General features: G+C 72.9%; 48 protein-coding genes and 2 pseudogenes (2 of these 50 cut by a window edge). 24 read left to right on the forward strand and 26 right to left on the reverse strand.

Annotated elements, in window-relative coordinates:
* On the forward strand, positions 1-853 hold the 3' portion of the coding sequence (moaA, locus tag ACWPXV_RS02725; RefSeq protein WP_454083783.1) for a GTP 3',8-cyclase MoaA. The gene continues 170 nt to the left of window position 1, outside the view; only the last 853 of its 1,023 coding nucleotides appear in the window; the start codon falls outside the window, past its left edge; it ends in the stop codon at positions 851-853.
* 101 nt (positions 854-954) lie between these two features.
* Here the strand turns inward: moaA and ACWPXV_RS02730 are convergent, their stop codons facing one another.
* Entirely contained in the window at positions 955-1,191 is a 237-nt protein-coding gene (locus tag ACWPXV_RS02730) for a MoaD/ThiS family protein (protein WP_251305150.1), read from the reverse strand.
* Positions 1,188-1,673: a cyclic pyranopterin monophosphate synthase MoaC gene (gene moaC, locus ACWPXV_RS02735; protein ID WP_454083784.1), complete on the reverse strand. Its 486-nt coding sequence runs from the start codon at positions 1,671-1,673 to the stop codon at positions 1,188-1,190. Before moaC ends, ACWPXV_RS02730 begins: the two co-directional genes overlap by 4 nt.
* Positions 1,674-1,759: 86 nt before the next feature.
* On the opposite strand from moaC, the gene ACWPXV_RS02740 reads away from it, so the two are divergent.
* The 8 genes from ACWPXV_RS02740 (at position 1,760) to narI (ending at position 13,277) form a co-directional block, all read left to right on the forward strand.
* Entirely contained in the window at positions 1,760-2,998 is a 1,239-nt protein-coding gene (locus ACWPXV_RS02740; protein ID WP_454083785.1) for a ThiF family adenylyltransferase, read from the forward strand.
* An 11-nt stretch (positions 2,999-3,009) separates the two neighbouring features.
* Complete coding sequence (locus ACWPXV_RS02745) at positions 3,010-4,230, forward strand: molybdopterin molybdotransferase MoeA (RefSeq protein ID WP_454083786.1); 1,221 nt, start codon at positions 3,010-3,012, stop codon at positions 4,228-4,230.
* Positions 4,221-4,844: a molybdenum cofactor guanylyltransferase gene (gene mobA / locus ACWPXV_RS02750; RefSeq protein ID WP_454083787.1), complete on the forward strand. Its 624-nt coding sequence runs from the start codon at positions 4,221-4,223 to the stop codon at positions 4,842-4,844. Before ACWPXV_RS02745 ends, mobA begins: the two co-directional genes overlap by 10 nt.
* A 184-nt stretch (positions 4,845-5,028) precedes the next feature.
* Complete coding sequence (locus tag ACWPXV_RS02755) at positions 5,029-6,201, forward strand: MFS transporter (RefSeq protein WP_454083889.1); 1,173 nt, start codon at positions 5,029-5,031, stop codon at positions 6,199-6,201.
* Entirely contained in the window at positions 6,198-9,941 is a 3,744-nt protein-coding gene (locus ACWPXV_RS02760; RefSeq protein WP_454083788.1) for a nitrate reductase subunit alpha, read from the forward strand. The genes ACWPXV_RS02755 and ACWPXV_RS02760 overlap by 4 nt, the downstream gene beginning before the upstream one ends.
* On the forward strand, positions 9,941-11,800 hold the full coding sequence (narH, locus tag ACWPXV_RS02765) for a nitrate reductase subunit beta (RefSeq protein WP_454083789.1): 1,860 nt from the start codon (positions 9,941-9,943) through the stop codon (positions 11,798-11,800). Before ACWPXV_RS02760 ends, narH begins: the two co-directional genes overlap by 1 nt.
* Positions 11,797-12,495 (forward strand): nitrate reductase molybdenum cofactor assembly chaperone, encoded by a 699-nt coding sequence (gene narJ, locus ACWPXV_RS02770; RefSeq protein WP_251305143.1) that lies wholly within the window; start codon positions 11,797-11,799, stop codon positions 12,493-12,495. Before narH ends, narJ begins: the two co-directional genes overlap by 4 nt.
* Positions 12,492-13,277 carry a respiratory nitrate reductase subunit gamma gene (narI, locus tag ACWPXV_RS02775; RefSeq protein WP_454083790.1) on the forward strand — a complete coding sequence of 262 codons (786 nt, stop codon included), beginning with the start codon at positions 12,492-12,494 and terminating at the stop codon, positions 13,275-13,277. The genes narJ and narI overlap by 4 nt, the downstream gene beginning before the upstream one ends.
* 95 nt (positions 13,278-13,372) lie before the next feature.
* Here the strand turns inward: narI and ACWPXV_RS02780 are convergent, their stop codons facing one another.
* Positions 13,373-14,635, reverse strand: coding sequence for an IS110 family transposase (locus ACWPXV_RS02780; protein WP_454083791.1), 1,263 nt, complete (start codon positions 14,633-14,635; stop codon positions 13,373-13,375).
* Positions 14,636-15,153: 518 nt separating this feature from the next.
* On the opposite strand from ACWPXV_RS02780, the gene ACWPXV_RS02785 reads away from it, so the two are divergent.
* The 7 genes from ACWPXV_RS02785 to ACWPXV_RS02815 all read left to right on the forward strand — a co-directional run bounded on the left by ACWPXV_RS02785 (position 15,154) and on the right by ACWPXV_RS02815 (position 21,219).
* Positions 15,154-16,089: a carbohydrate ABC transporter permease gene (locus tag ACWPXV_RS02785; protein ID WP_454083792.1), complete on the forward strand. Its 936-nt coding sequence runs from the start codon at positions 15,154-15,156 to the stop codon at positions 16,087-16,089.
* A gap of 41 nt (positions 16,090-16,130) precedes the next feature.
* Complete coding sequence (locus tag ACWPXV_RS02790; protein WP_454083890.1) at positions 16,131-17,012, forward strand: carbohydrate ABC transporter permease; 882 nt, start codon at positions 16,131-16,133, stop codon at positions 17,010-17,012.
* Positions 17,013-17,053: 41 nt separating this feature from the next.
* Positions 17,054-18,379: an ABC transporter substrate-binding protein gene (locus ACWPXV_RS02795; RefSeq protein WP_454083793.1), complete on the forward strand. Its 1,326-nt coding sequence runs from the start codon at positions 17,054-17,056 to the stop codon at positions 18,377-18,379.
* 49 nt (positions 18,380-18,428) lie between these two features.
* Positions 18,429-18,839 carry a TOBE domain-containing protein gene (locus ACWPXV_RS02800; protein WP_454083794.1) on the forward strand — a complete coding sequence of 137 codons (411 nt, stop codon included), beginning with the start codon at positions 18,429-18,431 and terminating at the stop codon, positions 18,837-18,839.
* On the forward strand, positions 18,836-19,603 hold the full coding sequence (gene modA / locus ACWPXV_RS02805; RefSeq protein ID WP_454083795.1) for a molybdate ABC transporter substrate-binding protein: 768 nt from the start codon (positions 18,836-18,838) through the stop codon (positions 19,601-19,603). The genes ACWPXV_RS02800 and modA overlap by 4 nt, the downstream gene beginning before the upstream one ends.
* Entirely contained in the window at positions 19,600-20,427 is an 828-nt protein-coding gene (locus ACWPXV_RS02810) for an ABC transporter permease (protein WP_454083796.1), read from the forward strand. Before modA ends, ACWPXV_RS02810 begins: the two co-directional genes overlap by 4 nt.
* Before the next feature lie 87 nt (positions 20,428-20,514).
* Positions 20,515-21,219 carry a TOBE domain-containing protein gene (locus tag ACWPXV_RS02815; protein WP_454083797.1) on the forward strand — a complete coding sequence of 235 codons (705 nt, stop codon included), beginning with the start codon at positions 20,515-20,517 and terminating at the stop codon, positions 21,217-21,219.
* On the opposite strand, the gene ACWPXV_RS02820 is transcribed toward ACWPXV_RS02815, so the two are convergent.
* The 10 genes and pseudogenes from ACWPXV_RS02820 to ACWPXV_RS02865 all read right to left on the reverse strand — a co-directional run bounded on the left by ACWPXV_RS02820 (position 21,207) and on the right by ACWPXV_RS02865 (position 31,440).
* The gene (locus ACWPXV_RS02820; RefSeq protein WP_454083798.1) at positions 21,207-22,118 is read right to left on the reverse strand and encodes a hypothetical protein; all 912 of its coding nucleotides are present in this window, start codon (positions 22,116-22,118) and stop codon (positions 21,207-21,209) included. The genes ACWPXV_RS02815 and ACWPXV_RS02820 overlap by 13 nt on opposite strands.
* Before the next feature lie 46 nt (positions 22,119-22,164).
* Entirely contained in the window at positions 22,165-23,589 is a 1,425-nt protein-coding gene (locus tag ACWPXV_RS02825) for a sensor histidine kinase (protein WP_454083799.1), read from the reverse strand.
* A complete protein-coding gene (locus ACWPXV_RS02830) occupies positions 23,586-24,299 on the reverse strand; it encodes a response regulator transcription factor (protein ID WP_251839758.1) in 714 nt (237 codons plus the stop codon). Before ACWPXV_RS02830 ends, ACWPXV_RS02825 begins: the two co-directional genes overlap by 4 nt.
* A 111-nt stretch (positions 24,300-24,410) precedes the next feature.
* Entirely contained in the window at positions 24,411-24,743 is a 333-nt protein-coding gene (locus tag ACWPXV_RS02835) for a hypothetical protein (protein ID WP_454083895.1), read from the reverse strand.
* A 522-nt stretch (positions 24,744-25,265) separates the two neighbouring features.
* A pseudogene (locus ACWPXV_RS02840) lies at positions 25,266-25,343 on the reverse strand (hypothetical protein); the annotation flags it as partial.
* A gap of 277 nt (positions 25,344-25,620) precedes the next feature.
* Positions 25,621-27,120, reverse strand: coding sequence for an amidohydrolase (locus tag ACWPXV_RS02845; RefSeq protein WP_454083800.1), 1,500 nt, complete (start codon positions 27,118-27,120; stop codon positions 25,621-25,623).
* Between the two features lie 2 nt (positions 27,121-27,122).
* Positions 27,123-27,689 (reverse strand): NYN domain-containing protein, encoded by a 567-nt coding sequence (locus tag ACWPXV_RS02850; RefSeq protein ID WP_454083801.1) that lies wholly within the window; start codon positions 27,687-27,689, stop codon positions 27,123-27,125.
* Between the two features lie 123 nt (positions 27,690-27,812).
* On the reverse strand, positions 27,813-28,550 hold the full coding sequence (locus ACWPXV_RS02855) for a PspA/IM30 family protein (RefSeq protein WP_454083802.1): 738 nt from the start codon (positions 28,548-28,550) through the stop codon (positions 27,813-27,815).
* 66 nt (positions 28,551-28,616) lie between these two features.
* Positions 28,617-30,497, reverse strand: a complete 1,881-nt coding sequence (locus ACWPXV_RS02860; RefSeq protein ID WP_454083803.1) for a TPM domain-containing protein — start codon at positions 30,495-30,497, stop codon at positions 28,617-28,619.
* Positions 30,498-30,537: 40 nt separating this feature from the next.
* Complete coding sequence (locus tag ACWPXV_RS02865; RefSeq protein ID WP_454083804.1) at positions 30,538-31,440, reverse strand: NUDIX hydrolase; 903 nt, start codon at positions 31,438-31,440, stop codon at positions 30,538-30,540.
* 106 nt (positions 31,441-31,546) lie between these two features.
* On the opposite strand from ACWPXV_RS02865, the gene ACWPXV_RS02870 reads away from it, so the two are divergent.
* Complete coding sequence (locus ACWPXV_RS02870; RefSeq protein WP_454083805.1) at positions 31,547-32,524, forward strand: Gfo/Idh/MocA family protein; 978 nt, start codon at positions 31,547-31,549, stop codon at positions 32,522-32,524.
* Between the two features lie 119 nt (positions 32,525-32,643).
* On the opposite strand, the pseudogene ACWPXV_RS02875 reads toward ACWPXV_RS02870, so the two are convergent.
* The 5 genes and pseudogenes from ACWPXV_RS02875 to ACWPXV_RS02895 form a co-directional block, all read right to left on the reverse strand.
* Positions 32,644-34,275 (reverse strand): annotated as a pseudogene (locus ACWPXV_RS02875) (DNA repair helicase XPB); the annotation flags it as partial.
* A gap of 170 nt (positions 34,276-34,445) precedes the next feature.
* Complete coding sequence (locus tag ACWPXV_RS02880) at positions 34,446-34,706, reverse strand: hypothetical protein (RefSeq protein ID WP_454083806.1); 261 nt, start codon at positions 34,704-34,706, stop codon at positions 34,446-34,448.
* A complete protein-coding gene (locus ACWPXV_RS02885) occupies positions 34,679-35,377 on the reverse strand; it encodes a type IV toxin-antitoxin system AbiEi family antitoxin domain-containing protein (protein ID WP_454083807.1) in 699 nt (232 codons plus the stop codon). Before ACWPXV_RS02885 ends, ACWPXV_RS02880 begins: the two co-directional genes overlap by 28 nt.
* 228 nt (positions 35,378-35,605) lie before the next feature.
* The gene (locus tag ACWPXV_RS02890; protein ID WP_454083808.1) at positions 35,606-37,840 is read right to left on the reverse strand and encodes a helicase-associated domain-containing protein; all 2,235 of its coding nucleotides are present in this window, start codon (positions 37,838-37,840) and stop codon (positions 35,606-35,608) included.
* The gene (locus tag ACWPXV_RS02895) at positions 37,837-39,675 is read right to left on the reverse strand and encodes an SseB family protein (protein ID WP_454083809.1); all 1,839 of its coding nucleotides are present in this window, start codon (positions 39,673-39,675) and stop codon (positions 37,837-37,839) included. Before ACWPXV_RS02895 ends, ACWPXV_RS02890 begins: the two co-directional genes overlap by 4 nt.
* A gap of 189 nt (positions 39,676-39,864) precedes the next feature.
* Here ACWPXV_RS02895 and ACWPXV_RS02900 point away from each other — a divergent pair, with 189 nt between their 5' ends.
* From ACWPXV_RS02900 to ACWPXV_RS02910, 3 genes are read left to right on the forward strand one after another with little or no spacing between them, the layout of a single operon-like run.
* On the forward strand, positions 39,865-40,248 hold the full coding sequence (locus tag ACWPXV_RS02900; protein WP_454083810.1) for a cold-shock protein: 384 nt from the start codon (positions 39,865-39,867) through the stop codon (positions 40,246-40,248).
* Positions 40,249-40,271: 23 nt separating this feature from the next.
* Entirely contained in the window at positions 40,272-41,114 is an 843-nt protein-coding gene (locus ACWPXV_RS02905) for a DUF3027 domain-containing protein (RefSeq protein WP_454083811.1), read from the forward strand.
* Positions 41,111-42,451: an MFS transporter gene (locus ACWPXV_RS02910; protein ID WP_454083812.1), complete on the forward strand. Its 1,341-nt coding sequence runs from the start codon at positions 41,111-41,113 to the stop codon at positions 42,449-42,451. Before ACWPXV_RS02905 ends, ACWPXV_RS02910 begins: the two co-directional genes overlap by 4 nt.
* A 163-nt stretch (positions 42,452-42,614) precedes the next feature.
* Here the strand turns inward: ACWPXV_RS02910 and ACWPXV_RS02915 are convergent, their stop codons facing one another.
* The 4 genes from ACWPXV_RS02915 to ACWPXV_RS02930 all read right to left on the reverse strand — a co-directional run bounded on the left by ACWPXV_RS02915 (position 42,615) and on the right by ACWPXV_RS02930 (position 48,159).
* Positions 42,615-44,843 carry a beta-xylosidase/alpha-l-arabinosidase gene (locus ACWPXV_RS02915; RefSeq protein ID WP_454083891.1) on the reverse strand — a complete coding sequence of 743 codons (2,229 nt, stop codon included), beginning with the start codon at positions 44,841-44,843 and terminating at the stop codon, positions 42,615-42,617.
* A 145-nt stretch (positions 44,844-44,988) separates the two neighbouring features.
* Positions 44,989-45,882 (reverse strand): carbohydrate ABC transporter permease, encoded by an 894-nt coding sequence (locus ACWPXV_RS02920; protein ID WP_454083813.1) that lies wholly within the window; start codon positions 45,880-45,882, stop codon positions 44,989-44,991.
* On the reverse strand, positions 45,879-46,733 hold the full coding sequence (locus ACWPXV_RS02925) for a carbohydrate ABC transporter permease (protein WP_454083814.1): 855 nt from the start codon (positions 46,731-46,733) through the stop codon (positions 45,879-45,881). The genes ACWPXV_RS02920 and ACWPXV_RS02925 overlap by 4 nt, the downstream gene beginning before the upstream one ends.
* Positions 46,734-46,857: 124 nt before the next feature.
* Positions 46,858-48,159: an ABC transporter substrate-binding protein gene (locus ACWPXV_RS02930; protein WP_454083815.1), complete on the reverse strand. Its 1,302-nt coding sequence runs from the start codon at positions 48,157-48,159 to the stop codon at positions 46,858-46,860.
* Between the two features lie 110 nt (positions 48,160-48,269).
* Between ACWPXV_RS02930 and ACWPXV_RS02935 the strand changes: the two genes are divergently transcribed.
* Complete coding sequence (locus ACWPXV_RS02935; RefSeq protein WP_454083816.1) at positions 48,270-49,277, forward strand: LacI family DNA-binding transcriptional regulator; 1,008 nt, start codon at positions 48,270-48,272, stop codon at positions 49,275-49,277.
* Here the strand turns inward: ACWPXV_RS02935 and ACWPXV_RS02940 are convergent.
* Entirely contained in the window at positions 49,274-49,513 is a 240-nt protein-coding gene (locus tag ACWPXV_RS02940) for a DUF2530 domain-containing protein (protein ID WP_454083817.1), read from the reverse strand. The two genes, ACWPXV_RS02935 and ACWPXV_RS02940, sit on opposite strands and share 4 nt — an antisense overlap.
* Before the next feature lie 126 nt (positions 49,514-49,639).
* Here ACWPXV_RS02940 and ACWPXV_RS02945 point away from each other — a divergent pair, with 126 nt between their 5' ends.
* On the forward strand, positions 49,640-51,103 hold the full coding sequence (locus ACWPXV_RS02945) for an NCS2 family permease (protein ID WP_454083818.1): 1,464 nt from the start codon (positions 49,640-49,642) through the stop codon (positions 51,101-51,103).
* Positions 51,104-51,494: 391 nt separating this feature from the next.
* Here ACWPXV_RS02945 and ACWPXV_RS02950 read toward each other — a convergent pair whose 3' ends face one another.
* Entirely contained in the window at positions 51,495-52,739 is a 1,245-nt protein-coding gene (locus ACWPXV_RS02950) for a cobalamin-independent methionine synthase II family protein (protein ID WP_454083819.1), read from the reverse strand.
* A 146-nt stretch (positions 52,740-52,885) separates the two neighbouring features.
* On the opposite strand from ACWPXV_RS02950, the gene ACWPXV_RS02955 reads away from it, so the two are divergent.
* On the forward strand, positions 52,886-53,347 hold the full coding sequence (locus ACWPXV_RS02955) for a MarR family winged helix-turn-helix transcriptional regulator (RefSeq protein ID WP_454083820.1): 462 nt from the start codon (positions 52,886-52,888) through the stop codon (positions 53,345-53,347).
* Positions 53,344-54,678: an MFS transporter gene (locus tag ACWPXV_RS02960; protein ID WP_454083821.1), complete on the forward strand. Its 1,335-nt coding sequence runs from the start codon at positions 53,344-53,346 to the stop codon at positions 54,676-54,678. Before ACWPXV_RS02955 ends, ACWPXV_RS02960 begins: the two co-directional genes overlap by 4 nt.
* 101 nt (positions 54,679-54,779) lie before the next feature.
* Here the strand turns inward: ACWPXV_RS02960 and thiD are convergent, their stop codons facing one another.
* Together thiD and ACWPXV_RS02970 are read right to left on the reverse strand one after the other, a co-directional pair.
* Entirely contained in the window at positions 54,780-55,580 is an 801-nt protein-coding gene (thiD, locus tag ACWPXV_RS02965; RefSeq protein ID WP_454083822.1) for a bifunctional hydroxymethylpyrimidine kinase/phosphomethylpyrimidine kinase, read from the reverse strand.
* Between the two features lie 58 nt (positions 55,581-55,638).
* Positions 55,639-57,230: the 3' portion of a metallophosphoesterase gene (locus ACWPXV_RS02970; protein ID WP_454083823.1), read on the reverse strand. It continues 442 nt past the right edge of the window; the window shows 1,592 of its 2,034 coding nt (coding positions 443-2,034); the start codon falls outside the window, past its right edge; it ends in the stop codon at positions 55,639-55,641.

Genomic DNA, 57,230 nt, shown 5'->3' on the forward strand with positions numbered 1-57,230 from the left:
CGAGCTCGTCCGGGTGGCCGAGGTCGCCGCGGCGCTCGGGATCGCCACCGTCCGGCTCACCGGCGGCGAGCCGCTGCTGCGCAAGGACGTCGTCGACGTCGTCGCCCGGCTGGCGCAGATCGCCGGACCGGAGGGGCCGCTCGAGCTGTCGATGACGACGAACGGTCTGCTGCTGCCCAAGCTCGCCCAGGGCCTGGCGGACGCCGGCCTGCTGCGCGTCAACATCAGCCTCGACACCCTCCAGGCGGACCGCTTCCACGAGCTCACCAGGCGCAACCGCTTCACCGACGTCCTCGACGGCATCGAGGCCGCCCGCGACGCCGGCCTGGCGCCCATCAAGATCAACACCGTCGCCATGCGCGACGTCAACGAGGACGAGATCGTCGACCTCGCGCGCTTCGCCGTCGAGCGGGGCCTGGAGCTGCGCTTCATCGAGCAGATGCCGCTGGACGCCGGGCACATCTGGTCGCGGGTCAAGATGGTCACCGGTGAGGAGATCCTCGACCGGCTCGCCTCGGAGTTCACCCTCACGCCGCTGCCCGGCCGTGCCTCGGCCCCGGCCGAGCGCTTCCTCCTCGACGCCGGGCCGACGAGCGTGGGCGTCATCCGCTCGGTGACCAAGCCGTTCTGCGGGACCTGCGACCGCGTGCGGATCACCGCCGACGGTCAGCTGCGCAACTGCCTGTTCTCCCGGGAGGAGTCCGACCTCCTCACTCCGCTGCGCGGCGGCGGCAGCGACGACGACCTCGCCCGCGTGCTCCACCGCTGCATCACCGGCAAGCTGCCGGGCCACGGGATCAACGACCCCGGCTTCCTCCAGCCCGACCGCCCCATGAGCGCCATCGGCGGCTGACCGCCGCCCCACCCCGACCCCCGCATATGGGCGATCCCTGCGACCGGAGAGCGCTTCCCCATCGCAGGAATCGGTCATATGGGAGTTCTGGGGGCTCTGGGTCAGCCGCCGGCGAAGGGCGGGAGGACGTCGACGACGTCGCCCGCGGCCACCGGGGCGTCGTCCTCGCTGCGCACGCCGTTGACGAGCACCGAGCAGCGCTCCAGCACCCGTGCCAGGCGCTCGCCGTGGCGCTCGGCCAGGGCGGCGCGCAGCTCGCCGACGCTCGCCGGCTCGACCGGCTCCTGCTCCCGTCCGGCCGCCTCGGCGGCCGCCGCGAAGTACCGCACCGTGCTCATCGTGCCTCCTCCGTGCCCGGCCGGCGCCACTCGCCCGAGCGGCCACCGGACTTCGCCACGAGCTGGACGTCGGTGATCGTCACCGAGCGGTCCAGCCCCTTGACCATGTCGACGACGTTGAGCGCCGCGACGCTCACCGCCGTCAGCGCCTCCATCTCCACCCCGGTGCGGTCGGCCGTGCGGACGGTGGCGGTGATCGCCACGCCGTCGTCCTCGACCTCGACGTCCACCGTCACACCGTGCACGCCGATGACGTGAGCGAGCGGCAGCAGCTCGGGGGTGCGCTTGGCGGCCGCGATACCGGCGACCCGCGCGACGGCGAGCACGTCTCCCTTGGGGACGGCACCCTCGCGCAGGGTGCGGACGAGCTCGGGGGAGCAGCGCACCCGGCCGGTGGCGGTCGCGGCACGGACAGTCGGGCTCTTCTCGGTGACGTCGACCATCCGCGCGTGACCGCTGGGGTCGAGGTGGGTGAAGGTCATGGGGCCAGCGTCTCACCGTTCCCCGCCGCAAGGCACGGGACGTTCGACGTGCCCCGTGCTCGCAGCGGCCTCCTACAGTGGGGCTCATGCCCCTTCCGCCGCTCGTCCCGCCGGGCCCGCCGCTCGACCGCGAGCAGGTCCTGCGCTACTCCCGCCACCTGCTCCTCGAGCAGCTCGGGGACCTCGGTCAGCGCCGGCTGCGGGCGGCGCGGGTGCTCGTCATGGGCGCCGGTGGGCTCGGCTCACCGATCCTCCACTACCTCGCCGCGGCGGGCGTCGGGCACGTCGGCATCGTGGACGACGACGTCGTCGAGGCCACCAACCTCCAGCGTCAGGTGCTCCACACGACGGCGGACGTCGGGCGGCCCAAGGTCGACTCGGCCGCCGAGCACGTCCGCGCCCTCAACGACGACGTCGCGGTCACCCGCCACCACCTGCGGCTGGACGCGACGAACGCCTGCGAGGTCATCGGCGGCTACGACCTCGTCCTGGACGGCACCGACAACTTCCCCACCCGCTACCTCGTCGCCGACGTCTGCGCCGACCTCGGCCTGCCGCTCGTGTGGGGCTCGATCCTGCGCTTCGACGCGCAGGTCGCCGTCTTCTGGTCCCGCCCGCCGCAGGACGCCGGCTACCCCGCGGTGACGCTGCGCGACCTCTTCCCCGCCCCGCCGCCGCCGGGCGCGACGCCCTCGTGCGGGCAGGCCGGGGTGCTCGGGGCGATGTGCGGCCAGGTCGGCTCACTCATGGCCGCCGAGGCGGTCAAGCTCGTCACCGGCGTCGGTGAGCCGCTGCTGGGACGGGTAGCGGTCCTCGACGTCCTCGCCACCCGGTGGAGCGAGCTGCCGCTGCGCCCGCAGCCGCGCCCCCTCGTCCCGTCCTCCCGCGCCGAGCTCGGCTACGACCCGCTCGGGCTGCCCGTCACCACCCACGCCGCGGCGGTCCTCGCCGCCGAGCCCGAGCCGGCCGCCGACGAGACCGGCCCCACGCTCACCGCCCGCGACCTGGCCGCACGGCTCGCCGCCCGCGAGCGCGGGGAGGACCACTTCGTCCTCCTCGACGTCCGCGAGCCGACCGAGCGGGCGATCGTCCAGATCCCCGGCGCGGTGACCGTCCCGCTCGAACGGCTCGTCGCCGACCCGCTCGCGGCCGCCGCGGCGGGGGTCGAGCCGGGTACCGCCGTCGTCGTCCACTGCCTGTCGGGCGGGCGGTCGGCGCAGGCCCAGCGCATCCTGCGCGGGGCCGGGTACACCGACGTCACCAACCTCGACGGCGGCGTCCGCGCGTGGGTGGCCGACGTCGACCCCAGCCTGCCGGTCTACTGAGGGGACAGCCCGTGATCACCGTCGAGGAGTACCAGGAGCGCGTGCTCGGCCAGGTCGAGCCGCTCGCCCCGCGGCGCGTGCCCGTCGCCGAGGCCCACGGGCTGCGGCTGGCGCAGGACGTCACCGCGGTGCTCGCGGTGCCGCCCTTCGACAACTCCGCCATGGACGGCTTCGCCGTGCGGGCCGCCGACCTCGCCGGCGCGAGCGAGGACAGTCCCGTCGCGCTGCCGGTGGACGGCGACGTCCCCGCCGGCACCACCGAGCCCACGCGCGTCGGCCTGGGACGGGCCGTGCGGATCATGACGGGCGCGCCGCTGCCGCCCGGTGCGGACGCCGTCGTGCCCGTCGAGCTCAGCGACCAGCCGCCGGGCGCCACCGCCCTGCCCGGGCGGGTGCTGCTCCGCCGCGCGCCCGCCCCCGGCGCGCACGTGCGCCGCCGGGGGGAGGACGTCCGCCCGGGCGACGTCGTCGTCGGCGCCGGGACGGTCCTGGCCGCCACCCACCTGTCCGCTGCCGTCTCCGCGGGCCACGGCGAGCTCCTCGTCCACGCGCGCCCGCGGGTGGGCGTGCTCGCCACCGGCGACGAGCTGTGCCCGCCGGGCGCCGACCCGGGACCGGGCCGGATCCCCGACTCCAACAGCCTCCTCGTCGCGGGCCTCGTGCGTGAGGCGGGCGGGCAGCCCGTCCCGCTCGGGTCCGTCGGTGACGACCCCGAGGTGCTGCGCGCGGTCGTCGAGGCGGCGCTGCCCGGCCTCGACGCGCTCGTCACCTCCGGCGGCGTCAGCGTGGGGACCAAGGACGTCGTCAAGGCGGCGCTGACCGACGAGCTGGACTTCACCACCGTGGCGATGCAGCCCGGCAAGCCGCAGGGCTTCGGCCTGCTCGAGGGCCGCGTCCCGGTCTTCGCGCTCCCCGGCAACCCGGTGAGCGTCATGGTCTCCTTCCACGTCCACGTGGCCCCCGCCCTGCGGCGGCTGCTCGGGCAGCCCGCGCGCGTGCCGCTCGCCACCGCCCGCGCGGCCGTGGGCTGGCACTGCCCGCCCGGCCGGCGCCAGTACCTGCCGGTCCTCGTCGACGACGGACCGGTGCCCTCCGTGCGCCCCGCCTCCGCGGGCGGGTCCGGCTCCCACCTCGTCGCCTCGCTCGCGGCCGCGCAGGCGCTCGCCGTCGTGGCCGAGGACGTCGACGCCGTCGCCCCCGGGGACGAGGTCGGACTGCTCCGGTGGTCCTAGCCCACGACGCCGTCGTGCTGGCCGGGGGGACCGGCCGGCGGCTCGGTGGGGTGCTCAAGCCGCAGGTCGAGGTCGGGGGACGGCGCCTGCTCGACCACGTGCTCGACGCGACGACGGCGGCGAGCCGCGTCGTCGTCGTCGCGCCCGAGGCGGTGCCCGTGCCCGACGGCGTGACCCGCACCCTGGAGGACCCGCCCCACGGCGGGCCGGTCGCCGGGATCGCCGCCGGCCTGCGGGCGCTGGGGGAGGGGGAGGCGCTCGTCCTCGTGCTCGCCTGCGACCTGCCGGGTGCCGCGGCCGCCGTGCTGCGCCTGCTCGCCGCGGCGGAGGGACGGGTCGCCGACGCGGACGGGGGGGTGCTGAGGGACGACGGGGGGCGCGAGCAGTGGCTGCTGGGGCTCTACGCGCGCTCCGCGCTCGAGGCCGCGGTCGCGTCCGTCGCCGCTGCCGGCGGGGTGCGCGGCGCGCCGGTGCGGGCCCTCGTGGGACCGTTCCGGCTTGTAACGGTCCCCGCCGCGCAGGGTGAGGTGCGCGACATCGACACGTGGGCGGACCGCGACGACTACCTCCGGGAAAATACCGGGAGAAATACCACCGACTGCTCGATCGAATGAACCTTAAAGTTATGCCGGTATTGCACAAGTAGAACCATCGGCAATCCCGGCGGCAACACTCGAGAAACCTGTGCATAATCGCCCCGGGGGCAGGTCGCACGGCCCGCCCGGATCGGGAGGGCACGTGAGCAAGGACGACGTCGCAACGAGGCCGACCGAGGGGGCCGCCCGCTCACCCGGCCTCATGCTCGCGCTGGCCACCGTGGGTTTCCTGGTGAACTTCTGGGCCTGGAACCTCATCGCGCCGCTGGGCAACACCTACGGCGGGGAGCTCGACCTCACCGCCTTCCAGGTGTCGGTCGTCGTCGCCGTCCCGGTCATCGTGGGCTCACTCGGACGAATTCCCGTCGGCGCCCTCACCGACCGCTTCGGCGCACGCGTGATGTTCCCCGCCGTCAGTCTCGTGACGATCATCCCGACGCTATTCGTCGGCTTCGTCGCGAACAGCTTCGCGATGCTCATCATCGGCGGGTTCTTCCTCGGTATCGGCGGCACGGCATTCGCCGTCGGGGTGCCCTTCGTCAACGCCTGGTACCCGCCGGCGCGCCGCGGCCTGGCCCTGGGGATCTTCGGGATGGGCACGGCGGGCACCGCCGTCGCCGCCTTCACCACCGTCGGCATCGCCGACGACTACGGCCGTCCCGCCCCCTACGTGCTCGTCGCCGTCGTCCTCGCCGTCTACGCCGCCGTCGCCTGGGTCATGCTCCGCGACTCGCCCGACCGGCCGGCGCCGGCCACCGGCTCGATGCTGCGCCGCACGTGGACCACCCTGAAGATCCCCGCCACCCTCCAGCTCTCGCTCATCTACGCGATGGGCTTCGGCGGCTTCGTCGCCTTCAGCGTCTACCTGCCGACCTACCTCATCAACGACTTCGGGCTCGACCGCTCCGACGCGTCGTTCCGCACCGCCGGGTTCATCGTGCTCGCCGTCATCGCCCGGCCCGTCGGCGGCTGGCTGTCCGACCGCTTCCACCCGGTCCCGGTCCTCACGATCTCCTTCGTCATCGCGGGGGCGATGGCGGTGCTCGCCGCGCTGCGCCTGGAGCTCCTCCCCGCGGGCACGGTCGCCTTCCTCGCGATGGCTGCCACCCTCGGCGCGGCCTCCGGGGCGTGCTTCGCGCTCGTCGCCAAGGTCGCGCCTCCCGGCACCGTGGGCTCGGTGACCGGCATCGTCGGTGCGGCCGGTGGCCTCGGCGGCTTCTTCCCGCCCCTCGTCATGGGCGCCGTCTACGGCGCGACCGACGCCTACACCCTCGGCTTCGTCCTCCTCGCGCTCAGCGCGCTGGGCGTGGCCGCCTTCTGCTGGGGGCCCGTCCGCCGGGCCTCCCGACAGACCACGGAAAGGACGACGCGATGACGACGACGAGACCGGAGAAGCCGCAGACCGCGGCCACCGACGCGCTGCTCAAGCTCGGGACCTTCCTGCGCCGCGGGGAGGCCTCGGAGGACCTGTCCCGCCTCTTCCTCAAGGGCGGGCGCGAGGGCGACTCCTTCTACCGCGACCGCTGGAGCCACGACAAGGTCGTCCGCTCCACCCACGGCGTCAACTGCACCGGCTCCTGCTCGTGGAAGGTGTACGTCAAGGACGGCATCATCACGTGGGAGGCCCAGCAGACCGACTACCCCACGACGGGCCCGGACAAGCCGGAGTACGAGCCTCGCGGCTGCCCGCGCGGTGCCGCCTTCAGCTGGTACACCTACTCGCCCACCCGCGTGCGCTACCCGTACGTGCGCGGGAAGCTCCTCACCTACTACCGCGAGGCCAAGGCCCGCCTGGGTGACCCGGTGCTCGCGTGGGCCGACGTCGTCGAGGACCCCGAGCGCTCGCGCAGCTACAAGAAGGCCCGCGGCCGCGGCGGACTCGTGCGCGCCCAGTGGGAGGAGGTCATGGAGATCATGGCCGCCGCCCACGTCTACACGACCAAGCAGTACGGCCCGGACCGCCTCGCCGGCTTCACCGTCATCCCGGCGATGTCGCAGGTCTCCTACGGCGCCGGCACGCGCTTCCTCTCGCTCATGGGCGGCAACGTGCTGTCCTTCTACGACTGGTACGCCGACCTGCCGATGGCCTCCCCGCAGATCTTCGGGGACCAGACCGACGTGCCCGAGTCCGCCGACTGGTTCGACGCCGGCTACCTCATCATGTGGGGCTCGAACATCCCGGTGACCCGCACCCCGGACGCGCACTTCATGGTCGAGGCGCGCTACCGCGGCCAGAAGGTCGTGGGCATCTCCCCGGACTACGCGGACAACACGAAGTTCGCCGACGAGTGGCTCGCCGTCCACCCCGGCACCGACGGCGCGCTCGCCATGGGCATGGGCCACGTCATCCTGCGCGAGTTCCACGTCGACAACCCCGAGCCGTACTTCACCGACTACGTCAAGCGGTACACCGACTCCCCGTTCCTCGTCTCCCTCGAGGAGCGCGACGGCGCCTACGTCCCGGGCAAGTTCCTCACGGCCTCGGACCTGCCCGAGCACGCCGGCACCGAGAACTCGGCCTTCAAGACCGTGATGATGGACGACGACGGCACCCCCTTCGTCCCGCAGGGCACCCTGGGTGACCGCTTCGGGGACGAGGGCAAGGGCCGCTGGAACCTCGACCTCGAGGGCCGCGACCCGCTCCTGTCCGTCCAGGGCGAGGGCGCCGGCGCCGTCGAGGTGCTCCTGCCGCGCTTCGACGTCGCGCCCGGCCAGGAGACCGGCGAGGTCGGTCTCCACGTCGGCGGCACCGGGGTGCTGCGCCGCGGCGTGCCCGTCCGCGAGGTCGGCGGCCGGCTCGTCACGACCGTCTTCGACCTCCTCCTCGCCCAGTACGGCGTGAGCCGCCCCGGCCTGCCGGGGGAGTGGCCCGAGGGCTACGAGGACGTCACCCAGCCCGGCACCCCGGCCTGGGCCGCCGAGCACTCCGGCGTGCCGATCAGTGCCGTCATCCGCATCGGCCGGGAGTTCGCGGACAACGCCCGCCGCTCCAAGGGCCGCTCGATGATCGTCATGGGCGCCGGCACCAACCACTACTTCCACTCCGACACGATCTACCGCGCGATGATCGCCCTCGTCCAGCTCACCGGCTGCCAGGGCGTCAACGGCGGCGGCTGGGCGCACTACGTGGGCCAGGAGAAGGTCCGCCCGATCACCGGCTTCCAGCAGTACGCCTTCGGCCTGGACTGGCAGCGCCCCACGCGCCACATGATCTCGACCGCCTTCTGGTACCTCGGCACCGAGCAGTGGCGCTACGACGGCCTGCCCGCGCAGACCCTCACCTCGCCGCTCGCCACCGGCAAGCTCGAGGGGATGACGACGGCGGACACCCTCGTCGAGGCGACGAAGCGCGGCTGGGTGCCGAGCTTCCCCACCTTCAACCGCAACCCCCTCGACCTCACGGACGAGGCGCAGGCCGCGGGCAAGGAGGTCGCCGAGCACATCGTCGACGAGCTGCGCGAGGGGCGGCTCAAGTACGCCGTCGAGGACCCGGGTGCCCCGGAGAACTTCCCCCGGGTGCTCACCGTGTGGCGCTCCAACATCCTCGGCTCCTCCGGCAAGGGCAACGAGTACTTCATCAAGCACCTCCTCGGTGCGGAGTCCTCGGTGCGTAACGAGCAGTCCCCGCCCGGGCGCCGGCCCAGCTCGATGGTGTGGCGCGACGAGGCCGCCGAGGGGAAGGTCGACCTCCTCACGACGATCGACTTCCGCAACACCTCGACGACGATCTACTCCGACATCGTCCTGCCGGCCGCCACCTGGTACGAGAAGCACGACATCTCGACGACGGACATGCACCCCTTCGTCAACTCCTTCAACCCGGCGATCTCCCCGCCCTGGCAGACCCGCACCGACTTCCGGATCTTCCAGGACCTCGCCGGCAAGGTCTCCGAGCTCAGCGTCGGGCACCTGGGCGCCAGGCGCGACGTCATCGCCGCGCCGCTCAACCACGACACCGCCGACGCCCTGGCCACCCCGCACGGCGCCGTCAGGCCGCTGGAGGAGACCCCGCTCGTGCCGGGCGTGACGATGCCCAAGCTCATCACCGTCGAGCGCGACTACACGAAGACCCTGGCGAAGTTCAACGCCCTGGGCCCGCTCACCGACACCCTCGGGATGCAGACCAAGGGGGTGAAGTTCATGCCGGACAAGGAGGTCGCCGAGCTCGCCGCCCGCAACGGGCGCGTCGTCTCGGGGATCGCCAAGGGCCGCCCGTCGCTGGACAAGGACACCAAGGCGATCGAGATGATCCTCGCGCTGTCCGGCACGACGAACGGGCGCCTGGCCACCCAGGGCTTCGAGGACATGGAGAAGCGCACCGGGACCAAGCTGGCGGACCTCGCCGCGGAGTCGGAGTCGGTGCGGGTGACCTTCAGCGACACCCAGTCCCGCCCGACGAGCGTCGTCACCTCCCCGGAGTGGTCCGGCTCGGAGACCGGCGGACGCCGGTACACCGCCTTCTCGACCAACGTCGAGCGGCTCAAGCCGTGGCACACGCTCACCGGGCGCATGCACTTCTACCTCGACCACGACTGGATGGAGGAGATGGGCGAGACGCTGCCCGTCTACCGTCCACCGCTGGACATGCACCGCCTCTACGGGGACGCCGTCCCGGGTGACACCACCCCCACCGGTGACCCGGCAGCCGCCGGGCACGCGGAGGTCGCCGTCCGCTACCTCACGCCGCACTCGAAGTGGTCGATCCACTCCGAGTACCAGGACAACCTCTTCATGCTGTCCCTGTCCCGCGGCGGCTCGAACATCTGGATGTCCCCGCAGGACGCCGACAAGATCGGCGTGCGGGACAACGAGTGGATCGAGGCCTACAACCGAAACGGCGTCGTCGTCGCCCGCGCCGTCGTCTCCCACCGCATGCCGGAGGGCACGGTCTACATGCACCACGCGACCGAGCGCGTCGTCGACGTCCCGGTGGCGGAGACCTCCGGTCAGCGCGGCGGCATCCACAACTCCCTCACCCGCGTGCTCATGAAGCCCAGCCACCTCATCGGTGGCTACGCCCAGCTGGCGTACGCGTTCAACTACACCGGGCCCACCGGCAACCAGCGGGACGAGGTGACGGTCATCCGCCGTCGCAGCCAGGAGGTGCAGTACTGATGAAGGTCATGGCGCAGATGTCGATGGTGATGAACCTCGACAAGTGCATCGGCTGCCACACGTGCTCGGTCACGTGCAAGCAGGCGTGGACGAACCGGACCGGCACCGAGTACGTGTGGTTCAACAACGTCGAGACCCGCCCGGGCCTCGGCTACCCCCGCACCTACGAGGACCAAGAGGTCTGGGAGGGCGGCTGGACGCTCAACCGGCGCGGGAAGCTCAAGCTCAAGGCCGGCGGCCGGGCGAAGAAGCTCGCGACGATCTTCTCCAACCCGAAGATGCCGACCATCCACGACTACTACGAGCCGTGGACCTACGAGTACGACATGCTGCTCAACGCGCCGGCGGACTCGCGGCACACGCCCGTGGCGCGGCCGAAGTCGCTGCTCACCGGCGAGAACATCGACATCAAGTGGTCGGCCAACTGGGACGACATGCTCGGCGGCTCGACCGAGACGATGGCCGACGACCCGATCCTCAAGAAGATGAACACGCAGGTGAAGGCCGAGTTCGAAGAGACCTTCATGTTCTACCTGCCGCGCATCTGCGAGCACTGCCTCAACCCCTCGTGCGTGGCCTCCTGCCCGTCGGGCGCGATGTACAAGCGCGCCGAGGACGGCATCGTCCTCGTCGACCAGGACCAGTGCCGCGGCTGGCGCATGTGCGTCACCGGCTGCCCGTACAAGAAGGTCTACTTCAACCACCAGACCGGCAAGGCCGAGAAGTGCACGATGTGCTACCCGCGCATCGAGGCCGGCCTGCCCACCGTGTGCGCGGAGACCTGCGTGGGCCGCCTGCGCTACATCGGGCTCGTCCTCTACGACGCCGACCGCGTCGCCGAGGCCGCCGCCACGCCCAACGAGCACGACCTCCTCGCCGCCCAGCGCAGCGTCTTCCTCGACCCCTTCGACCCCGAGGTCATCGCCGCGGCCCGCCGCGAGGGCATGCCGGAGGACTGGATCGAGGCCGCGCAGAACTCCCCGATCTGGAAGCTCATCACCGAGTACGAGGTCGCGCTGCCGCTCCACCCGGAGTACCGCACGCTGCCGATGGTCTGGTACATCCCGCCGCTGAGCCCCGTCGTCGACGTCGTCACCGCCTCCGGCAACGACGGTGAGGACGCCAAGACGCTCCTAACCGCGCTGTCGACCATGCGGATCCCGCTCGAGTACCTCGCCGAGCTCTTCACCGCCGGTGACCCGGCACCCGTCGAGCGGGTGCTGCGGCGTCTGGCCGCGATGCGCTCCTACATGCGCGACATCAACCTCGGCGAGGAGCCCAACGAGGAGACGGCCGCCGCCGTCGGCATGACGGGCGAGGAGATCGAGGCGATGTACCGCCTGCTCGCCATCGCCAAGTACGAGGACCGCTACGTCATCCCGTCCGCCCACGCCGAGATCAGCCGCGAGCTCGAGGAGATGGCCTGCTCGCTCGACGTCCACGGCGGCCCGGGCATGGGGGGCGGCGGGCCCTTCGGCACCGGCTCGGGACCCGACGTCCCGGCGACCGTGGAGAACTTCCACGCGCTCAAGGACCGGCAGACCTCGCCGCACTCGCCCTCGACGCCCGGGCGCACCAACCTGCTCAACTGGGACGGGCGCGGCGCGAGCGGGCTCTTCCCGCCCCGTGCCGACGAGAGCAACGACGAGGTGAGCGGCAGCGTGAGCGTCGCCGTCGCCATCGACGACGCGCCCTCCGAGGGCGGGGAGGACCTGCACTCGGGCGACATCGACTCCGGGCCCGCCGTGTACGCCGAGGACCCCTACCCGGCCGGCGACCCCGGCCCGGAGGCCTTCGGCACCGAGCGGGTGCGCGACAAGTCGCCCGGTGACGAGCCGCGGCCGGGAGCCCCGCGATGAGCGGCTTCATCCGCGCCCCCGAGCTGACACCGCTCAAGCCGGTGCGGGTGAGCGACCGGGACCGCGCGCTCGCGCACATGGCCGCCTCCATCCTCCTCGACTACCCGACGCCGGAGCGGCTGGCCGCGTACGGCACCGTCCGCGACGCCGTCGAGGACCTGCCGGGCGCGGTCCGGGAGCGGCTGTGGGGCTTCCTCGACCACGCCGCAGCCGTCGGGGACGAGGCGCTCGCGCAGGACTACGTCGCGACCTTCGACCTCAAGCGCAAGTGCTCGATGTACCTGTCCTACTTCCTCACCGGGGACACCCGGAAGCGGGGGACGGCGCTCGTGCGCTTCGTCGAGGCCTACCGGGCCGCCGGCTGGGAGGTCGACCGCCCCGAGCTGCCCGACTTCCTGCCGATCGTCCTGGAGTTCTCCGCGCGCGGGGACGGGGAGATCGCCGGTGCGCTGCTCGGCTCGCACCGGCAGGGCATCGAGGTGCTCCGCTCGGCGCTCACCACGATGTCCAGCCCGTGGGCCGCCGTCGTCGAGGCCGTGTGCCTCACCCTCCCGCCGGTCACCGACGAGGTCCGCGACCGGTACCTCGAGCTCATCACGTCCGGGCCGCCGACCGAGATGGTCGGCCTCAACGCGCTGGGGCCCCTCGAGCCCTACTCGCCCGGCGGCGCCGCACAGATGGAGGTCAGGGCATGAACGGGCTCAACACGATCGCGTGGGTGGTCTTCCCCTACGTGTCGATGGCGGTCTTCGTCGTCGGCCTGCTGTGGCGCTACCGCTACGACAAGTTCGGCTGGACCACCCGGTCCTCCGAGCTCTACGAGCACGCGCTGCTGCGGCTCGGCTCGCCGCTGTTCCACTTCGGCATCCTCTTCGTCGCGGCCGGCCACTTCATGGGCCTGCTCATCCCCAAGAGCTGGACCGAGGCCGTGGGGGTCGGGCAGGACTTCTACCACTTCATCGCCACGTACATGGGGGCGCTGGCCGGGATCATGACGATCGTCGGCCTGTCGATCCTCATCTACCGGCGCCGCAAGACCGGTCCGGTGTTCCTCGCGACCACCCGCATGGACAAGTTCATGTACGTCCTGCTGGCCATGCCGATCGTCCTGGGCATGTGGGCGACGATCCAGAACCAGATCATCGCGGGCGGTCACGGCTACGACTACCGCGAGACGATCTCGCCGTGGCTGCGCTCGCTGTTCTACTTCCAGCCGCAGCCCGAGCTCATGGCCGACGTGCCCTTCCAGTTCAAGCTCCACATCATCGCGGCCTTCCTGCTCTTCCTCGTGTGGCCCTTCACCCGGCTGATCCACGCCTTCTCCGCGCCGGTGGGCTACACGACGCGTCCGCTCGTCGTCTACCGCTCGCGCGGCTCGGTCTCCCGCGGCACCCGCGAGCCCGGCCGCGGCTGGGAGCCCGTGGGCACCCCGCAGGACCGCAAGCGCCGCAGCACCCCCACCAGCACCGAGCTCTGACCCAGTAACAACTCAGCGCTCGGCGGAAGCCCCCTCCCGCCGAGCGCTAGTCCGAAAATGTGGTGACTCTCGGGTGCCAGCTGGCGTGGTTGACGTTAGGCGGCGAGCTCGAGGGTGACCTTGTAGCCCAGGGCCTCGAGGTTGCGGACGTGGTCGCGTATGCGGCGATTGTTCTTGACGCGGGTCTGGTAGAAGTCGACGCCGAGGTCGGTGAAGCGGGCCGTGGGGTTGGCCAGCAGGTGCCAGATGATGACCAGGATGGAGCGGGCGACTGCAACGATGGCCTTCTTCTTCCCGACGCGCCGGGCCAAGCGCCGGTAACGCTCCCCGAGGAACGTCTTGGTCCTTCCCACCGCCACGGCGACCTCGCCCAGGACGCGGGCCAGGTAGCGGTTGCCGTGCCCAGTGGCGGAGGTGCCGACCTTCTTGCCGGCCGAGACGTTAACGCCCGGGGCGAACTTCGCCCAGGAGCACAGGTGCCCCGGGGTGGGAAACCGGGCCATGTCCAGGCCGAGCTCGGCGATGATCGCCCGGGCCGCGGTGACGCCGATGCCGGGGATCTCATCGATCCGCTGGACGGCGTCACCGGCGAAAGGGGCCAGGTGCTCACCGATGCGCTCCTCGACCTCGGCGATGTCCGCGTCGATCGCCTTTACCCGGTCGAGCATCTTGGCCAGCAGGAAGGCGTGGTGGTCGGTGAAGCGCCCAGTGAGGGCATCTTGGAGCTGGGCGGTCTTCTTGCGCATCGATCCGCGGGCCAGGTCGGCCAGCACGGCCGGGTCCCGCTGACCGTCGATCAGCGCGGCCATCATCGCCCGCCCCGAGACCCCGAACAGGTCAGAGACCACCACCGAGACCTTGATCTGGGCGTCTTCCAGGACCTTCTCCGCCCGTTGCTTCTCCGCGTTGCGCGCCTCGATGAGGTCCACCCGGTAACGGGTCAAGTCCCGCAGCTGCCGGATCTGCGGTGGTGGCACGAAGGAGGGGCGCAGCATCTGACGTTCGGCGACCTTGCACAACCACACCGCGTCCAGCTTGTCGGTCTTGGGCCGCCCGGGCAGGTGCTTGACGTCGCGGGCATTGACCAACCACGGCTCGAGCCCGAACTCCTCCAGCAGGTAGAACGGAGCCCGCCAGTAGTCCGAAGTGGCCTCCATCACCACCCGACTCACGCCCAGCTCGGTGAGCCAGTCCGCCAGCGCCAGCAACTGCTCGGTCATCGTCGAATACCGGCGCACCTCCTGGACGCGGCGCCGTCCCGCTCCCGGAACCCGCACGCAGCACACCAGCTCGGCCTTGCCGATGTCCAGCGCCGCGACGCGCTCGACGATCTCTTCTTCCTCGGCTGCGATCTCCACAACCGCCACCTCCCTGTAGCACCCGATCCCTCGTGATAGGTCCGGTCGCCCGCAGGGGCTGAAGGGCAAACAGCGAATCTAGTCCGCGTGCTCGAAGCAACAGTGAAGGGCCCACAACACAGCTCCCAGCGCCCGACTGAGTTACGGCCTCAAACGGACCAAGCAGAAACGACGTCAACGGGCGACCGGAGCACTATTTTCAGCCCGCCAGGGCGCTCCCGCCAGGGAGCAGGGGGACTGAGTTGTTACTGCCCCGTGCGCCGAGCGCAGGTCCCCCTGCGCCGAGGGCGGGGTCCCCTCCCTGCGCCGAGCGCAGGACCCCTCCTTGCGCCGAGGGCGGGGTCCCCTCCCTGCGCCGAGCGCTGAGTTGTTACTGGGTCTGTTCACCTCCGCGTCATCGCCCGGTCACGCGGTGGGGTTACCGTCCGCTTCGTGTCCATGGAGAAGACGGGGTGAGCGGCCGCTACAGTGCGATCAGCAGCGCCCGATCGACGCAGACGGCGCAGATCGGACGTGTGATGCGCGGGGGAACTGACGAGCTGACCGAGCGAGCCCGGGAACGGACCCGGGCCCGTCGTAAGCGGCTGTCGCGTAACTGGTCGCTGTTCCTGCTCTTCGCCGGCCCCAACATCCTGCTCATCCTCGCGTTCATCTACTACCCGCTGTTCAGCAGCATGTACTATTCGACGCTCGACTGGCGGCTCGGCTCCCCGCGCGCCACGCCGGTCGGGCTGGACAACTACGCCCGCTTCTTCACCTCGCCCTCGGGGCTCGAGGTCTGGCGGGTCACCGGTCTGTTCACCGCTGGGGCCGTCCTCGGCTCGATGGTCCTCGGGCTGCTCATCGCCCTCGTCCTCAACAAGAAGATCCCGGGCCGCACGGTGGCCCGGACCGCCGTCTTCGCGCCCTACGTGCTCTCGGGCGTGGGCGTGGCCATGGTGTGGAACTTCATCTTCGACCCGAGCATCGGCGCCCTGCGCCACATCCTGGGCTTCGTCGGGATCGCGTCCCCGGAGTGGTACCTCGACGAGGACTGGGCCCTGGTCATGGTCCTCATCGTCTACGTCTGGAAGAACCTCGGCTACTGCGCCGTCGTCTTCCTCGCCGGCCTGCAGTCGGTGCCCCAGGACCTGATGGAGGCGGCCACCCTCGACCGGGCCGGTCCGGTCCGGCGCTTCTTCTCCATCGTGCTGCCCCTGCTCACGCCCACGGTGTTCTTCCTGCTCGTCACCAACATCATCTTCTCGATGACCAACGCCTTCGACATCCTGCGGACGATGACGCCCACCGGGCACGGGACCAACACGATCATCTTCGAGATCTACCTCCAGTCCTTCGGCGCCTACCAGCGGGCCGGCTACGCCGCGGCCATCGCCGTCGTCCTCTTCTTCACCCTGTTCCTCATCACCGCGGTGCAGCTGCGCTACGTCGAGCGGAAGGTGCACTACCAGTGACCGATCGAACCGTGGTGAGCCCCGTGCCCGCGGGCGGCGGTATCGCCCCGCGCCCGCGCCGCCGTCGCACGTCCGACCTCGCCAAGGCCTTCGCCCCACGCAACCTCGCCGACACGATCCTCGTGGGATACCTGCCGATCCTCATCGCGCTCGTCATCATCGTGCTGCCGCTGGTGTGGATGATCCTGTCGAGCTTCAAGCCCCCGGGCGAGATCGTCACCCTGACCCCGGCGCTCCTGCCGCAGGACCCGACCCTGGACAACTACGGGGCGGTCGCCGCGCGCGTGCCGCTGCTCACCGTGCTGGGCAACAGCGTCGTCGTCACGGTCGTCGGGGCCGGCATCAAGGTGCTGCTCGCGGTGACGACGGCGTACGCGCTCGTGTTCATCCGGGTCCCCGGGGCGAACCTCATCTTCCTCGGGATCCTCGTGGCCCTCATGGTGCCGCCCGAGGTCTCGATGCTGCCCAACTACCTCACGATCACGGCCCTCGGTGGCCGGAACACGCTGTGGGGCATCATCCTGCCGGGCCTCGGCACCGCGTTCGGCACCTTCCTCCTGCGCCAGCACTTCAAGGCGCTGCCGAAGGAGCTCTTCGAGGCCGCCGAGCTCGACGGCGCGGGCCACGGGCGCAAGCTCTTCCAGATCGCCGTCCCCGTGTCCGTGCCCGCGATCGCCACCGTCGCGCTCGTCACCATCGTCAACGAGTGGAACAACTTCCTGTGGCCGCTCATCATCATCGACTCCCCGGACAAGATGACCCTGCCCGTCGGCCTCAACCTGCTGCAGTCCATCGAGTCGCAGACCGGCAGCTACGGCATCCTCATGGCCGGTGCGGTCATGGTGACCGTCCCCGTCCTCATCATCTTCGCCGCGCTGCAGCGCTACGTCGTCGCCGGCCTCACGCAGGGCGCCGTCAAGTGACGTCCTGCCCTTCGTCCACCCCGATCTCAAGGAGTAACGCCATGAGCAAGCCACTTCGCCGCCTCACCCGTGGCGCCGCCGTCCTCGGCGTCGCCGCCCTGACCCTGACCGCCTGCGGGCCCGACACGAGCAGCGGCGGCGACGCTACCGACGACGCGACGGGGACCGACCTCGAGGGCGTCGAGCCCGCCGACGAGATCACCTTCTGGACCAACCACCCCGGCGGCTCGGCCGACGTCGAGAACGAGCTCATCGCGGAGTTCACGGAGGAGACCGGCATCGCCGTCAACGTCGTGACCTCGGGGGCCAACTACGAGGAGACCTCCACCCGCTTCCAGACGGCGCAGGGCAGCGCCGAGGTCGACGTCGTCGTCCTCTCCGACGCCACCTGGTTCCCCAACTACCTCAACGACGCCCTCACGCCGGTCGACGACCTCCTCGAGGCCGCCGACGTCGACACCTCCGGCTACGTCGCGGCGCTCTACGAGGACTACCTCTACGAGGACAGCCACTACGGCGTGCCCTACGCCCGCTCGACCCCGCTCTTCTACTACAACGTCGACCACTACGAGGAGGCGGGCATCGAGGCCCCGCCGGAGACGTGGGACGAGGTCGCCGAGGTGTCCCGCCAGCTGATGGAGGCCGGGGTCGCCGACACCGCCTTCGCCTTCCCGCCGCAGGACCAGTACCCCGCGTGGTGGATGGCCAACATCGTCTGGGGCTACGGCGGCTCCTGGTCCGAGGAGTGGGACTTCTCGCCGGTCGCCTCCCCGGAGACGGTCGAGGCCCTGGAGTTCGCCCAGGGCGCGGTGGGTGACTGGGCCTCGGTGGCCTCGGGCGACCCGGCCGACAACTTCTCCTCCGGTGCTGCCAGCCAGATCGTCCAGTCCACCGGGTCGCTGGGTGGCATCCTCGAGACCGCGAGCTTCGAGGTCGGGACCGCGTTCCTGCCCGGTGGTCCGGCGGCCGAGGGTGAGACGCCCACCGGCGGCGCGGGCCTCATGATCGCCTCGGACAGCACGCCGGAGCGTCAGCTCGCCGCGGCGATGTTCATGGGCCACATGACGAGCCCGGAGTCCACCGCGAAGTTCTCCGCGGCGACCGGGTACGTCCCGGTGCACACGGAGGCCGACATGTCCGAGGTCTACGCCGAGCGGCCGCAGTTCGAGACGGCGGTCGAGCAGCTGAGCCGGGCCCGCGTCCAGGACTTCGCGCGCGTCTTCGTGCCCGGTGGTGACCTCCTGCTCTCCCAGACGCTCCAGCGGATCCTCACCTCCGACGTCGACGTGGCGGAGGAGATGGGCACCGTCCAGACGGAGCTCGAGAGCCTCTACGAGTCCGACCTTGCCAGCGAGGTGGATGGCTGATCGTCCGTCGCTGACGCCGAGCCGTATCTGCGGCGGTATGCTCCCGATCATGCCGCAGTATCGGATCGGTTCCGCCGCCTCGCTCCTCGGCGTCAGCGACGACACGGTGCGCCGGTGGGTCGACGACGGGCACCTCACCGCCGGCACCGACGACGCCGGGCGCAAGGTCCTCGACGGCGCCGAGCTGGCCCGCTACGCCCAGGAGCTCGCCGAGCGGCGCCAGCTGCCGGAGGTCGGCGGGGTCTCCAGCTCGGCCCGCAACCGCTTCGCCGGGCTCGTCACCAGGGTCCGGGCCGACGGCGTCATGGCCCAGGTCGACCTCCAGTGCGGACCCTTCCGGGTCGTCTCCCTCATGAGCGCCGAGGCCGTCGAGGAGCTCGGGCTCGAGCCCGGCTCGCTCGCCTCCGCCGTCGTCAAGGCGACGACCGTCATCGTGGAAGCACCCCGGGAGAACCGGTGACCCGCAGGCCGGGCCTCGCCGCCGCCGCCGTCGTCGTCGCGCTGGGCCTGGCCGCCTGCGGAGGGGCGGAAGCGGGGAGCGCCGCGGCGCCGGACGAGCGACTCACCGTCCTCGCCGCGGCGTCCCTCCACGGCGTGTTCGAGGACCTCGCCGAGGTCTTCACCGAGCAGCACCCCGGGACGGAGGTGAGCTTCTCCTTCGCGGGCTCCTCCGACCTCGTCGCGCAGCTCGACGCCGGCGCCCCGGCCGACGTGCTCGCCACCGCGGACGAGACGACGATGGCGCGCGCCGTCGCGGCCGGGACCGTCACCGGCGAGCCGCAGGTCTTCGCGCGCAACGTCGTCACGCTCGTCGTCCCGAGGGGGAACCCGGCCGGAGTGACCGGCCTGGACGGGAGCCTCGAGGACACCGCCCTCGTCGCCTGCGCCCCGCAGGTGCCGTGCGGCGCGGCCACCACCGCGCTCGCCGAGCTCCTCGGTGTCTCGCTCTCGCCGGTGAGCGAGGAGGGCAGCGTCGTCGACGTCCTCGGCAAGGTGACGAGCGGGCAGGCGGACGCGGGGCTCGTCTACACGACCGACGCGGCCGCCGCGGGGGACGCCGTCGAGACGATCGCCGTCGCCCGGGCGGACGAGGTCGTCAACCGGTACCCGGCGGCCGTCACCGCCGGGGCCGCCAGCCCGGAGCTGGCCGACGCGTGGGTCGAGCTGCTCCTCGGCCCGGAGGGTCGCGAGCTGCTGCGCGACGCCGGGTTCGGCACGCCGTGACCGCCGTCCCGGACCGCCGCCGCGTCGTGCCGCGCCGCGACCTCGGTGGCCTGCCGCGCTGGGTGCTCGTGCCCGCCGCCGTCGGCGTCCTGCTCATCGCCCTGCCCGTGCTCGGGATGCTGCTGCGGGTGCCGTGGGCCGACCTGCCCGCCCTCCTCGGCTCGCAGGCCTCGCTTGCCGCGCTCGCCCTCAGCCTGCGGACCTCGGCCGCCGCCACCGCCCTCGCCGTCGTGCTGGGCGTGCCCCTCGCGCTCGTGCTCGCCTGGGGGCGGCTGCCCGGCGCCCGGGTGGTGCGGACCGTGGTCCTCCTGCCGCTGGTCCTGCCGCCCGTGGTCTCCGGGCTCGCCCTGCTCACGACCTTCGGCCGGCGCGGCCTCCTCGGGCAGCGGCTCGAGGTGCTCGGCCTCGACATCGCCTTCTCGACGACGGCGGTGGTGCTCGCCCAGACCTTCGTCGCCCTGCCCTTCCTCGTCATCGCCGTCGAGGGCGCCGCGCGGACCGCGGGGCGTCGGCACGAGGTCGTGGCCGCCACCCTCGGCGCCCGCCCGACCACCGTGCTGCGGCGCGTGACGATCCCGCTGCTCATGCCCGCCCTCGGCTCGGGGATGGCGCTGGCCTTCGCCCGCTGCCTCGGGGAGTTCGGCGCCACGCTCACCTTCGCCGGCTCCCTCCAGGGCGTCACCCGGACCCTGCCGCTGGAGATCTACCTCCAGCGGGAGACCGACCCCGACGCCGCGATCGCCCTGTCGCTCGTGCTCGTCGTCGTCGCGGCGGGCATCGTCCTGCTCACCCAGCGCCCCCGGCGCGGCGGGGCGGCCTCGTGAGCACGCCGGCCCTCAGCGTCCGGGCGGCCGTGCCGGAGCGGGACGTGGAGGTCGAGCTGACCGTCCCCGCGGGCCCGGCTGGTGGAGGTGGGCGCGGAGGCGCTCGCCGAGCGGCGCGTCCACCGGCTCTCCGGCGGGCAGGCGCAGCGCGTAGCCCTCGCCCGGGCGCTTGCACCGGACCCGCACCTCCTCCTGCTCGACGAGCCCCTCTCCGCCCTCGACGTCGACGCCGCGGCCCAGCTGCGCCAGGTCCTGCGCGCGGCGCTGCGTGGCTCCGGACGGTCCGCCGTCGTCGTCACCCACGACCTCCTCGACGTCCTCGCCCTCGCCGACGACGTCGTCGTGCTCGAGGGGGGCCGCGTCGTCGAGCAGGGGACGACGGCGGAGGTGCTCGGCCGGCCGCGGTCCGGTTTTGGTGCGCGGCTCGCGGGGGTCAACCTGCTCCTCGGAGCGCGGGTGGCGGCGGACGCCGTGCGGACCGGCGACGACGTCGTCCACGGGCTCGCGAGCGCGCAGCCCGCGACGACGGGTCGTGCCGCCGCCGCGTTCTCCCCGCGGGCGGTGGCGGTCCACCGGGCCGCCCCGGGCGGCAGTCCGCGCAACGCACTGCCGGTGCGGGTAACGGGGCTGGAGCAGCAGGGGGCCCTCGTCCGGGTGCGCGGGGAGACGGCGTCGGGCTCGCGCCTCGCCGCGGACGTAACCCCCGCGTCCCTCAGCGCCCTGCAGATCGGGGTGGGCGACGACGTCGTCCTCGTCGTCAAGGCTGCCGAGGTGGAGATCTACGACGCCTGAGGCCGCGGCCGCTCGGGCACGCGCAGCGCCTCCCAGGCGGTGAGGCGCGCGTCGAGCGCCGTCGTCATCGCCGCGAGCTCCTGCCACCGGTCCGGGTCGAGGCTGACGAGCCGCCCACGGCGGAACAGCACGACCCACCGGTCGAGGATCTCGACGTCCAGGCCCAGCCTCGCCCACCGGTCGAGGAGCTCCGGGGAGACGACGGCCGCGACGTCCCGCTCGTGGGCGGGAGGGCAGAGCACGGTGAACCGCGGGTCGGGGCCGGGCACGTGGGGCACGTGGTCAGCCAGCTGCCGCAGCAGCGCGAAGGGAGCAGCCGGTCGCCCGCGCCGGCCCCGGCGGAGGACCGCGACGTGCGGCATCGGGACCACGGTGCGCACCGCGACGTACCCCCACCACTCCAGCGAGCTGCCCCGCGAGGTGCCCCGCCGCACGGCAGCCTGGCCGTACTCGACGTGACGATCTCGCGCGTCGACGACGACGTCGCTGATCCACGCGGCCTGCCCGCCGCGGCGGACACGGTCGAACAGCCCGGTCCCGGGGAGGCCCGCGGGCTCCGGATGGCGGGCGTGGTAGGCGAGGCCGTTGGCCGCGGCGAACGCGGCCAGACGGCGCGACCGCCGGCCACCGCTCCGGACCAGCGCGGTGAGGAGGAGTCCGACGAGCGCGGCGAGGACAGCGCCGAGACCCAGCGCTCCCAGCAGGACCGGGTCGGCCAGCGCCCTGAGGGCGCCGGCACCCTCGCGTGCGGCGACCGCGCTCACGACGACGAAGGCCAGGGCCAGCACGCCGAGGGCAATGAGGAGCGGGAGGCGGGAGCTGCCCGGCCGCTGACCGGTGCGCGGGAGGGGGCCACGCAACGCCGTCGTGTCGAAGTCGCCCTGCGCCCGGTGTGCCACCGCGCCATGCAACCACACCGGGCGGCTCGCTGGTCGCGACGGCGAGTCAGCCCGGGGCGGGGAGGGTGATGCGGACGGTCGTGCCGCCCCCTGGGGTGGGGAGCACCCGAGCGGTGCCGCCGTGCGCGGCAACGAGGGCGGAGACGATCGCCAGCCCGAGCCCGGAGCCGCCGGAGGAGCGAGCCCGGGAGTCGTCGAGGCGGTAGAAGCGCTCGAAGACGCGCTCGGCGTGCTCGGGGGAGATGCCCGGCCCGTGGTCGCGGACCTCGACGACGACGTGTCGCCCTTCGCGTCCGGCCGCCACCTCGACGTGGGTGCCGGAAGGGGTGTGCCGCACGACGTTGCCGGTGAGGTTGGACAGCACCTGGCGCAGGGCGTTCTCGTCGCCGAGGACGACCATCGCGTCCGGACTGGGGATGCCGTCCGCGAGCGGGACGAGCGTCGCGGTGCGCCCCGGGTCCAGGGCGCGGAGGTCCGCGACGGCGTCGTGGGCGAGGACGGCGAGGTCGACGGGCTCGCGGGCGAGGCGGCGGCCCTCGTCGAGGCGGGCGAGCTGGAGGAGGTCGGTGACGAGGCCGCCCATGCGGCTCGCCTCGCTCTCGATGCGGGCCATCGCCGCGGGCAGCTCGGCCTCGGGGATCGCGCCCATCCGGTAGAGCTCGCCGTAGCCGCGAACCGTGGCGAGCGGGGTGCGCAGCTCGTGGCTCGCGTCGGAGACGAAGCGGCGCATGCGGCTCTCCGAGGCCGCCTGGGCGGCGAAGGCCCGCTCGATCTGGGCGAGCATCGTGTTGAGCGAGTGCGACAGCCGCCCCACCTCCGTGTGCGGGTTCTTCTCCGGCACCCGCTGGGAGAGGTCACCGGCGGCGATCGCGCCGGCCGTCTGCTCGATCTGCCGCAGCGGGCGCAGGGCGCGCTCGACGGCGAACCAGCTGAGCGCCGCGCCGAGGAGGATGATGAGCACCCCGGAGATGACGATCGTCCGGGCGACCTGGTACGCGGTCTCGTCGGCGCCCTCGAGGGGGAGGGCGACGGTGAGCGTCGTGCCGGTGGGGGCGTCCTGCACGCCGTAGGTGACGGCGCGCCACCGCTGGCCGGACACGTCGCTGCCCACGGTGTAGGCCTCCCCGAGCGTCGACACCGTGTCGGGGAGCTCGGGCGTGCCGAAGCGCGGTGGCGTCCACTCAGCGTAGATGTCGAGCGGGGTGGCGCCGGGCAGGCGGAGGCTGAGGAAGTAGTCGGACGGCATGACGGCGCCGGCGTCCGGGTCGGCGTCCAGCTGTCGGAGCGTGTCGATGTTGACGTTCCGGGCCGCCGTCGCGATCTGCTCGTCGGTCTGCTCGAGCAGGTAAGCACGCAGCAGGGTGCCGGTCGTCGTCCCCGCCACGGTGAGGCCCAGACCGAGCACGACGACGACGATGAGCACGAGCCGGTGGCGGATCGGGACCGCGCTCAGGTGCTCGTGCAGGGTCATCCGGTGGGCTCGCGGAGCATGTACCCGACCCCGCGGCGGGTGTGGATGAGCGGGACGGGCTTCTCGCCGTCGGTGCCGCGGCCGTCGACCTTGCGGCGCAGGTAGGAGATGTAGGACTCGACGATCGCGCCGTCGCCGCCCCAGTCGTACTCCCACACGTGGTCGAGGATCTGCGCCTTCGACAGGACGCGACCGGCGTTGACCATGAGGTAGCGCAGCAGCTTGAACTCGGTGGGGGACAGCTCGATGACGCGCCCGGCGCGGCGGACCTCGTGGGCGTCCTCGTCGAGCTCGAGGTCGGCGTAGCGCAGCACGCCCTCGTCCGGCTCCTGCTGCTGGGTGCGGCGCAGGATCGCCCGGATGCGGGCGACGACCTCCTCCAGGCTGAAGGGCTTGGTCACGTAGTCGTCCCCGCCCACGGTCAGGCCGGTGACCTTGTCGGACATGTCGTCGCGGGCGGTGAGGAAGAGGACCGGCGTGTGGTGGCCGCGCTCGCGCAGGCGGCGGGTGACGGTGAAGCCGTCCATGTCGGGCAGCATGACGTCGAGGACGATGAGGTCCGGCTCGGCCTCGACGGCCAGGTGGATCGCCTCGTTGCCGTCCGCGGCGGCGACGACCTCGAAACCCGCGAAGCGCAGCGACGTCGTGAGGAGCTCACGGATGTTCGGCTCGTCGTCGACGACGAGCAGGCGCGCCTGGTCCCCGGTCATAGCACCAGTGTGCCGCCGATTCCTGAATCCTTCCTGAAAGCCAGGTGAACGCCCCCCCATCCCGCCGAGCGCTGAGTTGTTACGTCCTCCGTCTCGCCGAGCGCTGAGTTGTTACGCCTGCAGACCCCAGTCCTGGCGGCGGAAGTCGATCGAGATGCCGAGCAGCTCCATGACTGCGCCCTCGAGATGGGGAGAGCGTCCGAGGATGTCCGCCGACGTGACCGGGAGGACCCGCCAGCGCCAGCGTCTGCGTATGTCCTCTCTGCGCGCCTCGTCGCGCTCGCGGTCGGCGACTGTCCGGAGGTGGTGCTCGGCGCCGTCGTACTCAATGGCGACGAGTGCCTCGAGGATCCCCATGTCGAGTCGATAGACCTCCCTGCCGTCCGAGTCCCGAAGACTGATCTGGACGGCCGGTCGGGGGAGGCCGGCCTCGATGAGGCGCAACCGGCACCACGACTCAGGGACTGACTCCGTGGCGGGTTCGCACAGGTCGATGACCTCACGTGCCCGCCGGATGAAGCGGTGGCCAGCCAAGCGACCCGCCGCCTCCGCGAGATCAGTGACGGTCGTCAGTCCGGCGTGGGTCAGGGCATCGACCGCGCCGAGCCCGATGAAGCGAGGACGCCAGCGAGCGAGGTCCAGGCCTGTCCGGGTCGCTGTGGTGCAGGCGATGCCGTTGATGACGACGATGTCGTCCGGCCGCAGCTCGCTGATGAAGGCGTTGACGCCGGGGCGCCGAGGCCGGATCCCGTCGAGGGGCACGAGGCACTCGAGCTTGGGGGCGTTCTGCCACCGCTCCGGTGGGCGGACGTCGAGCCCGAGCATCCATGCCGCAGACTCGCGGGCGACCGCAGCGCCCCGGGGAAGGAGAAGGCCGACGGCGACCACGCGCGCATCGAGGTCGTCGACCAGGTGAGCGGGCAGGTAGACCCCGCGATGTGGGCGAAGGAGCTCGCCGGCACGGCAGAGCTCGACGAGGTCATTGGCTGTCAGGCCGTGTCGTCGGGCATGTTCGTAGGTGAATGGTTCAGAGATGACGTCCATCGGTAGACGGTGGCAGCGACCGCAGAACCGGCCTCCGCCGTCTGTGGGGACGTGGGGACTTCGGGTGTTAGGTGCGATCTGTGGAGCACTGTTCCTGACACGTCGTTCGCGGAGTGCTCCAAGGAGGCGTAACAACTCAGCGCTCGGTGGGTGAGGGGAGGAGCGTGTGGGGATGTGGCGTAACAACTCAGCGCTCGGCGGGTTGGGGGTAGCCGGACGAGATGCCGGGGAACAACTCAGCGCTCGGCGGGTGGAGGGGCGCTCGCGAGGGGAGGGGTTAGAGCGTGGTGTGGGTGAGGCGGGCGGCGAGGAGGGTGGCGGCGACGGGGACGGTGCGCAGGTCGGTGCCGGGTGCGAGGGGATCGGCGTCGAGGAGGACGAGGTCGCCGGGGTGGCCGGGCGCCACGGTGCCCCAGCCGTCGGTGCTCGCGGCGAGCGCCTCGGCGGGCGTGAGGCGCTGGGCCGGCGTCCACGCCGGACGCTCGTCGGCGGTGCGGGTGACGGCGGCGGCCATGGCGAGCCACGGGTCGAGCGGCGCGACGGGCGCGTCGGAGCCGAAGCGCAGCTCCGCGCCGGCGTCGAGCAGGTGGCGCAGCGGGAAGGTCCGTTCCGCGCGACCCGGCCAGGCGGCCTCCACGAGGTCCCGGTCGTCGAGCAGGTGCGCCGGCTGCACGCTGGCCACCACCCCGAGCGACGCGAAGCGCGGCACGTCGGCCGCGGCGACCAGCTGGGCGTGCTCGACGGTCCCGCGGGCACCGGTCGCCTCGTAGGCGTCCAGGACGATGGTGACGGCGGCGTCCCCGATCGCGTGCACCGCGGTGGTCAGCCCCGCCTCGGACGCGCGCGTCATGAGCTCGCGCAGCTCCTCCGGCGGAACCGTCTGCTCCCCGTGCCCCGCGTCGGCTTGGGCGTCGGCGCCGACGGCGGTGTAGGGCTCGTGGCAGAAGGCGGTGCGCGTGTTGAGCGCGCCGTCGGAGATGACCTTGACCGGCCCCATGGTGAGCAGACCACGTCCGCCCGGGAGCGGGTCGCCGGTGCGCAGGCCGGCGGCGAGGACGTCGTCGAGGTCGTCGGCGTAGACACCGGTGCGCACCCGCAGCGCGTCCAGACCGGCGGCCACCCGCTCGGGCCACACGCGATGGTTGGCCGCGAACTCCATGTCGACGACGCCGACCACCCCGCGCGCTGCCGCCGCGGCCATCGCCGCCCGCAGCCCGTCGTCGTCGGACTGCGGCAGCCGCCCGATCGCGGCGAGGACGTCGAACCACTCGTGCTCGCGGACCAGCCCGTCGCGGGGTGCGACCCGCAGCTGCCGCATGGCGGCGCTGCTCAGCCAGCCGCAGTGGACGTCACCCGAGACGAGGACCACGGCGACGCCCGGTGCCGCCCGGTCCAGCGCCGTCGTCGTCGGCAGGTCGGGCCACAGCGCGTCACGGAAGCCGTAGCCCTCGACGAGCGCACCCGGGGCGGGCGGACGGGCGGCAACGGCCGTCCGCACGGTCTCCACGGCCTCGGCCGCGCTCCGCGCCGTCGTGAGGTCGATGCGGGTGAAGGACCGCGCCCACTGGCTGCTGTGGACGTGCTGGTCCCACAACCCGGGGATGAGCCAGCGGCCGTGGGCGTCGAGCTCCTCGCCACCGGCCGCGAGCCGGGGCCCGACCTCGACGACGCGCCCGTCCGTCACCCGCACGTCGACGACGGCGCCGCCCGGGGAGGGGGCGCCGCGACGGGAGGCGACCGGCACGAGCCGTGCCCGCCGCACGAGCAGGCTCGTCACGGTCAGAGGTAGCGGCTCGGGTCGAAGCTCGTGAGCGGGATGATCCGCACGCGGGGCAGCGGCGTCTGGAAGGCGCCGAGGTCGTCCTCGAGGTCGAAGATCCGCAGCCCGCGTGAGGTCAGCTCGGTGAGCTGGTGGTTGACGAACTCGCGGAAGCAGATGACGCCCACCTTGCGGCCGGCGTCGACGAGCTGCTCCACCTGGGGGAGGAAGTCGCCGTCATGGCTGGCGAGGAGGACGTCGCCCTCGGGCAGGTCCGCGATCGCCTCGAGGGTGCGCTGGATACCGATGTCGACGACCTTCTCCGAGGAGAGACCGGACAGCGGGATCGGGTTGAAGCTCATCGCGAGCAGCGCCTGGACGAAGCTCATCGGCATCTGCCCGGAGCTCGCGTTGAGGAAGAACAGGCCCTTGGCCGGCTGGTCGAAGGCGGCGTGGGCGAAGTCGAGGATGCGGTCCCATCGGGGCCGCTCCTCCGGGGCGGGGCGCCGCCCGAGGACGCTCATCCCGAGGGTGGCATCGATGTTCTCACCGTCGATGAGCAGGTACGTGCGCGGCGCGTCAGGCATGGGGTCACCTTAGCGACGAGTGGACGACGACGGCGGCTCCCGGGCCGCGTCGTGTCCGGAAAGACCGTGTGGGGCCCGGGTCCGTCACGGACCCGAGCCCCACACGGTGGAACGGCTGGTGGCTCAGGCCTCGATCTGGCCCGGCGTCTTGCCCTGCTTGAGGGCGGCGAGGCGCAGCTCGACCTCGCTCTTGGTGCCGTAGTCCTCGAGCTCGGCGAACTGCGACTCGAGGGAGCCGGCATTGATCTCGGCGCGGCCGGCGACGCGGGCCTCCTCCTTGCGGACCTGCTCCTCGAAGCGGGAGATCTCCGTCGTGGGGTCCAGGACGTTGATCGAGGAGATCGCGTTCTGCACCTTGCCCTGGGCCTCGGCGGTCTTGGCGCGGGCGACGAGCTGGTCGCGGCGCGACTTCAGCTCCTCGAGCTTGGTGCGCATCTGGGTGAGGCCGGTCTTGAGCTTGTCGACCACCTCGTTCTGCGAGGCGATCATCGGCTCCGCGTCACGAGCCTCCTGCTCGGCGGCGATCTGCTTGGTGATGGCGATCTTCGCGAGGTCGTCGAAGCGCTGCGCCTCGGCGGCGTTGCCCGCTCCGCGCATCTCGTCGGCCTTGTTCGACGCGGCGAGGGCCTTGTTGCCCCAGTCGCGGGCCTCCTCGAGGTCCGCGGCGTGGTCCTGCTCGGCCAGGCGCAGGTTGCCGATCGTCACGGCCACCGCCTCCTCGGCCTCGACGATCGAGTTGGTGAAGTCGCGTACGAGCTGGTCGAGCATCTTCTGCGGGTCCTCCGCGCGGTCGAGGATCGCGTTGATGTTCGCCCGCGTCAGCTGGGCGATGCGCCCCAGGATGCTCTGCTTCTCGGTCATGGTGCTGCCCTTCGTCGTGTGGTGCTCATGGATTCTTGCAAAGCCTGCCGTGCGGGGCGCGTCCGGTCAGAACCGTCCGCCGCCTCCACCGAAGCCGCCGCGCTGCCCGCCGTAGCCGCCACCAAAGCCCCCACCAAAGCCGCCGAAGGAGTTGATGTCGCGCTCGGCGAGCTGCTGGGCTGCGGCGATGCGCTGCTCGGCCTGCTGGACGAGCGCGAGGGCGCGCTCGGGGTCGCTGTCGGCGAGGGCGGCGGCCTGCTCGGCGAGCCGAGTGGCCTCCGACAGCCGCGTGCGGGCCTCGCTGCCGACGGCGCCGCGGCGGGTGCGGATGAAGTCCGAGACGGCGCCGATGCGGGCGTTGACGGCGTCGAGCCGGTGGGCGAGCTGGGTGCGGGCACGCTCGCGGCGCTCCTCGAGCTGGCGGGAGGGCGCGAGTGCGGCATCGAGGGCGTCCTCGGCGGCGGTGAGCCGCTCGAGCGCGGCGAGCGGGTCCCCGCCCTGCCGGGCCTGGTTGCCCATCTCGATCGCGGCGCGTGCCTCGGCCACGCGGGGCGCGACGACGGTGTCGTCGGGGGCGAGGCGGGCGGCGTCCTGGATGTCGGAGCCGATGGACGCGAGGGCGGCGTCGAGCCGCTGCCCCGCCTGGGCGAGGTCGTCGCCCGCGCGGTCGACGGCGTCGAGGAGGGAGGCGGCCTGGCCGATCGCCTCCTGCGCGGTGTAGGCCGCGGCGACGGCGGCCGCCCGGTCACCGGCGTCGACGTGGCGACGACCCTCGGCAATCGCCTCCCGTGCCCCCTCGAGCAGGCCGGTGGCCTGCTGCGGGTTCTGCGAGATCGAGGTGAGCGCGGAGGCCGGGTAGCGGGCGGCGAGCCCGTCGAGGACGACCCGTGCGGTGGGCAGGCGACCCTCGACCTCCCCGGCGCGGATCTCCATCTCCCCGAGCACCTGCGGCGCGCGGGACTGCATGTCGCGCAGCTCGGCGAAGTGGGACGCCTGCTCCTGCAGGGTCGTGGCGACGTCGTCGCACAGGGTGAGGATCTCGGCCATCATCGTCCGCGCCTGCGGCTCGGTCTCGGGCTGGTCGTCGTCGAGGAGCTGGCGCACGTGGAAGGCGCGCGCGGCCTTGGTCTTCGCCTCGGCGAGCGCGTTGCTGAAGGGGTCGGTGGCCTGGAGGCCGAACTGGGCGCGGGCGAAGCCAAGCTCCTCCTCGGAGGACCGGATCGCGTCGTCGACGGCGACGAGCGCGGAGCCGGCCCGCTTGTTGAGCTCCTCGGTGGGCAGGCGCAGCGGGTGGTCGGCGGGCAGCTCCTGGCCGCGCGGCCCGCGCGGGGCCGCGCCCTGCTTGTTCCGCCCGCGCACCCAGGAGAAGAGGGAGATGGCCGCGATGACGAGGAGACCGATGACGAAGATGGTCCCGAAGCCGATCCCGCCGCCGCTGCTGCCGCCCGGGCCGGGCGCGCCCGCGCCGCTGCCGTCCCACTCGCGCAGGCCCTCGGCGGCGGCGACGGCCGCCTGGCCCCAGCTGTCCTGCCGCAGCTCCGGCTCGACGTACTCGGTGCTGACGGCCTGCAGGCCCTGCTCGGAGATCGTCGTCGTGTCCCCGCACAGGCAGTAGTTGCGGTCCTCGACGGCGACGGCGAGGAGGACGTCGTCGGTGCCGAGGTCGGAGGTGCTGATCGTCTCCTGCGCCCAGCTCTCGCGGTCCATGCCGTCGAAGGTGTCGACGTACACGACGAAGAGGTCGACGCCGCGCTCCTCCTGGAGCTCGGTGACCGCGTCCTCGATGTCCGAGACCTCCCCGCCGTCGAGCACGCCGGCCTCGTCGGTCACCGGGCCCTCGAGGAAGAGCGGGGGCTCCGCGGCCGCCGGCCCGGCGACGAGGCCGAGCAGGACGAGGAGGGGGGCGACGAGGGCGGCGCGCAGGCGCCGCGAGGAGGTCTGGCTCACCCTGCGATCTTCGCCTCCCCGCCGGTGCAGCGCAATGTGCCTACCGGGGCCGCGCGATGGGCAGCTTCGTCCCGACGGCCTCGCGCTCGTCGAGGACGGCGCGGCGGAAGCGGACGAGCTTGGCCGGGCGGCCGCCGGTGGAGGAGTCGACCTCCCCGGTCTCCTCGACGAGCTCCTGCTGCTCGACGAGCCGCCGGAAGTTCTGCTTGTGGAGCGGCTGCCCGGCCACCGCCTCGACGGTCGTCTGCAGCCGGCCGAGGGTGAAGCTCTCGGGGAGCATCTCGAAGACGACCGGCCGGTACTGGATCTTGGCCCGCAGGCGGCTGATGCCGGTGGCGAGGATCCGGCGGTGGTCGCGCTGCATCGGCAGACCGGGAGCGCCGGCGCCCTGCGCCTCGGGGACGAGGCCCGCCTCGTAGAGGAGCTCGTAGCGCTGGAGGGCCAGCTCGGGCAGCCACGGGTTGTCCTCGAGCCCGAAGGTCACCGCGGTGCGCAGACGGCGCCGCTGGGCCAGCTCGTCGTCCGCCGTCGTCGTGGCCCACCGCTCCAGGGCGGGGGCGAGGACCGCCTCGACCACGCCGTCGCCGGCCCGCTGGTCCTCCCAGGGGAAGTACTCGAGCCAGCTGCGCCAGCCCGGCGTCACCGCCGAGACGGTGGTGAGGCCGAGATAGGAGATCTCCAGGACGGGGCTGGGCCCGCGGCTGCGGTCGGCGTAGGTGTAGAGCTGCTCGACGTAGCCGAGCTCGTAGCCGGTCTGCCGGGTGACCCAGGAGCGCATGCCCCCCTGCATGGACCCGCCGCCGGGCTGGAGCGGGCCCGAGGGCAGGAGCTGGCCGTCGGCCGTGGTGAGGACGAGCGGGACGTCGTTCTGCACCGCGGTGATGACGGCGACGAGCTCGGCGCTCACGCGCTCCTCGTCCACCTGGCCTCCCGTCGTCGTCATGTCGGGCCCCATCATGCCGGGTCGGAGGAGGACGACGGCGGTCGGGCGGGCCCGTCGGTGCGTCGCGCTAGCCTGACCGCAGCCCATGACAAGGAGGAGGAGCTCGATGGTGGACGTGGTGCGGTGGGGCGTGCTCGGTGCGGCCCGGATCGCCGAGAAGGCGGTCATCCCCGCCATCCGGCGGGCCGGTGCCGGTGAGGTCGTGGCGGTGAGCTCGGCCAGCGGCCGGGCGCAGGACTACGCGGAGCGGCTCGACATCGCCCGGCACTACGGCAGCCACGAGGAGCTCCTCGCGGACCCCGGCGTCGACGCGGTCTACGTGCCCCTGCCCAACACCGAGCACGCGCGGTGGACCATCGCCGCCGTCGAGGCCGGCAAGCACGTGCTGTGCGAGAAGCCGATCGTCCAGGGCCTGGCCGAGCTCGACGCCGTCGAGGCGGCGGCCCGGCAGGCCGGCGTGCAGGTCGCCGAGGCCTTCATGTACCGCTACCACCCCCAGCTGCAGCGGGTGCGCGAGGTGCTCGACGGCGGGGAGATCGGTGAGCTCGTCACCGTCGAGTCCTCCTTCCACTTCGTCCAGGCGCGTACCGAGCCGCTCGACATCCGGCTGCGCCGGGACCTGGGTGGCGGCGCCCACAACGACATCGGCTGCTACCCGGTGGACCTCCTCGGCTGGCTCACCGGCGCCGAGCCGGACGACCTGGGCGTGGTCGCGCAGGTCGAGGAGCCGGGCGGCGCGGCCACCCGGGTCTCGGTCGCCGCGCGGTACGGGACGGTGACGGCGAACCTCCACTGCTCCTTCGACGCGGCCTTCCGCGCCGAGGCACGGCTCATCGGCAGCGCGGGCAGCATCCACCTGCCGGACGTGTTCCGGGCGGACCAGCGCGAGGGGCGGGCACGGATCGTCCTCGAGCGCGACGGTGAGGAGACCGCCGTCGTCGAGGTCGAGGGCGACCAGTACGGCACGGAGGTCGCGCGCTTCGCCGAGCGGGTGCGCACCGGCACTCCCGACGCGGAGGACGCCGCCCTCACCCGCCGCACCGCGGCGACCCTCGGGCGCATCACCCAGCTCGCCTACGCCTGACGGTCGGGCCCGCCCCGCCCCCGTCGCCGAGAGCCGGACTCCTCCCGCCGCCCCCATGTCACCGACAGCCGGATTCCTCGGCGGGACGGCTCAGCCGTCGGCGGGAGGGCGGTGTCGCTGAGGTCCTCGGCGTCGACGATCGTGTAGGCGTAGCCCTGCTCGGCGAGGAAGCGCTGCCGGTGGGCGGCGAACTCCTGGTCGACGGTGTCGCGGGTGACGACGGTGTAGAAGTGCGCGGTCTTGCCGTCGGCCTTGGGCCGCAGCAGCCGGCCGAGCCGCTGCGCCTCCTCCTGCCGGGACCCGAAGGACCCGGACACCTGCACCGCGACCGAGGCCTCGGGCAGGTCGATGGAGAAGTTCGCGACCTTCGACACGACGAGCACCGGCAGCTCACCGGCGCGGAACTGTGCGAACAGCTGCTCGCGCTGGTTCACGCTCGTCGCGCCGGTGATGACGGGCGCGTCGAGCCGGTTGGAGAGGTCCTCGAGCTGGTCGAGGTACTGCCCGATGACGAGCACCTGCTCGCCCGGGTGGCGGCGCACGATGTCCTCCACGACCCGCTCCTTGCCGCCGGCAGTGGCCGCCAACCGGTAGCGGTCCTCCGCCTCGGCGGTCGCGTAGACCATCCGCTCGCCGTCCGGCAGCGTCAGGCGCACCTCGGTGCACTCGGCGGGCGCGATGTAGCCCTGCGCCTCGATGTCCTTCCACGGCGCGTCGTAGCGCTTGGGGCCGATGAGCGAAAAGACCTCGTCCTCCCGGCCGTCCTCGCGCACGAGCGTGGCGGTCAGGCCGAGCCGGCGGCGCGCCTGGAGGTCCGCCGTCATCCGGAAGATCGGCGCCGGCAGCAGGTGGACCTCGTCGTAGAGGATGAGGCCCCAGTCGCGGGCGTCGAGCAGCTCGAGGTGCGGGTAGAGGCCCTTGCGCTTCGTCGTCAACACCTGGTAGGTCGCGATCGTCACCGGTCGCACCTCCTTGCGCGCCCCGGAGTACTCGCCGATCTCGTCCTCGGTGAGGGTGGTGCGGCGCAGCAGCTCGTCGCGCCACTGGCGGGCCGAGACGGTGTTGGTGACGAGGATGAGCGTCGTCGTCGCCGAGCGGGCCATCGCCCCCGCGCCGACGAGGGTCTTGCCCGCCCCGCAGGGGAGGACGACGACGCCGGAGCCGCCGTGCCAGAACGTGTCGACGGCCTCCTCCTGGTAGGGCCGCAGCGCCCAGCCGTCCTGCTCGAGGGCGATCGGGTGCGCCTCGCCGTCGACGTACCCGGCGAGGTCCTCCGCCGGCCAGCCGAGCTTGACGAGCACCTGCTTGACCTGGCCGCGCTCGCTCGAGTGGACGACGACGGTGCTGGGATCGAGACGCTCACCCACGAGGCCGGCCATCTTCCTCGACCGCAGCACCTCCTCGAGCACGGCGTTGTCCGTGCTCTCGAGGACGAGCCCGTGGGCCGGGTGGGCGACGAGACGCAGGCGCCCGTAGCGGTCCATCGTCTCGGCGACGTCGACGAGCAGGGAGTGCGGGACGGGGTAGCGCGAGAAGTCGATGAGCGCGCTCACCACCTGCTCGGCGTCGTGCCCCGCGGCGCGCGCGTTCCACAGCCCCAGGGGCGTGAGCCGGTAGGTGTGGATGTGCTCCGGGGCGCGCTCGAGCTCCGCGAAGGGAGCGATCGCGCGGCGGGCGTCCCGCGCGCGCGGGTGGTCGACCTCGAGGAGGAGGGTCTTGTCGGACTGGACGATGAGGGGGCCATCAGGCATCCGACCATTGTCACCCCACGGGCGGGCGAGCTCCCAGTGACGTCCCCCTCGCCTGACCCCATGCCTCTCGCGTCGAGAGCCGAACTCCTCCGCAGATGGCGCATGGTCCCCTCCGTGCCGAGAACCGGATTCCTCGACGCGCGATGCCCCTTGCCCGAGCGGGACCTCGCTCAGTAGCCGAGTCCCCACGGCTTCCGACGCACCTCGAGCGAGATGCCCAGCAGCTCCATGACCGCGTGCTCGAGCAGCGGGGCGCGACCGAGGATGTCGCCCGAGGTGGCCACCAGCACAATCCACTGGAAGCGCTCACGGATGTCGCGACGGCGCTCCTCGTCGTGTCGTTGCTGGTCGAAGGTTCGGAGGTGGTGCTCCACGCCGTCGTACTCGATACCGATCCGCTCCTTCAGGTACCCGGAATCGAGGCGGTACACCTCCCGACCGTGCTCGTCGGTGAGGCTGCTTGCACCGCCGGACGCGGCAGCCCCGCCTCGATGAGCCGCAGCCGCAGCCAAGACTCGGGAGGCGACTCCGCAGCCGGCTCACACAGGTCGATGACCTCGCGCGCGCGGCGGATGAAGCGCCGTCCCTTGAGGAGCTCTGACGCTGCTGTCAGCTCCTCGATTGTCGCGAGTCCGGCATGGGTGAGGGCGTCAACGGCACCGAGACCGATGAACCGCGGCCGGTACCTCGCAAGGTCAAGTCCCGTCCGCGTCGGTGTCGTCACCGGTACTCCGTTCGCGATGGCCACGTCCTTGAGCGGAAGATCGCTAATGAACGCGTTGATCCCCGGGCGGTCCGGGCGCACCGCGCCGGTCGGAACGACGCACTCGAGGAGGGGCGGCGACTGCCAGCGACCAGGTGGGCGTACATCGAGGCCGAGTACCCATGCCGCTGACTCACGAGCCACGGCGGCACCTCGGGGCAGCACGCGCGCCGTGGCCGCGATGCGCGCGTCGAGGTCATCCGCGAGGGCTGCCGGCGGGTAGACGCCCTGATGGGGACGAACGAGCTCACCGCTGCGGCACAGCTCGGTGAGGGCGTCGGCGTGCAAGCCGTGGCGGGCGGCGTCACGGATCGTGAAGGGTTCGGTGATGAGCTCCATGGTCCGACGATGGGGGTGGCGACGCCGGTGGTGACGGCTGGTCGCTGAGCGCAGTGGACCGGGCGCGCGTGACGGCGCATGTGGAGCAATGAGAGCCGGAGGGATCCGGCTGTCGGCGGGGAGGGGAGGCGGGGGCTTGCGGAGGAATCCGGCTGTCGGCGGGGAGGGAGGCGGGGGCTTGCGGAGGGATCCGGCTGTCGGCGGGGAGGGGGCGGGGGACGGAGGGGGTCAGTCGGCGACGGCGCTGATGCGGTGGATGGCGACGACGAGCTCGGACTCGCGGTCGAGGTCGATCATCCGCACGCGACCACCCTCGACGCTCACCGGCCGCACCCGCCGGCGCTCGGGCTTGCCGCTCGCGCCGATGAGGACGACGCGCACCGTGCTGCCGGCGCTCGCGGCCTCCCGCAGCGCCGCGACGGTGTGGACCGGGTCGGTCGCCGGGAGGTCGTCGCGCTGGTCGGCCCGCTCCTGGCCGGTCCGCATCCGGCCCACGAGCCGCTCGAGGGCGACGTCGTCAGGTCCCTGCACCTGGACCTCGCCCGCCCGCTGCACGCGCGGGGCCGTGCGGACGGCGCGCCGCGCCTCCGGCCGGGCACCGACGGACGCACCTCCGGGGCCCTCGAGCACCGGCGCAGCCCCGGTGCGGCGCAGCGTCTCGAGCAGCTCCCCGGGCAGGGCGCGGCTGACGAGCGCCGTCGGGGCGATCTCCCGCAGGCCCAGGCCGGCCAGCCGCGGGTCGGCGAGGAGGGCGCGGGTGGTGGCCTCGTCCGGCGTCCGGAGGTAGCTTCCGGCGCCGCCCACGCGCAGCCGTCCGTGCCGCCGGGCCGTGTCCCCCACGAGGTACTCCAGCGCCTGCGGCAGCGGGGTGCGGGAGACGTCGGCCAGCCGCTCGAGGAGGGACTGCGCCTCCGTCCCGGCGTCCAGCGCCCGCCGCACCGACTCCGCGGTGAAGCGCACGGTGAGCGCCGCGCCGCGGCTCTCGACGTCGGCCACCTGGTCGAGCAGCTCGGCCAGCTCGCGTGTGGGACGCCCCGGCACGACGGCGGTGAGGTCACCCTGGACGAGGATCTCGCCCACCGGCTCCGGCAGGTCTGCCGCGAGGGCCGCGGCGACGTCGCCCGCCCCGTCCGCGAGCGCGCGGCCCGCGGAGCCGAGCGCGCCCGCGCCGGTGAGCCCGAGCAGCTCCGCCTCCGCGAGGACGGCGGCGACGCTCGCCTCCGGTGGGGTCGCGCGCGGCGCCTGCCAGCGCAGCACGGCGTGGACGTCGGTGGCAGCCGGCGCCGTCCCGGTGGGCAGGGAGGCGAGCACCCGACGGCGCAGCCGCGCCGCCCAGCCCCGCTCCAGGCCCGGCCCGAGCGCCGCGCGCAGCGTGCCGCGGTCGTCACGGGTGCCCACGAGCCACGGCATCCGCGGGGAGTCGAGCCAGCCCTCGGCGAGGGCGACCCACCGGTCGGCGAGCTCGTCCTCGGCCCAGTCCGCGGCAGGGGCGGCGGGCCCGAGGACCGGGCGCTCGCCGTCGTCGTCGGGGCCGACGAGGCCGGCCATCGCGGCGATCTCGACGATCTCCGCCGCCTGCTCGGGGGTGGTGCCGAGGTCGCCGGCGAGCCGGCGCAGCTCACGCACGCCCAGGCCGCCGCTGCGCAGCGCGGGCGCGGGCTCGTGCGTCCACTGCCGGACGACGACCCCCACGAGCCGGACCAGCTCCTCGGCCGCGCGCGTGGACTCGGCGGCGACGACGGCGGGCGGCCGGCTCGGCGCCTCCACCCGCGGCGGGTGGGGGTGCGGCTCGGGGTGCGTGCGTCCGCCGCGTGCGGCCAGTCCCGTCTCCAGGGGCAGCACCACCTGGGTGGCGCTGAGCCGCTGGAGGACGCCGTGGTCGAGGAGCCAGCGCGTGGCGCCGGCCGGCTCACCGCTCGTCACACCGACGGGCGTGCCGCTCACGAGCGCGTCGAGCACGCGGTGGGCGGCGGGCGGAGCGTCGGCGAGCACGGCGGTGAGCGCCTCGGGCGTGGTGACGGGGGCGTGGACGGCGTCGAGCGCCGCGAGCGGCGGGCCGAGCCGGGCCGGGTAGGGGCCGAGCGCCTCGTGGAGCGCGAGGACGGGCAGGCCGCCGACGACGAGCAGCAGGCGCTCCAGCCGGGTGTGCGCCTCGTCCACCCGCGCCGCCGTCGTGGCGTCCGCAGCGCCCATGGCCGAGCGCACGGCCCCGGCGTCGACCGGGCCGAGCCCGCCGAGCGCGCACACCGCCTCGGCGACCTCCAGGACGTGCTGGTCCAGGCCCGCGAGAACCCGCTCGACCGAGGGGCGGGAGCAGGCGCGGGCGGCGAGGGCCGTGAGGGTCGTGGGCGGTGGCACGGGCAGGTCGGGCCGCTCGCGCAGGAGCGTGACGACGTCCGCGTCGGGGCGCCGGGAGAGCTCGGTGACGACGTCGGCCAGCCGGGCCGTCCCACCGGTGGTCACGGGGTGGTGCCCTCGCCGTCGTCAGTGGCCTGGCCGCCGTCGTCGCCGGTGCCGGCGGGTGCCGGGGGCAGCTCGGGGTTGCCGAGCGCGTGCCACACCTGCGCGAGGGGCAGCACGCCCTGGGGCCCGGACGGGTTGATGAGGAGCGCCTTGGCGCGGTTGGCCACGACCAGCTGGAGCAGCGCCCCGGCCGGGAGCCGGCGGGCACCGAAGTCGGGGTTGTAGGCGGCCACCTCGACGGGGGAGGTGAAGGCGAGGAGCACCGGCTTGCCGTCGGTGCGGTCGCGCACGAGGACGGGACCGGCGCGGCCGTCGGTCTCGGTGTGGGCGATGAACAGGTCGGTGCCCGGCTCGCTCAGCGCGGTGACGAGCTCCTGGGCGGTGTGCGGGCCCGTGAGCAGGTCCTTGACGGCGCTCGCGCTGGGCGCGGCGAGGGCGAGCTCGACCTCCTTGCGGCCGATGGCGCACGAGGGGCCGTTCGGGTCGATGAGGAACCAGCCCAGCTCCTCGGCCTTGCGGAAGGTCTCGAGCAGCGCCGTGCCGGCCTGCGCGATGCCGGTCACCCGCTCCTCGGCCGTGGCGGCCTTGGCGCGGAACTCCGCGAGGGCGGCATTGCTCGTGAACGCGGCGAGGGCACGGCTGCCGTCCGGCGCGGTCAGCGTGGTGAGACGCAGCTCCGGGGCGGGCGTGCCGGGCGCGGGCAGCTCCGAGCCGGTCGCGTCGACGACGAGCTTCCCGCCCAGCGCCTGACGCAGCACGTGAAGCATGCGCCTGGGCCCGGGGTCGGCGGCGAACTCGGCGACGGCGGCGCGCACCAGCGCGTTGTCCGGCGGGGTGGCCGGCGCCGGCGGGGGCACGATCTCCCCGAGCCGGGCGCTGTCGAGGACGACCTCCAGCTCCCCGGGCACCGAGCAGTAGTAGAGGAGCAGGCGCCCGTCCTCGTCGAGGAGGTCGGCGGGCTGCGCCTCGGTGAGGAGGTGGACACGCGCGTCGGGGACGGCGCCGGTGGAGGCGCCCGGTCCCTGCTCGACGACGGCGAGGATCTGGCCCGCGTCGCGCGACTCGCCCAGGCGCACGATCCACGTGCCACGGTCGTCGATGAAGCTGAGCGGGACGCCCACGGTCTCCAGGACGTCGAGGAGGCGCAGTGAGCCGCCCAGGCGCAGGCGGCGCCGTCCGGGCCGGGTGCCGTCGGCGAGCACCGGGCCGTCGCGGTCGACGGCGATGTCGAGGACCTCGGGCCGCGGGCGGTCACCGGGCTCGGCGATGCTCGCGACGGCAGCACCCTCCGGCTCGGGCGCGGTGGCGGCCGTCCCCGCCGTCGTCTCCTCCGCGCCACGCGGTCCCGGGACGGCGAGGCCGGCGGCGGTGATGCGCTGCGCCATCCAGCCGGGCACGGCCTCGTCGCGGCGCGGGTAGCGGGTGAGGTGGTGGACGAGGTCGGTCGCGTCGAGCGGCTCCTCGCCCTCGCGCCAGGGGGCGGGCTCGCCGTCACGGTTGAAGCGGCCGGTCACGGTGAAGGTGGGCTCGGGCCAGCCGACGGCGCTCAGCGTGAGCGCGGCCTCGATCCACGTGCCCTGCTCGGGCTGGGCGCTGAGGTCCTGCAGGCGGCGGGCGAGGGTGTAGGGCGGCTGGTCGGCGGTGAGGCGGCCCAGACGGGCGGTGCGCTCCTCGCCACGAACCTCGACGACCCGGAAGGACACGACGTCACGCAGCGGCCGCAGCTGCAGGTGCAGCTCGTCCCAGCCGGGCTCGGCGGGGAAGGAGTCGACCATCCAGCGGGCCAGCACGCTGAGGACCTCCTGCTGGACAGGGTCCGGGGACTGCTGCGTCATCTCTCGCCCTTCACTCGCTCGGTGCGCCAGGGCCTCCCGGCCCCGTCGTCCACGGTATAGCCCGCCGGGGCCCGGCGATCACCCGAAGCGGAACGGGCCCGGAGGGCGCTCCAGGGCCGGTAAACTGGTGGTTCCCTCCGGCGGCACGATGCCGCCCCCTCCGCCCCTGCACCGCCCCAGAGAGGTCCCATGCCCACCGGCAAGGTCAAGTGGTTCGACGCCGACCGTGGTTTCGGCTTCATCACCGCCGACGACGGCACCCAGGTCTTCCTCCACGCCTCGGCACTGCCCGCGGACAACCCCAACCCCAAGCCCGGGGCGAAAGTCGACTTCGGTCTCGCCGACGGCCGCAAGGGCCCCTCCGCGCTGTCCGTGCGCCTGCTCGACCCGCCGCCGTCCGTCGCCAAGGCGCACCGCCGCCCGGCCGAGGACATGGTGCCGATCGTCGAGGACCTCATCCGCGAGCTCGACCGCGCCTCCGGCGAGCTGCGTCGTGGCCGCTATCCCGAGAAGGGCCGGGGCACGAAGCTCGCCCAGGTCCTGCGCGTTCTCGCCGACCAGTTCGACGCCTGAGCCTGGGCAACTAGGATCAAGTCGTGACTGCACCCGCCGTGCTCGTGCCCCGCACCGCCCCGCCCGCCAAGGAGGCGGTGCTGGCGGGCGCCGTCGACCTCGCCCGCGAGGCCGTCGTCGCCGACGTCGGCGAGGCGCAGGTCGGGGAGCACGCGGGCTACGTCGTCGAGGACTCCCGGCTCCTCACCCACGTCTTCACCTCCCTCCTGCCCGGCTACCGCGGCTGGTACTGGGCGGTGACGCTGGCGCGGCCACCCCGTGCGCGCCGGGCCACCGTCGTCGAGGTCAACCACCTTCCCGGCTCCCAGGCGGTCCTCGCGCCCGGCTGGGTGCCGTGGTCCGAGCGGCTGCAGCCCAGCGACGTCGGCCCCACCGACGAGCTGCCCTACATCGGCGACGACGAGCGGCTGGACGCCGGGTACGAGGCGACCGGGATCGACGCCGACGTCCTCGGTCCCGAGCTCGCCTACGAGGTGGGTCTGGGCCGGGAGCGCGTGCTGTCGGCCGAGGGCCGCAGCCAGGCCGCGACGCGCTGGTACGAGGGGGAGCGTGGACCCACCTCGCGCGGTGCCCGCGCCGCGAGCGAGCAGTGCTCCACCTGCGCCTTCTTCCTCCCCCTGGCCGGCTCGCTGCGCCAGGTCTTCGGGGTGTGCGCCAACGAGTGGTCCCCCGACGACGGCGGCGTCGTCAGCCTCGACCACGGCTGCGGCTCCCACTCCGAGACGGGCGAGCGCCACCGGCCCAGCGACTGGAACCCGACCGCGCCGGTCATCGACGAGCTCCAGCTCGACATCGTCTCCCTCGCGCACCCGCACGACCCGCCCGCCGGCGAGCCGCAGACGGGGACCACGCCCGACGCCTCGTGACCGCACGCGCGGCCGGGCGCGGGGAGCCCATGTTCCCCATGCGGCCCGTGGTGCTGGGCGCCTTCGTGCCCTCCCTGGTCTTCGAGATCGGGATCGGCGCGATGCTGCCGATCGTCCCGCTCACGGCGACGGGGCTGGGGGCGTCCCTCGCCGTCGCCGGCTTCATGGCGGCCCTCCTGCCGATCGGCCAGCTCCTCGCCGACGTTCCCGCCGGGGCGCTGTCCGCCCGGCTCGGTGACCGTGGCGCGATGCTGCTCGCGGGCCTCGTGGCCTCGCTCGGTTTCGTCGGCCTCGCGCTCGCGCCGAACCTCGCGCTCCTCGCCGTCAGCGTCCTCGTCATCGGCGCGGCGAACGCGGTGTTCAACCTCGCCCGGCACGCCTACCTCACCGAGATCACCCCACCGCTGCGCCGTGCCCGCGTGCTGTCGACCCTCGCCGGGGTCCACCGCATCGGGCTGTTCATCGGCCCCTTCGCCGGAGCGGCCGTCATCCACGGCGCCGACGTCCGCGCGGGGTACTGGCTGGCGCTGGGCACCTCCCTCGTGGCCACCGCCGTCATCGCGGCCGTCCGGTCCGAGCCCGGTACCGCGGGCGCGGCGCCGCGGCGGGACGCGCCCCCGCGGCGGTCGATGCGCTCGGTGCTCGTCGAGCACCGGCAGGTCTTCGCCACGCTCGGGGTCGCGGTGCTCCTCGTCGGCGCCGTGCGTGGCGCCCGGCAGACCGTGCTGCCGCTGTGGACCGAGCACCTGGGCCTGGACCCCGCCGTCACGAGCATCGTCTTCGGGATCGCGGGCGCGGCGGACATGCTGCTCTTCTACCCGGCCGGGAAGGTCATGGACTCCTTCGGCCGGCTGTGGATCGGGGTGCCGGCCGTGCTCACCATGGGCCTGGCGATGGCCCTGCTGCCGCTGACGACGACCCTCGGTCCCGTCGTCGCGGTGGCCGTGCTCCTCGGCCTGGGCAACGGGATGAGCTCGGGCATCCTCATGACGCTCGGCGCGGACACCGCCCCACCCGGTGAGCGGGCCCAGTTCCTCGGGATCTGGCGCGTCTTCCAGGACGGCGGGGCTGCGCTCGGTCCGCTCGTCGTCTCCGGCGGCGCCGCCCTCGGCTCACTGGCCGCCGGCATCTGGGTGATGGCGGCCGGTGGCGGGCTCGCGACCGCTGCGCTGGCCCGTGGGTCCCGCGCTGGTCGGTCCACGCCACCCGCACCACCCGCCGCCGCGCCGGCCTCCTGTAACCGCCGCCTCCCGCGCTCGCGCGCCCCCAACCTCCCGCGCGCCTCATCCCTTCCGCGCCGAGAGCTGAGTTGTTACTCGCTGAGCCCCGACCGGTAGCGGTGAGCGGGACGCTGGACGAGTAACACGTCAGCGCTCGGCGGCGCGGAGGCGTTCGAGGAGTAACAAGTCAGCGCTCGGCGGCGGGGAGGCGTTCGAGGAGTAACAAGTCAGCGCTCGGCGGGGAGGGGAGGGGCGGGGCGGGGCGGGGTGCGAGGGAGTGTCAGCGGGTGGTTTCGGTGCGGGTGAGGCGGGGGTCCTGCGGACGGATCTCGTGGACGCCGCCGACGAGCTCGACGGCGGCCTCGGTCTCGCGCTCGGCGCAGCTCGGCCCGACCCACAGCTCGACGGTGCCCGGCTCCACGACCCGGACCATGCGGCGGTCGCTGAAGGCGAGGCGCGTCGTGGGGACGGTGAGGTGGACGGTCACCTCCTCGCCGGGCTCCAGGTCGACGCGGCAGTAGCCGAGGAGCTGGGCAACCGGCCGGGTGACGGTGCCGACGACGTCGCGCCCGTAGAGCTGGACGACGTCGGTCCCCGCCCGCTCGCCGGTGTTGCGCACCCGCACGGACACCTCGATGCTGCCGTCGGTCGCCACCTCCGGCGCGGCGACCTCCAGCCCGGTCCGGGCGAAGGTCGTGTAGCCGAGCCCGTGCCCGAAGGGCAGCGCGGGGGTGGGGTCGAGGTTCGTCGTCGAGGACGGGCCGGCGAGCGCGGGGTGCAGGTAGGAGTAGGGCTGGGAGCCGGCCGACCGGGGCATGCTCACGGGCAGGCGCCCGGAGGGGTTGACCCGCCCGGTGAGCACGCCGGCCAGCGCCGCGCCGCCCGCCTCGCCGGGGAAGAAGCTCTGGACGACGGCGGCGGCCCGCTCCAGCGCCCAGTCCACGACGTAGGGGCGGCCGGTGAGCAGGACGAGCACGACCGGGGTGCCCGTGGCGAGCACCGCCTCGACGAGCTCGCGCTGCACACCGGGCAGCTCGAGGTCGTCGCGGTCGCAGCCCTCACCGACGGTCCCGCGCCCGAAGAGCCCGGACTGGTCACCGACGACGACGACGGCGACCTCCGCCTCCGCGGCGAGTGCCACCGCCTCGGGGATCCCGGAGCGGTCGTCGTCGTCCACGGCGCAGCCGGCGGCGTAGGTGGCCTCGACCCCCTCCGTGCGCAGCGCCTCGAGCACGGTGGGGGCGGCGATGCCGTCCTCCGTGCCGGGGTGCTGCGGGATGACGTGGTTGACGAAGGAGTAGCAGCCGAAGAGCGCCGGCACGCGGTGCGCGTTCGGGCCGACGACGGCGACGCGCGCCGGGGCGGCCAGCGGCAGGGTGCCGTCGTTGCTCAGGAGCACGACCGACTCCTCGGCGAGCCGCTGCGCGAGGGCGCGGTGGTGCGGCGGGTCGAGGTCGATCTCGCCCTCGGGGGCGTCGGCGGAGAAGTCCGCGTCGAGCAGGCCGAGCTCCTCCTTCTGACGCAGCACGCGCAGCACGGCGCGGTCGACGAGCTCGATCGGGGTGCGCCCGTCCTCGATGCGCTCGCGGAGCGGGGCGAGGTAGGCGTTGCCGGTGGGCAGCTCGACGTCGATCCCGGCAGCGAGGGCGAGCTGGGCCGCGTGGCCGGGGTTGGCGGCCACGCCGTGCAGGAGGTGGAGGAAGGCGACGCCGAAGTAGTCGGCGACGACGGTCCCGTCGAAGCCCCACTGCTCGCGGAGCAGGCCGGTGAGGATCTCCGGGTCGGCCGCGACGGGCACGCCGTCGATCTCCGTGTAGGCGTGCATGACCGAGCGGGCACCGCCGTCGCGCACCGCCATCTCGAAGGGCGGCAGGAGGACGTCGGCGATCTCGCGGGGCCCGGCGCTGACGGGGGCGAGGTTGCGCCCGGCGCGGGAGGCGGAGTAGCCGACGAGGTGCTTGAGGGTCGCGTGGATCCCGGTGCTCTGCAGGCCGCGCACGTAGGCGGTGCCGACGGTGCCCACGAGGTAGGGGTCCTCACCGATGCACTCCTCGACCCGGCCCCAGCGCGCGTCGCGGACGACGTCGAGGACGGGCGAGAGCCCCTGGTGCACCCCGAGGGCGGCCATGGACTGACCGATCGCGGCGGCCATCTCCTCGACGAGCGCGGGGTCGAAGGCCGCGCCCCAAGCGAGCGGGGTGGGGAAGGTCGCGGCGCGCCAGGCGGCCACGCCGGTGAGGCACTCCTCGTGGGCGATGGCCGGGATGCCGAGGCGGGTGTTCTCCACCAGCCAGCGCTGGGACTCCAGCAGGGCGCGGCGGCCGACGGCGGGCTCGACCGGGCGCGTGCCGAAGACCCGCGTGAGGTGGCCCAGCCCGTGCCGGGCGAACTCGGTGAAGCGGGGCGCCTCATCGAGCATCGCGTCCTGGAGCGGGGCCACGACCTCGCCGTCCGAGCCGGCGCCCACCCACAGGCCGACGATCTGCGCGAGCTTCTCCTCGAGGGTCATCGCGTCGAGGAGCTCCCGCACGCGGGCGCTCGCAGGCTCCTGGTGAGCGCCGGGGGCCAGGGTGTCCTGCTGGACGGGGACGGTGTCGGTCACGGGTGTTCCTTCGTTCGGGGCCCGGCTCGGCCGGGACGGGGTGGTGCTGGCCTCAGCCCTTGACGGCGCCCTGGAGGCCGTTGACGATCCGCTTCTGGGCCGTGAGGAAGAAGACGAGGGCGGGGATCATCGCCAGGGAGGTGAAGGCGAGGACGCCGGCGGTGTCCTGCGCGTGCTCGGTGGAGAAGCTCGCCACACCGAGCGGCAGGGTCTGGGACGAGGGGTCGTTGAGGACGAGCAGCGGCAGCAGGTAGGCGTTCCAGGAGGCGACGAAGGCGAGGACGCCGACCGTCACCATGCCGGGCCCGGACAGGGGCAGCAGGATGCGCCAGAAGAAGCCGATGCGGCTGGCGCCGTCGAGCAGTGCGGCCTCCTCCAGCTCCTTGGGCAGCGCCATGAGGAAGGGCCGCAGGATGACGACGGTCATCGGCAGGGCGAAGGCCGCCTGCGGCAGCGCCACGCCCCACACGCTGTTGGTGAGGCCCAGGTCCCGGACCATGAGGAAGAGCGGGATGATCGCGACGGTCAGCGGAAAGAGCAGGCCGAGCACGAAGACGAGGAAGAGCGACTCGCGGCCCTTGAAGGTGTAGCGCGCCAGCGGGTAGGCCGCCATGATCCCGAAGACGACGACGACCGCCGTCGTGATGAGCGAGACGATCGTCGAGTTGAGGGCGAAGCGCCAGAAGCTCGCCGACGTGATGACGTTCGTGTAGTTGCTCAGCACCCACGGGTCGGGGAAGCTCACCGGGTCGGACGCGAGCTGGGCGTTGCTGCGGAAGCCGCCGAGCACGGCGTAGATCACGGGGGCCAGCGTGGCCGCGACGACGACGAGCGCGATCCCGTAGACGAGCGGGTTGCCGCCGCTGAACGCGTTGCTGCGTCGGCGACGCTGCGGGTCCGGCTCGACGCTCTCCTCCGGCCGGGAGACGGGCACCACGGCGGTCATCGGGTCACCTTCTTCCGGGTGGTGCGGGGCATGTCGGTGTCACGCCGCAGGATGAGGCGCTGGTAGGTGAGCGCGAGGACGAGGGAGATGACGAAGAGGAGGACGGCGACGGCGGAGGCGTAGCCGTACAGGCTCCGGTTCGTCCCCTGGTTGATGAGGTAGATCGCCATCGTGATCGTCGAGTTCGCCGGCCCGCCCTTGGTGAGGATCCAGACCATGTCGAAGAGCTGGAGCGAGCCGATCATCGAGAGGAAGCCCCACGTGCGAATGGTCGGTCCGAGGAGCGGCACGGTGATGCGGCGCTGCACCTGCCACCACGAGGCGCCGTCGATCTGCGCCGCCTCGTAGAGCTCGGGCGGCACGCCCTGGAGCCCCGCGAGGAAGAGGATGACGGCGAGGCCCAGGTACTTCCAGGTGAGGACGACCATGACGGTGTAGAGGGCGATGTCGGGGTCCCCGAGCCACACCTGGACGAGGCTGCCGAGCCCGACGGCCTCCAGCGCGGCGTCCACCGGCCCGTTGGGCTGCAGCAGCATGAACCACACGACACCGGCGACGACCTCCGCCAGGACGTAGGGGACGAAGATGACGACCCGGAGGAAGGAACGGCCCCACATCTCGCGGTTTAGCAGGAGCGCGATCCCCAGGCCGAGGGGCAGCTGGATGAGGATCGACAGGACGACGATCGTGAGGTTGTGCATGACCGCGCTGGTGAAGATCTGGTCCTGCAGGGCGCGGGTGTAGTTCGCCAGGCCGACGAAGTCGTCGAGCGGGCCCAGGCCGTTCCAGCTGTAGGCCGAGTAGCGCACCGCCTGGACGACGGGGACGACGACGAACAGCGCGAACAGCACCAGTGCCGGTCCGACGAAGAAGGCGATCTCCAGGCGCTTGCGCCACTGGCCGGAGAGGCGGGACGGGGCTCCGGCAGCGTGGCAGCGGCGACACCCGGCCGGGTCACGTCGTCTGCCACGTCACTCATCCCAGGTCTGCCGCGGCCTGGATGGCGTCGACGATGCCCTGCGCGGAGGACTGGCCGGCGAAGACCAGGGCGATCTCGTCGTTCATCGCGCCGCCGACGTTCTCCCCGAAGGCGGTGTCGAAGTAGAGCTGGACGAAGGGGGCCTGGTCGCGGAACGCGAGGAGGTCGGCCAGGGCCGGGTCGGACACGGAGTCGATCGCGGCCGGGTTGGTCGGCAGGCCCATGTCGTTCTCGGCGAAGGTCTGCTGGACCTCGTCGCTGAGCAGGTAGGTGATGAAGTCGACGCAGGCGTCGGGGGCGTCGTTCGAGCACGCCCACGCGTCACCGCCGCCGAGCGCGGCCTCCGGGTCGCCCTGTCCACCGTCGACGGCGGGGAAGGGGAACCAGCCGGTCTTCTCGCCCAGACCCTCGTTGTCCTCGGTGAGGCCCTGCATGACGCCGGGCTCCCAGTGGCCGGCCAGCTCCATCGCGACCTGCTCGGTGGCGAGGAGGCCGGACGCGGAGGTGGGTCCGGTCTGGGCGGGGGTGGCGAGGAAGCCCGTGTTGAAGGGCTCCGTGGCGACGAGCGCCTCGAGGTCCTCGCCGGCCGCGACGAAGCACGGGTCGGAGAAGTCGAGGGAGGTGACCGCCTCGGTGAGGACATCCTGGCTGCACTGGCGCAGCGCGAAGTAGTACCAGTAGTGCGCGGCGGGCCACTTGTCGCCGGCGCCCACGGAGATCGGCTCGATGCCTTCGCCCTTGAGGGCGTCGACGGCCGCGTCGAGCTCCTCCATCGTCGTGGGGGCCTCGGTGATCCCGGCCTGCTCGAAGAGCTCCGTGTTGTACCAGAAGCCGACGACGCCCACCGAGAAGGGCAGCGCGTAGACGCGGTCCTCGTTGGTCCAGCCGTCGACCGACGACCCGAGCTTCTCGATCGTGTCGGCAGCGACGTCGGTGAGGTCCATCGTCAGCCCGGCCTCGACGTGGGAGGCGAGCTCGCCGCCGCCGCGCTCCATGTAGACGTCGGGGGTGTCCCCGGTCTGGAAGGCGGCGTCGAGGCGCGTGAGCATGTCCTCGTGCGCGAGCGGGGTGATCTCGATCGTGACGCCGGGGTTGTCCGCCTCGAAGTCCGCGGCGACCTGCTCGTAGACGCTGACGCCGGGCTCGTTGTTGGAGTTGTGCCACCACGTCAGGGTGACCGAGTCGCCGTCGCCGCCGGTCGAGGTGGCGTCGGGTTCCTCGCTGTCGCCGCAGGCGGCGAGGACGAGCGCGGCGCTGAGGCCGAGCGCAGTGATGCTGACTGCTCTTCTGCGAAGCATGTCGGTGTTCCTTCAGTCGTCGTCGACAGGGGGTGGCGCCAGCGTGGCAGGGGCTCCGCGCGCGTGTCAATCGTTATCGATAACGTTTTCGTAGCGGTAGAGTCACGAGGATGAGCGAACGGGTGACCATCACGGATGTGGCGCGCAGTGCCGGCGTCTCCGTCGCGACCGTGTCCAAGGTCATCAACGGCCGGTACGGGGTCGCCGCCGCGACGAGCGAGCGGGTGCAGGAGGTCATCTCGCGCCTCGGCTACGAGTCCTCGCTCGTGGCGCGCAGCCTGCGCAGCAGCCGGACGAACGTCATCGGCATCCTCGTCGCCGAGTTCGAGCCCTTCAGCGCCGAGATCCTCAAGGGGGCCTCGGCCGCGGTCGCGTCCACCGGCTACGACCTGCTCGCCTACTCCGGCACCGCGCACGCGGGCAGCGACGTCGGCTGGGAGCGGCGCTCGCTGTCGCGGCTCAGCGGCACCCTCATCGACGGCGCCATCATCGTCACCCCCACCGTCGTCGAGGTCCGGGACGACGTACCAGTCGTCGCGATCGACCCCCACGAGGGCCCCACGGGCATCGCGACCGTGGACGCCGACAACGACGCCGGTGCCGTCCTCGCCACCGAGCACCTCATCGCCCTCGGCCACCGCCGCATCGCCTTCCTCGGCGGGCGCACCGACCTGGAGAGCTCGCGGATGCGCGAGGAGGGGTTCCGCAGCGCCATGGCGGCAGCCGGGCTGGCGGTCGACCCGCGGCTCGTGCGGGTCGGCGGCTACCGGCGCGAGACCGCCGACCGGCCCGCGCACGAGATCCTCGGCCTGGCGGACCGTCCCACCGCCGTCTTCGCGGCCAACGACCTCATGGCGATCGCGACGATCGACGCGGCCCGCGACGTCGGTCTGCGCGTGCCGCAGGACCTGTCCGTCGTCGGCTTCGACGACGTCCCCGAGGCCGTCGCCGCCACGCCACCCCTCACGACCATCGCCCAGCCGATCCAGCAGATGGGCGCCGAGGCCGTCGGTCTGCTCGTGCGCCTCATCGCCGGCGACGACGCCGCGCGCGCCCACGTGCGCCTGCCCACCCGGCTCGTCGAGCGCGGCAGCACCGCGCCCGTGCCCGGCCGCTAGCGCTGGCGCCGAGCGGCGCGACGCTGCATGCTCGCGCCCCAGAGCATGCCGAGCAGGCCGACGACGATGCCGGTGAGGCAGATCGCCCGGACGCCGTCGAGCTCGCGGCCGGTCACCTCGAGGACGAGCACGACGACGAGGGCGACCACCCAGACGACCGTGCCGCCGAGAAACATCGTCACCGTGTTGACGCGCATCGGCGGCAGGTCCTGCGAACGGGTCTCCGGGATGCGCATGGCTCGATGGTAGGGGACCGGGTCCACGGGGACGGGTGGCGCGCAGCCACCGGACGCGCCGTCGTCGTCGCCTGAGGAGTGAGCACCGGCGACGAGGCCGGGCCCGGTTCTGGCACCATGCGGGCCATGTCCACACCGGCGCCGGCGCGCACGCAGAACCCCAGCTGGATCGACCGCTACTTCCGCATCTCCGAGCGCGGCTCGACCGTCGGGCAGGAGATCCGCGGAGGCATCGTCACCTTCTTCGCGATGTCCTACATCCTCGTCCTCAACCCCCTCATCCTCTCCACGCCGGACTCCACCGGCGCCTACCTCGGCGGGGGGACCGACGGGCCGAATCTGGCTGCGGTCGCGGCCGGTACCGCGCTCGTCGCGGGCCTCATGTCCATCCTCATGGGCTCGGTGGCCAAGTTCCCCCTCGCCGTCGCGGCCGGACTGGGCATCAACGCCCTGCTCGCGTACACCGTCGTCGGGATGCCGGGCATGACGTGGGCCGACGCCATGGGCCTCATCGTCCTCGAGGGCATCCTCATCCTCATCCTCGTCCTCACCGGGCTGCGTGAGGCCGTCTTCCGGGCGGTCCCGCAGCAGCTCAAGGTCGCGATCTCCGTCGGCATCGGCCTGTTCATCGCGCTCGTCGGCCTCGTCAACGCCGGCATCGTCCGCCCCGGTGGCACCCCGCTCCAGCTCGGCATCGACGGCTCCCTCGTGGGCTGGCCCGCCGTCGTCTTCGTCGTCGGCCTCTTTCTCATCATGGTGCTCATGGCCCGCGGCGTGCGCGGGGCGATGCTCATCGGGATCGTCACCGCCACGGTGCTCGCCGGGATCATCGAGGCCGTCGCGCACGTCGGCACGCAGGCCGAGGGTGCTGCCGGCGGCTGGGGCCTGACCGTCCCGGCCATCGAGGGCTCGGTCGTCGCGGCGCCGGACTTCGGCACGCTCGGCCAGTTCTCGCTCTTCGGCGCCTTCGGCAAGATCGGTGTCGTCGCGGCGCTGCTCCTCATCTTCTCGATCCTCCTCGCCGACTTCTTCGACACCATGGGCACGATGGTCGCCATCGGCGCCGAGGGCGGGCTTCTCGATGAGGACGGCAACCCGCCGAACACCCGTCAGATCCTCGTCGTCGACTCCCTCGCGGCCGCCGCCGGTGGCGCGGCGGGCGTCTCGTCGAACACGAGCTTCATCGAGTCGGCCGCGGGCGTGGGCGACGGCGCGCGCACCGGCCTGGCCTCGGTCGTCACCGGCATCGCGTTCCTGCTCGCGATCTTCCTCGCGCCGCTCGCCGAGTTCGTCCCCTACGAGGCGGCGACCCCGGCGCTCGTCATCGTCGGCTTCCTCATGATGCAGCAGGTCACCGAGATCAGCTGGCGGGACATGGCGATCGCCATCCCGGCCTTCCTCACGATCGTCCTCATGCCCTTCGCCTACTCGATCACCGTGGGCATCGGCGCCGGCTTCATCGCTTACGTCGTCCTCGCGGCGACGCGCAAGGGCGGGGCCCGCAAGGTGCACTGGCTCATGTGGGTGGTCGCGGCGCTCTTCGTCGTCTACTTCGCCCTCGGGCCCATCCAGCAGGTCCTCGACATCTGAGCCGTCTCGCTTCTCCACTCGCTCGACTGTGCGCCCCTAGGGGCCACCACGCTCCCGGTCTACCGGGGCGCATGGTGGCGGGAGGGGCGCACAGTGCGTTCCGGGGGCGCGCCGGGACTCCGTGATGCGCCGCTGCGTGCCACAAGCGAGGCGTGAGGGGACTTCCGGAAGTTCCTGTCAAGGGTCCAGCCTTGTGCGACCCTCTCGGCCGGGCGGTTTGTGGCACATGCCGCACGGCCGGAGCGGAACCCGCGCGCGAGAGTGCCCCTCACGACCATGCGCCCGCCGGTGTCACCGTGCCGCCGGTAGACCGGGAGCATGGTGGACCAGCGGGCGCAGGGTGAGAGGACGGCTGTGCGGTGGGCGGCCGTGCGGGCAGAGCTGGCAGGCGTCAGCCCCAGAGGCGGCGGGTGGCGAGCTCGGCGCCGGCGGAGAGGGTCTCGAGCTTGGCCCAGGCGATCTGCGGGTGGATCCGCCCGCCCAGCCCGCAGTCCGTCGAGGCGATGACGCGCTCGCGGCCCACACCGGCCGCGAAGCGCTCGATGCGGTCGGCGACCAGCTCGGGGTGCTCGACGACGTTCGTCGCGTGGGAGACGACGCCGGGCAGGATGAGCTTGCCCTCGGGCAGCTCGACGTCCTGCCACACCTTCCACTCGTGCTCGTGGCGCACGTTGCCCGCCTCGAAGGAGTAGGCGCCGGCGTTGATCTGGAGCATGGTGCTCACGATGTCGGCCATCGCGATGTCGGTGGTGTGCGGGCCGTGCCAGCTGCCCCAGCACAGGTGGAAGCGGATGCGGTCCTCGGGCAGGTCGCGCAGCGCGTAGTTCAGCGCCTCGACCCTCAGCTGGGTGAAGGCGACGTAGTCCTCGACGCTCGGCTCGGGGGTGATCTGGTCGAAGTTCTCCGCGATCGAGGGGTCGTCGATCTGGAGGACGAGCCCGGCGTCGATGATCGCGCGGTACTCCTCGCGCAGGACGTCGGCCCACGCGTAGACGAACTCCTCCTCGCTCGCGTAGTGGCGGTTGGTGATGCGCGAGGCGCTGCCGGGGGACAGGGCGGTGATGAACCCTTCCTCCGCGCCCGTGCGCTCCAGCGCCGCCTTGAGGTTGGCGATGTCCGCGGCGATCGCGTCCTGGCCGGTGTAGCTGAGCGGCCCGGTGCACGAGGGGAACGGGCTGGCCTTGGGGTCGCCGGTGAAGATCCCGGACGTCGGGTCCGCGTAGGCCTCGGCGAAGATGTGCCGGTCGCGGCGGTGGAGGAAGCCGGTGAGCCGGGTGTCGCCGGGGGCGGACTGGACGTCGGCGGTGGCCCAGGAGGCGTCGTCGATGATCTCCAGGCCGCCGGTGCGCTGGAAGGAGTAGGACCACCACGCGCCGTAGTCCACCGGCGAGCTCATCGCCTTGCCGTACTCGCCGTCGCCGACGACGTCGATCCCCACGGCCCGCTGCCGCTCGACGAGGGCCGTCACCTCCCCGGCGAGGAAGCCGGCGAAGTCCTCCGGTCCCTCGCCCGCCTGTCGGGCGGCGTTGGCCTCGAGGAGGGCGGCGGTGCGCGGCAGGCTGCCGGCGTGGGTGGTGAGAATGCGGTCGGCGCTGGAACGCACGGGTACCTCCGGGTCGTGGACGGGCGCCTCCATGCTCGCACCCGGCCCACGGCGAGGGCCTCCTGTCCGCGAGCCGGGCGCCGTCGTCGTCGCCGTCCTAGTAGGCGAGAACGCCGGCGTGGGCGACCTCACCACGACAACTGTTTCGTTCGCTGAACTAACGATCTAGAATTGGTCACATGACGAACCCCTCGCCCTCGACGACGACGGCGAGCCGCACCCGCCAGCACCCCGACCTCGCCACGGAGCTGCGCGTGACGGTCCTGCGACTGTCCCGCAAGATCCGTTCCGCCGCCGTCGTGGGGGAGCTGAGCGAGGCCCAGTACTGCGTGCTCGCCGGCCTGACCCACCACGGACCCTCCACCCCGCGCGCCCTCGCCGAGCGGGACGGCGTCCAGCCGCCGACCATGACCCGCACCATCGCGGCACTCGAGTCGGCCGGCCTTGTCGTGCGCAGCGCTCACCCCACCGACGGGCGCCAGGTGCACATCGAGCTCACCGACGCCGGCACCGCCGTCGTCGACGAGACCCGCCGCCGCCGCACCGAGTGGATGGAGGAGATGCTGCGCCACCTCACCGCCGACGAGCGCGCTACCGTCGAGAAGGCCGTCGCGATCCTCCGGGAGGTCGCCCACGTATGAGGTCGACCTTCGCCTCCCTGAAGTTCTTCAACTACCGGATGTGGTTCGCCGGCGCCCTCGTGGCCAACGTCGGCACCTGGATGCAGCGGATCGCCCAGGACTGGCTCGTCCTCACGATCCTGTCCGACGACTCCGGGCTGGCGATCGGCATCGTCACCGGGCTGCAGTTCCTCCCCATGCTCCTGCTCAGCCCCTTCGGCGGGCTGCTCGCCGACCGGCTCCCCAGGCGCAAGCTCCTCATCGGGACGCAGTCGGCGCTCGCGGTGCTCGCGGCAGGGCTCGGCCTCCTCGTGCTCGGCGGTCACGCGCAGCTGTGGCACGTCTACGTCTTCGCGCTGACGCTCGGCGTCGTCACCGCGCTGGACAACCCGGTGCGCCAGACCTTCGTCGCCGAGATGGTGCCGCCGGCCAGCCTGCCCAACGCGGTGGGCCTCAACTCCGCGTCCTTCAACGCCGCGCGGCTCATCGGCCCGGGCATCTCGGGCCTGCTCATCGCCGTCGTCGGCCCGGGCTGGATCTTCATCATCAACGCGCTGAGCTTCGCCGCGACGATCCTGTCCCTCACCCTCATGCGCAAGGACGAGCTCCACGAGCTGCCGCACACCTCCCGCGGCAAGGGGCAGATCCGTGAGGGGATGGCCTACGTCCGGGGCCGCACCGACATCCTCACGATCATGGTCGTCGTCGGTGTCGTGGGCGCTCTCGGCCTGAACTTCCAGATGACGAGCGCCCTCATGGTCCGCGAGGTCTTCCAGCGGGACGCCGGCGAGTACGGCATCCTCGGCTCGATCATGGCGGTCGGCTCGCTCGGCGGGGCGCTCCTGGCAGCCCGGCGCAAGCAGCCGCGGGTCCGGCTGGTGCTCGGGGCGGCCTTCGCCTTCGGCGTCGCCTCCGGCCTCATGGCGCTCATGCCGACCTACGAGCTCTACGCCCTCATGACCATCCCGGTGGGCTTCGCGTCCCTCACGATGATGACCGCCGCGAACGCCACGGTGCAGATGTCCACCGACCCGCACTTCCGGGGCCGGGTGATGAGCCTGTACATGATGGTCTTCCTCGGCACGACGCCGATCGGCGCGCCGGTCGTCGGGTGGATCGGGGAGACCTTCAACGCCCGCTGGGCGGTCGGCGTGGGCTCGATCTCCGCGATCCTCGTGTCCGTCGCTGCGGCCTTCTGGGTCAAGCGGCACTGGGAGGTCGAGGTGACCTACCGGCTGCGCCACCGCCCGCACCTGCGCATGGTCGGCCCCACCGAGCGCGCCCGTTCGCGCGAGGAGGCCAAGGCTCGGCTCGGCGCCTCCGACGCGGAGAACGCCACCGGCCTCGCCTGACCGCGACACCCCCGACCTCTTCCGCATATGCGGGGTATCTGCGGCCGGACGTCGTGTGCCGACTGCGGAAATCCCGCATATGCGGAGGAGGGGGTGGGGGGTCAGGCGGTGTAGGCGCCCTGCCAGACGGAGGCGAAGGGCGTCCTGGCGCTGACGCGGGCGTGGATGCCCGCGGTCACCAGGGCCTTGGCCGTGCGGACGGCGTCGGGGACGCTCGCGCCCTTGGCCAGCTCCGCCGCGGTCGCGGCCGCGAGGGTGCAGCCGGCGCCGGAGACGCGCTCCTCACCGACCTTGGGCTCGGACAGGATGGTCACCTCCTCGCCGTCGAACAGGACGTCGACGGCGTCGTCCCCTGGCAGCTCGACCCCGCCCTTGGCGAGCACGTACTTCGGTCCGAGCGCGTGGATGCGCCGGGCGGCCTCGACGAGGTCGTCGACCGAGGAGATCTCGTCCATGCCGGACAGCGTCCGGGCCTCGAACATGTTTGGGGTGATGACGGTGGCCAGCGGCAGCACCTGCTCGCGCAGCGCGGTGTCGGTGTCGAGCGCGGCACCGGCCTCCTGGCCCTTGCAGATGAGCACCGGGTCCAGGACGACGTGGCGCCACGGCTGGGCGCGCAGCGCGCGGGCGACGACGTCGATCGTCGCGGGCGTGCCGAGCATGCCGATCTTGACGACGTCGAGCTCGTGAGTGGAGGTGGCGGCCTCGATCTGGTCGGCGATCACCTCGGGTGCGACGGGCACGAAGCGGTGCGCCCAGTCGTTCTTCGGGTCGAAGGAGACGATGCAGGTGATCGCCCCGACCCCGTAGACGCCGAGCTGCTGGTAGGTCCGGATGTCGGCCTGGATGCCTGCACCGCCGGTGGCCTCTGAGCCGGCGATGACGAGGGCGAGCTGGGTCACGTTCTGCTCCCGTACGTGAGGAAAAGGACCCACCCAGGGTATGCCTCCCCGCGGGACGTCAGTCCCGCCCGCGGTGCCGTCGCAGGGCCAGCCCGCCACCGAGCAGCACGAGCACCGCGAGAGCAGCGACGCCGACCGGCGCGCCCGTGCTCGGCAGGCGGCCCGGAGCCGGCGCCGCCGACGGGGCAGGCCGGGTGGTCTCGTCGCCGGCACCGCCACCGGACGTCGGCGCGCTGTGCGTCGGCGTCGGGTCGGGCGTCGGTTCCGGGGTGGGCGTCGGCTCGGGCGTCGGTTCCGGGGTGGGCGTCGGCTCGGGCGCGTCGGGCAGGACCGTGCCGTCCTCGCCGACGACGAGGACGACCTCGTCGTCGTAGGTGCGCCGCTCGGTGCCGAGCACGGCGAGGTCGTCGTCGAGGAGCGGGAAGGAGTAGACGGGGGTGAGAGTCATCGTCGCGGCGACTCCCGGCTCCTCGCTGCGCTCGAGGTTGACCTCGAGGTGCCCGTAGTGCTTGCCGCCGTCCACGAGCCGCTCACCGTCCCAGACCTCCGGCTCGGACTGGTCGGCCGACCATACGCGGTAGGGGTTGTACCCGAGCAGCGGCTCGGACAGGAGGTTGCCGTTCTCGTGCCGCTCGCCGCGCAGCCCGTCCCCGGCGACGCCGACGTCGTAGTAGTGGATGCCCTGGCCGTCGCCGTCGGCGTCGACCCAGGAGCGCTCGAACATCTCCGAGTGGCCCGAGATCACGGCGGCCACGCCGTACTCCTCGAACATCTCGCTGTACACCCGCATGGGCGGGCCGCCCTGGCCGGAGGACTCCTCGTGGTTCATGGGAAGGCCGTGCTCCCCGGAGGAGTAGGGGGCGTGGTGGAACTGGACGACGACGACCTGGCCGCGCTCCCGGGCGTCGGCGAGCTGCTCCTGCGCCCACTCCCACTGCACGCTGCCCGGGTTGTAGGGCGACAGGTCCGTGCCGCCGCCGGCCTCGTAGGCGGTGGAGGTGTAGCTCGACTGCGTGTCCGCCCCGGGGCCGGTGTACTCCCGCCCGGTGAGCCGTTCGTCCTCCGGGTAGTTGTCGCGGTGGTCGTCGGGCAGCCCCTTGGTCGAGTCGAGGGTGAGGACGGTGAGCGGGCCGTAGTCGATGCGGTGGTAGTTGCTCTGGTGCTCGGGGGTGCCGTTGCCGGGCGGGGTGAAGTAGCTGCGGTAGGACGCTCGGCCGTCGATCACGGCCGGGATCGTGTACTCGCCGTCGGAGGCGCCGAAGGGCTCCCAGTTGCCGAGGGCGGTGACGACCGGGCGGCTCTGGGCGGTCTGGCCCGCGTCCCCGCTCAGGTACCTGAACCACTCGTCCCACGCCGGCTGGAAGCCGCCGCCCTGGACGAGGTCCCCCGCGAAGAGCATGAGGTCGGGGTCGCGGTCGGCGACGATGCCCATGTTGGACGCGAACCCCTCGTCCTCGGTGAGCGCGTAGCGCAGGATGCGCTCGCCCTGCCGGTCCTCGGAGCCGAAGGTCTGCGCCCACCGCGAGTCGGTGGGGGAGGGCCGCTCGCTGCCGTCGGCGACCGCGCCCGGCACCCACTCGCGGTGGGTGACACGGCCCGCGGGCTCGGTCTCCGAGTCCGACATCGCGGTGAACCTGATGTGGTCCCAGT

The sequence above is a fragment of the Georgenia sp. Marseille-Q6866 genome (assembly GCF_965111665.1).

What these genes read in the sequence shown, in the direction of transcription:
- ACWPXV_RS02800 (WP_454083794.1), top strand. Translation starts at nt 18,429, where the DNA reads ATGCCGCAGTATCGGATCGGTTCCGCCGCCTCGCTCCTCGGCGTCAGC.
- ACWPXV_RS02850 (WP_454083801.1), bottom strand. Translation starts at nt 27,689, where the DNA reads ATGCCTGACGCGCCGCGCACGTACCTGCTCATCGACGGTGAGAACATC.
- ACWPXV_RS02915 (WP_454083891.1), bottom strand. Translation starts at nt 44,843, where the DNA reads ATGACCCTCGAGGAGAAGCTCGCGCAGATCGTCGGCCTGTGGGTGGGC.
- ACWPXV_RS02870 (WP_454083805.1), top strand. Translation starts at nt 31,547, where the DNA reads ATGGTGGACGTGGTGCGGTGGGGCGTGCTCGGTGCGGCCCGGATCGCC.
- ACWPXV_RS02830 (WP_251839758.1), bottom strand. Translation starts at nt 24,299, where the DNA reads ATGACCGGGGACCAGGCGCGCCTGCTCGTCGTCGACGACGAGCCGAAC.
- ACWPXV_RS02950 (WP_454083819.1), bottom strand. Translation starts at nt 52,739, where the DNA reads ATGGAGGCGCCCGTCCACGACCCGGAGGTACCCGTGCGTTCCAGCGCC.
- ACWPXV_RS02755 (WP_454083889.1), top strand. Translation starts at nt 5,029, where the DNA reads ATGCTCGCGCTGGCCACCGTGGGTTTCCTGGTGAACTTCTGGGCCTGG.
- ACWPXV_RS02865 (WP_454083804.1), bottom strand. Translation starts at nt 31,440, where the DNA reads ATGACGACGACGGGAGGCCAGGTGGACGAGGAGCGCGTGAGCGCCGAG.
- narJ (WP_251305143.1), top strand. Translation starts at nt 11,797, where the DNA reads ATGAGCGGCTTCATCCGCGCCCCCGAGCTGACACCGCTCAAGCCGGTG.
- moaC (WP_454083784.1), bottom strand. Translation starts at nt 1,673, where the DNA reads ATGACCTTCACCCACCTCGACCCCAGCGGTCACGCGCGGATGGTCGAC.
- ACWPXV_RS02900 (WP_454083810.1), top strand. Translation starts at nt 39,865, where the DNA reads ATGCCCACCGGCAAGGTCAAGTGGTTCGACGCCGACCGTGGTTTCGGC.
- ACWPXV_RS02825 (WP_454083799.1), bottom strand. Translation starts at nt 23,589, where the DNA reads ATGACCCTGCACGAGCACCTGAGCGCGGTCCCGATCCGCCACCGGCTC.
- narH (WP_454083789.1), top strand. Translation starts at nt 9,941, where the DNA reads ATGAAGGTCATGGCGCAGATGTCGATGGTGATGAACCTCGACAAGTGC.
- ACWPXV_RS02955 (WP_454083820.1), top strand. Translation starts at nt 52,886, where the DNA reads ATGACGAACCCCTCGCCCTCGACGACGACGGCGAGCCGCACCCGCCAG.
- narI (WP_454083790.1), top strand. Translation starts at nt 12,492, where the DNA reads ATGAACGGGCTCAACACGATCGCGTGGGTGGTCTTCCCCTACGTGTCG.
- ACWPXV_RS02740 (WP_454083785.1), top strand. Translation starts at nt 1,760, where the DNA reads ATGCCCCTTCCGCCGCTCGTCCCGCCGGGCCCGCCGCTCGACCGCGAG.
- ACWPXV_RS02785 (WP_454083792.1), top strand. Translation starts at nt 15,154, where the DNA reads ATGCGCGGGGGAACTGACGAGCTGACCGAGCGAGCCCGGGAACGGACC.
- ACWPXV_RS02940 (WP_454083817.1), bottom strand. Translation starts at nt 49,513, where the DNA reads ATGCGCATCCCGGAGACCCGTTCGCAGGACCTGCCGCCGATGCGCGTC.
- ACWPXV_RS02885 (WP_454083807.1), bottom strand. Translation starts at nt 35,377, where the DNA reads ATGGAGCTCATCACCGAACCCTTCACGATCCGTGACGCCGCCCGCCAC.
- ACWPXV_RS02945 (WP_454083818.1), top strand. Translation starts at nt 49,640, where the DNA reads ATGTCCACACCGGCGCCGGCGCGCACGCAGAACCCCAGCTGGATCGAC.
- ACWPXV_RS02930 (WP_454083815.1), bottom strand. Translation starts at nt 48,159, where the DNA reads ATGCTTCGCAGAAGAGCAGTCAGCATCACTGCGCTCGGCCTCAGCGCC.
- ACWPXV_RS02760 (WP_454083788.1), top strand. Translation starts at nt 6,198, where the DNA reads ATGACGACGACGAGACCGGAGAAGCCGCAGACCGCGGCCACCGACGCG.
- ACWPXV_RS02895 (WP_454083809.1), bottom strand. Translation starts at nt 39,675, where the DNA reads ATGACGCAGCAGTCCCCGGACCCTGTCCAGCAGGAGGTCCTCAGCGTG.
- ACWPXV_RS02730 (WP_251305150.1), bottom strand. Translation starts at nt 1,191, where the DNA reads ATGAGCACGGTGCGGTACTTCGCGGCGGCCGCCGAGGCGGCCGGACGG.
- ACWPXV_RS02920 (WP_454083813.1), bottom strand. Translation starts at nt 45,882, where the DNA reads ATGACCGCCGTGGTGCCCGTCTCCCGGCCGGAGGAGAGCGTCGAGCCG.
- ACWPXV_RS02795 (WP_454083793.1), top strand. Translation starts at nt 17,054, where the DNA reads ATGAGCAAGCCACTTCGCCGCCTCACCCGTGGCGCCGCCGTCCTCGGC.
- ACWPXV_RS02935 (WP_454083816.1), top strand. Translation starts at nt 48,270, where the DNA reads ATGAGCGAACGGGTGACCATCACGGATGTGGCGCGCAGTGCCGGCGTC.
- ACWPXV_RS02855 (WP_454083802.1), bottom strand. Translation starts at nt 28,550, where the DNA reads ATGACCGAGAAGCAGAGCATCCTGGGGCGCATCGCCCAGCTGACGCGG.
- ACWPXV_RS02960 (WP_454083821.1), top strand. Translation starts at nt 53,344, where the DNA reads ATGAGGTCGACCTTCGCCTCCCTGAAGTTCTTCAACTACCGGATGTGG.